56 protein-coding genes, 1 tRNA gene and 1 pseudogene (1 of these 58 cut by a window edge) are annotated in these 56,677 nt (G+C 62.8%); 19 read left to right on the forward strand and 39 right to left on the reverse strand.

The window, feature by feature from the left end:
* Positions 1 to 354 precede the first annotated feature (354 nt).
* Positions 355 to 684, reverse strand: a complete 330-nt coding sequence (locus VSX60_RS09130; protein ID WP_327623846.1) for a hypothetical protein — start codon at positions 682 to 684, stop codon at positions 355 to 357.
* Between the two features lie 67 nt (positions 685 to 751).
* A tRNA-Met gene (locus tag VSX60_RS09135) sits at positions 752 to 828 on the reverse strand.
* 352 nt (positions 829 to 1,180) lie between these two features.
* Here VSX60_RS09135 and VSX60_RS09140 point away from each other — a divergent pair.
* Positions 1,181 to 2,146, forward strand: coding sequence for a Gfo/Idh/MocA family protein (locus VSX60_RS09140; protein WP_327623847.1), 966 nt, complete (start codon positions 1,181 to 1,183; stop codon positions 2,144 to 2,146).
* Positions 2,147 to 2,182: 36 nt separating this feature from the next.
* Here VSX60_RS09140 and mnmA read toward each other — a convergent pair whose 3' ends face one another.
* Positions 2,183 to 3,358 carry a tRNA 2-thiouridine(34) synthase MnmA gene (mnmA, locus tag VSX60_RS09145; RefSeq protein WP_327623848.1) on the reverse strand — a complete coding sequence of 392 codons (1,176 nt, stop codon included), beginning with the start codon at positions 3,356 to 3,358 and terminating at the stop codon, positions 2,183 to 2,185.
* Positions 3,359 to 3,721: 363 nt separating this feature from the next.
* Between mnmA and sciP the strand changes: the two genes are divergently transcribed.
* On the forward strand, positions 3,722 to 4,012 hold the full coding sequence (gene sciP / locus VSX60_RS09150) for a CtrA inhibitor SciP (RefSeq protein ID WP_206455261.1): 291 nt from the start codon (positions 3,722 to 3,724) through the stop codon (positions 4,010 to 4,012).
* Between the two features lie 160 nt (positions 4,013 to 4,172).
* On the opposite strand, the gene VSX60_RS09155 is transcribed toward sciP, so the two are convergent.
* The 5 genes from VSX60_RS09155 to VSX60_RS09175 form a co-directional block, all read right to left on the reverse strand.
* Entirely contained in the window at positions 4,173 to 5,153 is a 981-nt protein-coding gene (locus VSX60_RS09155) for an ABC transporter ATP-binding protein (protein ID WP_327623849.1), read from the reverse strand.
* On the reverse strand, positions 5,150 to 6,121 hold the full coding sequence (locus VSX60_RS09160; RefSeq protein WP_327623850.1) for an ABC transporter ATP-binding protein: 972 nt from the start codon (positions 6,119 to 6,121) through the stop codon (positions 5,150 to 5,152). Before VSX60_RS09160 ends, VSX60_RS09155 begins: the two co-directional genes overlap by 4 nt.
* Positions 6,122 to 6,132: 11 nt before the next feature.
* Complete coding sequence (locus tag VSX60_RS09165; RefSeq protein ID WP_327623936.1) at positions 6,133 to 6,987, reverse strand: ABC transporter permease subunit; 855 nt, start codon at positions 6,985 to 6,987, stop codon at positions 6,133 to 6,135.
* A gap of 94 nt (positions 6,988 to 7,081) precedes the next feature.
* On the reverse strand, positions 7,082 to 8,089 hold the full coding sequence (locus VSX60_RS09170) for an ABC transporter permease subunit (protein WP_327623851.1): 1,008 nt from the start codon (positions 8,087 to 8,089) through the stop codon (positions 7,082 to 7,084).
* Positions 8,090 to 8,245: 156 nt separating this feature from the next.
* Entirely contained in the window at positions 8,246 to 9,832 is a 1,587-nt protein-coding gene (locus VSX60_RS09175) for an ABC transporter substrate-binding protein (protein ID WP_327623852.1), read from the reverse strand.
* On the opposite strand from VSX60_RS09175, the gene VSX60_RS09180 reads away from it, so the two are divergent.
* Together VSX60_RS09180 and VSX60_RS09185 are read left to right on the forward strand one after the other, a co-directional pair.
* Positions 9,831 to 10,076 (forward strand): hypothetical protein, encoded by a 246-nt coding sequence (locus tag VSX60_RS09180; RefSeq protein ID WP_327623853.1) that lies wholly within the window; start codon positions 9,831 to 9,833, stop codon positions 10,074 to 10,076. The two genes, VSX60_RS09175 and VSX60_RS09180, sit on opposite strands and share 2 nt — an antisense overlap.
* Positions 10,039 to 10,821 (forward strand): HugZ family pyridoxamine 5'-phosphate oxidase, encoded by a 783-nt coding sequence (locus tag VSX60_RS09185; protein WP_327623854.1) that lies wholly within the window; start codon positions 10,039 to 10,041, stop codon positions 10,819 to 10,821. The genes VSX60_RS09180 and VSX60_RS09185 overlap by 38 nt, the downstream gene beginning before the upstream one ends.
* Positions 10,822 to 10,894: 73 nt before the next feature.
* Here the strand turns inward: VSX60_RS09185 and VSX60_RS09190 are convergent, their stop codons facing one another.
* The 5 genes from VSX60_RS09190 to VSX60_RS09210 all read right to left on the reverse strand — a co-directional run bounded on the left by VSX60_RS09190 (position 10,895) and on the right by VSX60_RS09210 (position 14,403).
* Positions 10,895 to 11,203, reverse strand: coding sequence for a hypothetical protein (locus VSX60_RS09190; protein WP_327623855.1), 309 nt, complete (start codon positions 11,201 to 11,203; stop codon positions 10,895 to 10,897).
* 219 nt (positions 11,204 to 11,422) lie between these two features.
* On the reverse strand, positions 11,423 to 11,707 hold the full coding sequence (locus tag VSX60_RS09195; RefSeq protein WP_327623856.1) for a glycine zipper domain-containing protein: 285 nt from the start codon (positions 11,705 to 11,707) through the stop codon (positions 11,423 to 11,425).
* A gap of 144 nt (positions 11,708 to 11,851) precedes the next feature.
* A complete protein-coding gene (locus VSX60_RS09200; protein WP_327623857.1) occupies positions 11,852 to 12,142 on the reverse strand; it encodes a hypothetical protein in 291 nt (96 codons plus the stop codon).
* A gap of 144 nt (positions 12,143 to 12,286) precedes the next feature.
* Positions 12,287 to 13,228 (reverse strand): HWE histidine kinase domain-containing protein, encoded by a 942-nt coding sequence (locus tag VSX60_RS09205; RefSeq protein ID WP_327623858.1) that lies wholly within the window; start codon positions 13,226 to 13,228, stop codon positions 12,287 to 12,289.
* A 380-nt stretch (positions 13,229 to 13,608) separates the two neighbouring features.
* Positions 13,609 to 14,403 carry a response regulator gene (locus VSX60_RS09210; protein ID WP_327623859.1) on the reverse strand — a complete coding sequence of 265 codons (795 nt, stop codon included), beginning with the start codon at positions 14,401 to 14,403 and terminating at the stop codon, positions 13,609 to 13,611.
* Positions 14,404 to 14,729: 326 nt separating this feature from the next.
* On the opposite strand from VSX60_RS09210, the gene VSX60_RS09215 reads away from it, so the two are divergent.
* From VSX60_RS09215 to VSX60_RS09240, 6 genes are all read left to right on the forward strand, one after another.
* Complete coding sequence (locus VSX60_RS09215; protein ID WP_327623860.1) at positions 14,730 to 14,948, forward strand: NepR family anti-sigma factor; 219 nt, start codon at positions 14,730 to 14,732, stop codon at positions 14,946 to 14,948.
* A 6-nt stretch (positions 14,949 to 14,954) separates the two neighbouring features.
* Positions 14,955 to 15,506 (forward strand): sigma-70 family RNA polymerase sigma factor, encoded by a 552-nt coding sequence (locus VSX60_RS09220; protein ID WP_327623861.1) that lies wholly within the window; start codon positions 14,955 to 14,957, stop codon positions 15,504 to 15,506.
* 38 nt (positions 15,507 to 15,544) lie between these two features.
* Positions 15,545 to 16,015 (forward strand): DUF883 family protein, encoded by a 471-nt coding sequence (locus VSX60_RS09225; protein WP_327623862.1) that lies wholly within the window; start codon positions 15,545 to 15,547, stop codon positions 16,013 to 16,015.
* Positions 16,016 to 16,017: 2 nt separating this feature from the next.
* Entirely contained in the window at positions 16,018 to 16,470 is a 453-nt protein-coding gene (locus tag VSX60_RS09230; protein ID WP_327623863.1) for a hypothetical protein, read from the forward strand.
* A gap of 101 nt (positions 16,471 to 16,571) precedes the next feature.
* Complete coding sequence (locus tag VSX60_RS09235; protein ID WP_327623864.1) at positions 16,572 to 16,799, forward strand: hypothetical protein; 228 nt, start codon at positions 16,572 to 16,574, stop codon at positions 16,797 to 16,799.
* 76 nt (positions 16,800 to 16,875) lie between these two features.
* Positions 16,876 to 17,241 (forward strand): hypothetical protein, encoded by a 366-nt coding sequence (locus VSX60_RS09240; RefSeq protein WP_327623865.1) that lies wholly within the window; start codon positions 16,876 to 16,878, stop codon positions 17,239 to 17,241.
* Between the two features lie 54 nt (positions 17,242 to 17,295).
* Here the strand turns inward: VSX60_RS09240 and VSX60_RS09245 are convergent, their stop codons facing one another.
* Positions 17,296 to 18,207, reverse strand: a complete 912-nt coding sequence (locus VSX60_RS09245; RefSeq protein ID WP_327623866.1) for a diacylglycerol/lipid kinase family protein — start codon at positions 18,205 to 18,207, stop codon at positions 17,296 to 17,298.
* 253 nt (positions 18,208 to 18,460) lie between these two features.
* Between VSX60_RS09245 and VSX60_RS09250 the strand changes: the two genes are divergently transcribed.
* The 4 genes and pseudogenes from VSX60_RS09250 to VSX60_RS09265 all read left to right on the forward strand — a co-directional run bounded on the left by VSX60_RS09250 (position 18,461) and on the right by VSX60_RS09265 (position 25,252).
* Positions 18,461 to 18,625 (forward strand): DUF1328 domain-containing protein, encoded by a 165-nt coding sequence (locus VSX60_RS09250; RefSeq protein ID WP_253964745.1) that lies wholly within the window; start codon positions 18,461 to 18,463, stop codon positions 18,623 to 18,625.
* 188 nt (positions 18,626 to 18,813) lie between these two features.
* A complete protein-coding gene (locus VSX60_RS09255) occupies positions 18,814 to 20,541 on the forward strand; it encodes a PRC-barrel domain-containing protein (protein ID WP_327623867.1) in 1,728 nt (575 codons plus the stop codon).
* 219 nt (positions 20,542 to 20,760) lie between these two features.
* Complete coding sequence (locus VSX60_RS09260; protein ID WP_327623868.1) at positions 20,761 to 22,125, forward strand: efflux RND transporter periplasmic adaptor subunit; 1,365 nt, start codon at positions 20,761 to 20,763, stop codon at positions 22,123 to 22,125.
* Positions 22,122 to 25,252, forward strand: a pseudogene (locus tag VSX60_RS09265) (efflux RND transporter permease subunit). Before VSX60_RS09260 ends, VSX60_RS09265 begins: the two are co-directional and overlap by 4 nt.
* Positions 25,253 to 25,320: 68 nt before the next feature.
* On the opposite strand, the gene VSX60_RS09270 reads toward VSX60_RS09265, so the two are convergent.
* The gene (locus VSX60_RS09270; RefSeq protein ID WP_327623869.1) at positions 25,321 to 27,351 is read right to left on the reverse strand and encodes a putative bifunctional diguanylate cyclase/phosphodiesterase; all 2,031 of its coding nucleotides are present in this window, start codon (positions 27,349 to 27,351) and stop codon (positions 25,321 to 25,323) included.
* 165 nt (positions 27,352 to 27,516) lie between these two features.
* A complete protein-coding gene (locus VSX60_RS09275) occupies positions 27,517 to 27,996 on the reverse strand; it encodes a thermonuclease family protein (RefSeq protein WP_327623870.1) in 480 nt (159 codons plus the stop codon).
* 261 nt (positions 27,997 to 28,257) lie between these two features.
* On the opposite strand from VSX60_RS09275, the gene VSX60_RS09280 reads away from it, so the two are divergent.
* From VSX60_RS09280 to VSX60_RS09295, 4 genes are all read left to right on the forward strand, one after another.
* A complete protein-coding gene (locus VSX60_RS09280) occupies positions 28,258 to 30,081 on the forward strand; it encodes an ABC-F family ATP-binding cassette domain-containing protein (RefSeq protein WP_327623871.1) in 1,824 nt (607 codons plus the stop codon).
* Between the two features lie 188 nt (positions 30,082 to 30,269).
* A complete protein-coding gene (locus VSX60_RS09285) occupies positions 30,270 to 31,517 on the forward strand; it encodes a D-alanyl-D-alanine carboxypeptidase family protein (protein ID WP_327623872.1) in 1,248 nt (415 codons plus the stop codon).
* A 228-nt stretch (positions 31,518 to 31,745) separates the two neighbouring features.
* Positions 31,746 to 33,083, forward strand: a complete 1,338-nt coding sequence (locus VSX60_RS09290) for a DEAD/DEAH box helicase (RefSeq protein WP_327623873.1) — start codon at positions 31,746 to 31,748, stop codon at positions 33,081 to 33,083.
* 146 nt (positions 33,084 to 33,229) lie between these two features.
* The gene (locus VSX60_RS09295; RefSeq protein WP_327623874.1) at positions 33,230 to 33,541 is read left to right on the forward strand and encodes a polyhydroxyalkanoic acid system family protein; all 312 of its coding nucleotides are present in this window, start codon (positions 33,230 to 33,232) and stop codon (positions 33,539 to 33,541) included.
* 47 nt (positions 33,542 to 33,588) lie between these two features.
* Here the strand turns inward: VSX60_RS09295 and VSX60_RS09300 are convergent, their stop codons facing one another.
* Positions 33,589 to 34,059 (reverse strand): hypothetical protein, encoded by a 471-nt coding sequence (locus VSX60_RS09300; RefSeq protein ID WP_327623875.1) that lies wholly within the window; start codon positions 34,057 to 34,059, stop codon positions 33,589 to 33,591.
* Positions 34,060 to 34,374: 315 nt separating this feature from the next.
* Between VSX60_RS09300 and VSX60_RS09305 the strand changes: the two genes are divergently transcribed.
* Positions 34,375 to 34,716, forward strand: a complete 342-nt coding sequence (locus VSX60_RS09305; RefSeq protein WP_327623876.1) for a hypothetical protein — start codon at positions 34,375 to 34,377, stop codon at positions 34,714 to 34,716.
* A gap of 108 nt (positions 34,717 to 34,824) precedes the next feature.
* On the opposite strand, the gene VSX60_RS09310 is transcribed toward VSX60_RS09305, so the two are convergent.
* The 22 genes from VSX60_RS09310 to fliP form a co-directional block, all read right to left on the reverse strand.
* Positions 34,825 to 35,295 (reverse strand): hypothetical protein, encoded by a 471-nt coding sequence (locus VSX60_RS09310; RefSeq protein WP_327623877.1) that lies wholly within the window; start codon positions 35,293 to 35,295, stop codon positions 34,825 to 34,827.
* On the reverse strand, positions 35,292 to 35,645 hold the full coding sequence (locus VSX60_RS09315; RefSeq protein ID WP_327623878.1) for a hypothetical protein: 354 nt from the start codon (positions 35,643 to 35,645) through the stop codon (positions 35,292 to 35,294). The genes VSX60_RS09310 and VSX60_RS09315 overlap by 4 nt, the downstream gene beginning before the upstream one ends.
* A gap of 10 nt (positions 35,646 to 35,655) precedes the next feature.
* Positions 35,656 to 36,153, reverse strand: coding sequence for a rod-binding protein (locus VSX60_RS09320; RefSeq protein ID WP_327623879.1), 498 nt, complete (start codon positions 36,151 to 36,153; stop codon positions 35,656 to 35,658).
* 53 nt (positions 36,154 to 36,206) lie between these two features.
* Positions 36,207 to 36,572 carry a hypothetical protein gene (locus tag VSX60_RS09325; RefSeq protein ID WP_327623880.1) on the reverse strand — a complete coding sequence of 122 codons (366 nt, stop codon included), beginning with the start codon at positions 36,570 to 36,572 and terminating at the stop codon, positions 36,207 to 36,209.
* 38 nt (positions 36,573 to 36,610) lie between these two features.
* The gene (locus VSX60_RS09330) at positions 36,611 to 37,366 is read right to left on the reverse strand and encodes a flagellar biosynthetic protein FliR (RefSeq protein ID WP_327623881.1); all 756 of its coding nucleotides are present in this window, start codon (positions 37,364 to 37,366) and stop codon (positions 36,611 to 36,613) included.
* Entirely contained in the window at positions 37,363 to 39,450 is a 2,088-nt protein-coding gene (flhA, locus tag VSX60_RS09335) for a flagellar biosynthesis protein FlhA (RefSeq protein WP_327623882.1), read from the reverse strand. The genes VSX60_RS09330 and flhA overlap by 4 nt, the downstream gene beginning before the upstream one ends.
* A gap of 248 nt (positions 39,451 to 39,698) precedes the next feature.
* Entirely contained in the window at positions 39,699 to 39,968 is a 270-nt protein-coding gene (gene fliQ, locus VSX60_RS09340) for a flagellar biosynthesis protein FliQ (RefSeq protein ID WP_327623883.1), read from the reverse strand.
* 5 nt (positions 39,969 to 39,973) lie between these two features.
* Positions 39,974 to 40,378 carry a flagellar hook assembly protein FlgD gene (gene flgD, locus VSX60_RS09345; RefSeq protein ID WP_327623884.1) on the reverse strand — a complete coding sequence of 135 codons (405 nt, stop codon included), beginning with the start codon at positions 40,376 to 40,378 and terminating at the stop codon, positions 39,974 to 39,976.
* A complete protein-coding gene (gene flbT / locus VSX60_RS09350; RefSeq protein WP_327623885.1) occupies positions 40,378 to 40,833 on the reverse strand; it encodes a flagellar biosynthesis repressor FlbT in 456 nt (151 codons plus the stop codon). The genes flgD and flbT overlap by 1 nt, the downstream gene beginning before the upstream one ends.
* Positions 40,834 to 40,835: 2 nt before the next feature.
* On the reverse strand, positions 40,836 to 41,183 hold the full coding sequence (gene flaF / locus VSX60_RS09355) for a flagellar biosynthesis regulator FlaF (protein WP_327623886.1): 348 nt from the start codon (positions 41,181 to 41,183) through the stop codon (positions 40,836 to 40,838).
* A 152-nt stretch (positions 41,184 to 41,335) separates the two neighbouring features.
* Complete coding sequence (locus tag VSX60_RS09360; RefSeq protein WP_327623887.1) at positions 41,336 to 42,421, reverse strand: flagellar hook-associated family protein; 1,086 nt, start codon at positions 42,419 to 42,421, stop codon at positions 41,336 to 41,338.
* Between the two features lie 11 nt (positions 42,422 to 42,432).
* Positions 42,433 to 43,932, reverse strand: coding sequence for a flagellar hook-associated protein FlgK (flgK, locus tag VSX60_RS09365; protein WP_327623888.1), 1,500 nt, complete (start codon positions 43,930 to 43,932; stop codon positions 42,433 to 42,435).
* Between the two features lie 40 nt (positions 43,933 to 43,972).
* Positions 43,973 to 45,232, reverse strand: coding sequence for a flagellar hook protein FlgE (locus tag VSX60_RS09370; protein ID WP_327623889.1), 1,260 nt, complete (start codon positions 45,230 to 45,232; stop codon positions 43,973 to 43,975).
* Between the two features lie 165 nt (positions 45,233 to 45,397).
* Positions 45,398 to 46,069 carry a response regulator transcription factor gene (locus VSX60_RS09375; RefSeq protein WP_327623890.1) on the reverse strand — a complete coding sequence of 224 codons (672 nt, stop codon included), beginning with the start codon at positions 46,067 to 46,069 and terminating at the stop codon, positions 45,398 to 45,400.
* 303 nt (positions 46,070 to 46,372) lie between these two features.
* Positions 46,373 to 47,776 carry a flagellar hook-length control protein FliK gene (fliK, locus tag VSX60_RS09380; protein WP_327623891.1) on the reverse strand — a complete coding sequence of 468 codons (1,404 nt, stop codon included), beginning with the start codon at positions 47,774 to 47,776 and terminating at the stop codon, positions 46,373 to 46,375.
* A gap of 152 nt (positions 47,777 to 47,928) precedes the next feature.
* Complete coding sequence (locus VSX60_RS09385; protein WP_327623892.1) at positions 47,929 to 49,203, reverse strand: hypothetical protein; 1,275 nt, start codon at positions 49,201 to 49,203, stop codon at positions 47,929 to 47,931.
* Positions 49,204 to 49,247: 44 nt separating this feature from the next.
* A complete protein-coding gene (locus VSX60_RS09390; RefSeq protein ID WP_327623893.1) occupies positions 49,248 to 50,453 on the reverse strand; it encodes a MotB family protein in 1,206 nt (401 codons plus the stop codon).
* Positions 50,450 to 51,289, reverse strand: coding sequence for a hypothetical protein (locus VSX60_RS09395; protein ID WP_327623894.1), 840 nt, complete (start codon positions 51,287 to 51,289; stop codon positions 50,450 to 50,452). Before VSX60_RS09395 ends, VSX60_RS09390 begins: the two co-directional genes overlap by 4 nt.
* Positions 51,290 to 51,292: 3 nt before the next feature.
* Positions 51,293 to 52,966 (reverse strand): flagellar basal-body MS-ring/collar protein FliF, encoded by a 1,674-nt coding sequence (fliF, locus tag VSX60_RS09400; protein ID WP_327623895.1) that lies wholly within the window; start codon positions 52,964 to 52,966, stop codon positions 51,293 to 51,295.
* Positions 52,967 to 53,176: 210 nt separating this feature from the next.
* Complete coding sequence (locus VSX60_RS09405) at positions 53,177 to 54,445, reverse strand: flagellin N-terminal helical domain-containing protein (protein WP_327623896.1); 1,269 nt, start codon at positions 54,443 to 54,445, stop codon at positions 53,177 to 53,179.
* 371 nt (positions 54,446 to 54,816) lie between these two features.
* A complete protein-coding gene (locus tag VSX60_RS09410) occupies positions 54,817 to 56,091 on the reverse strand; it encodes a flagellin N-terminal helical domain-containing protein (RefSeq protein ID WP_327623897.1) in 1,275 nt (424 codons plus the stop codon).
* 150 nt (positions 56,092 to 56,241) lie between these two features.
* A protein-coding gene (gene fliP / locus VSX60_RS09415; protein ID WP_327623898.1) for a flagellar type III secretion system pore protein FliP crosses the window boundary here: on the reverse strand, positions 56,242 to 56,677 show its 3' portion. Its footprint extends 329 nt past the window's final position; only the last 436 of its 765 coding nucleotides appear in the window; its start codon lies beyond the right edge, outside the window; its stop codon occupies positions 56,242 to 56,244.

Consider the following 56,677-nt stretch of genomic DNA (forward strand, 5'->3'; position numbering starts at 1 on the left):
CTCCGGTCAGGTTGAAGTCTCGCAACTCCACCTTAGCCGGCCAATCCGGTGGCCACTTCCGTCACACCATTCGAGGTCCGATTTTCCACCATCAAAGCGGACACTACCGGCTGTGGCGCGACCTACACCATCAAGTCCCAGGATCAGCTCGCCTGCACAGCGCATCGGGAACGGGGAACCTGCGCGAACAACCGAACTGTTCGCGTGCCCGACCTCGAATGTCGCGTGCTTGAAGGCATCAAGCAACGGCTGCTCGCCCCCGATGCGATTGCCGAATTCCTTGCTGAGTATCATGTCGAGAGGAAGCGGCTGAACGCCATAATGCGGCGGGACCGGCACCAGATCGACAAACGGCTAGGCATTCTCGATAGGCAAATCTTGAACATCATCGATTCCATAGCCGATGGTGCTGCAACGGCAGGCATGAAGACCCGGCTGATCGAGATGGAGGCGGAGAAGGAGCGCCTTACCGCCGATCTGGCCGCAATCTTGGATGCCAGCGATGTCGTGGAACTGCATCCGGCCTCGATTGAGGTTTACCGCCGCAGGATCGCCGAGTTGCAGGAGGCGCTGCACTCCAACGAAGACGACCGCCAGGACGCGCTCAATGCCATTCGTTCGCTCGTCACAAGCATCGAAGTGATACCGCGCGAAGGACGGGGGAAATTTGACCTGAACGTCCACGGTGCTCTAGCAGAGCTTCTCAACCTGCCTCACCGCAAACCGGGCGAACCACCGAACACTGCAATGATGGTAGCGGAGGAGGGACTCGAACCCCCGACACGCGGATTATGATTCCGCTGCTCTAACCAGCTGAGCTACTCCGCCATCTCACGACGAGGCGACCACTTCGGGTCGGCGGGGATATAGGAGGCGCGGGCGACGGCTGTCAATGGTCGGAGAAGCGTCTGCTCCGGCTGATTTTGGCCTTCGCCGGTGGAAATCGCCGCAACCCGTCGTCATGCCGCTTCGTTCGCCATCGGCAAGCAACTCGCCTGGGTCCGACGCGGCCGATGTCGATCGCCACAGCCCACAGCGGCGGCCGGCGTCGTGGCCCGCCCTTCTCCCCTCAATCCCGATCCGTGACAGACCCCGCAAGGAAAGGCGTCCAGCGCCGATCCTTGCGGCGAGGCCGCCGCTTCGCTAGGTCCGGTTCGACATCACCAGGAGAGAACGCATCATGTACCCACGAATAGCGGTCGTCGGTTGCGGACAATGGGGCCAGAACCACATCCGGACCCTCGCCGAGATCGGCGCCCTCGCAGGGGTGGCCGATCGCCATGACGACCGCGCGGAGGCCTTCGCGGAACGCTACGGCGTCAAGGCGCTGTCTCCCGAGGCGGCGGTCGCGGCGTCCGATATCGACGCGCTGGTCCTGGCGCTACCGGCATCCGCCCACGGCGCCATGGCGCGCGGCGCCTTCGCGGCTGGCAAGGATGTCCTTATCGAAAAGCCGATCGCACTCGATTCGGCCGACGCCGAGAAGACTGCCGCGGCGGCGCGCGTGGCCGGACGCCTGTTGATGGTCGGGCACGTCGTCCGCTTTCATCCGGTGTTCCAACGGCTTTGCGAGATCGTCGCCGAAGGCCGGATCGGCCAGGTGCGCCATCTGATCTCGAACCGGATGGGTCTGGGGCGGTTTCCCAGCATGGACGTGGTCTGGGATCTGGCGCCGCACGATCTGTCGCTGGTGCTGCATCTGGCCGGGGAGCATCCGGACACGGTCATCTGCCATCGTCGCACGGTGCTCAGCGACGAGACCGACATCGCCGACATCATCCTGGAATTCCCGAATGGCATCGGCGCGGAGATTCATGTCTCGCGGGTTTCGCCCTATCGCGACCGGCGATTCTCGGTGATTGGGACGGAGGGAATGCTGACCTTCGACGATCTGGCCCCGGAAGGCGAGAAGCTGGCGCTTTATGCCCACAAGGTGCGGCGAGCCGGCGCGACATTCGACTTCGACAATGCGCCTGCCGCGTTTCTTCCGACCGATCCGGGCTTGCCGCTCGATCGCGAGCTCAGGCACTTCCTGGATTGCGTCATGACCCGAACCGAGCCGGAAACCGGAGCCAGCGAGGCCGTGGAGACCGTCCGGATCCTGTCGCTGGCCTCGCCGCTTTCGTCGCCGGACCTGACGGCCTGACGACGCGGAATCGGCGACAAGACGTCCGTCCCTACTCTACCCGGCCACCGCGACGGTCGCCGAATGGCTGGTCGCCACCGCCGGCCGAACCGTCTCGGCGATGATGCCGCCGCCCAGGACCTCGGCGCCGGCGTCCTCGCACGCATAGAAGACACAGGCCTGGCCCGGCGCCACGCCATCCTCGCCTTCCAGGAGTTCGACCTGCCAGTCGCTGTCGTCGCCGACGATCCGGGCCGATGCCGGCGGGCGCGTCGAGCGCACCTTGACGAAGAGCGGGCGTCCCGACGCGGCATGGGCGCCCGGCGTCTCGCGCCCGAGCCAATTGACGTCGCGCAGACGCAGGCGGCGCGTCGCCAGCGCTTCGCGCGGCCCGACGATGACACGCGCGGTCGCGGGTTCGAGCGCCACCACATAGAGCGGCTCGCCGGCGGCGACGCCGATGCCGCGCCGCTGGCCGATCGTGTAATGCAGGATGCCCGCGTGCCGGCCCAGCAGCCGCCCGTCGATATGGACGATATCGCCCGCCTCACCCGCGTCGGGCCGTAGCCGCTGGATGACGTCGCTATAGCGGCCCTTGGTCACGAAGCAGATGTCCTGGCTGTCCGGCTTGGCGGCAATCGCGAGGCCATGCCTGTCGGCGAGCGCGCGGGTCTCGGGCTTGGTCAGGCGGCCAAGCGGAAAGCGCAGGAAATCGAGCTGGGCCTGCGTCGTCCCGTAGAGGAAATAGCTCTGGTCGCGATCGAGATCGAGCGGCCGATAGAGACTGCGATGCCCGCCATTCGGTCGGCTATCGATATAATGGCCGGTCGCCAACGCGTCGGCGCCCAAATCCCTTGCCGTGGCGAGAAGATCGCGGAACTTGACGGTCTGGTTGCAGGCGACGCAGGGGATTGGCGTCTCGCCGGCCAGATAGCTTTCGGCGAATGGATCGATCACCGCCGCGCGGAACCGGTCCTCATAGTCGAGCACGTAATGATGGATGCCGAGCGTCTCGGCGACCCGGCGGGCGTCGTGAATGTCCTGGCCAGCGCAACAGGCACCGGCACGGCGGGCGCCCTCGCCCGCGTCATAGAGCTGCAACGTGATGCCGACGACGTCGTAGCCTTGCTCATGCAGAATGGCCGCGACGACGGACGAGTCGACGCCGCCCGACATGGCGACGACGACACGCGTCTCGGCGGGCAGCTTTGGAAGATCGAGGCTGTTCAACATTGGCGCCTCCTGCGGCGTCTCGGCGGTTCTGACGGCGGAGGTCCGTTTCTAGCGGGCTGGCACCGAAAAGCAAAATAATGCGGCCATGACGCTCCCTCTCATTCGGGACCTGACACGCATCGCGCTCCGGCACAGGTAGGCGCCCCGCAAGAGCCCCGCAAGTCATACGCCGCCGAAGGCTTTCCCCGCAACGATCCGCGACCGTTGGAAGGGCCAGCGGTGAGACTCCGGGGCCGGGTTGGCCCCGTCGATCGCCGGTCGCTCAAACTCTTATCGAAACCTTACGGGAAGCTTGACGCTTTTTTTAGAAGCGCCGCGCTAGGGTGAGGTTCGATTAGGTCTTTGAGTTTTGTAGAGAGTACAATGACCGATCAGGTTAGACCACGCGTAAAATACGTCATCGGCCCGGACGGCAGCCCGTTGACGATTGCAGACTTGCCGCCCACAAATACCCGACGATGGGTCATCCGCCGCAAGGCGGAGGTCGTCGCGGCAGTTCGCGGCGGGCTTCTCAGCCTCGACGAGGCCTGCTCGCGGTACACGCTGACGGTGGAGGAATTCCTCTCCTGGCAGATGTCCATCGACCAGCACGGTCTGGCTGGTTTGCGTACCACACAGATCCAGGAATATCGCAAGAAGGTGGACCTGCACTGAATAGGCACATACCCCATTTTCCGAGCGCCTGAGGAGACCGGCTACCGTCGGCTCGAAAGCGATTGAAAGCCCCCGGTGAAAACCGGGGGCTTCGTTTTTTCATGACCCTGTCAACCGCCCACGATACCGGCGGACCTCACAGGTCCGAGGCTGGCGACAGTCAGGCCGGCGGTAATCGGCCTTCCTCCACCGCGAAACAGGCGACCTTGGTCGGGCCGTGTTCGACAAGCACGGGCAGTTCCGAGCGGCAACGGTCGTTGGCATAGGGACAGCGCGGGTGGAAGGCACAACCCGGCGGCGGATCGAAGGGTGACGGCAATTCGCCGGTCAGCCGGATGCGCTGGGTCTTCTTGCCCGGATCGGTCGCCGGCGTCGCCGCCAGGAGCGCCCGCGTGTAGGGGTGCAGCGGGTTCGCATAGAGCGCGTCGACCGAGGCGATTTCGACCGGACGCCCGAGATACATCACCATCACCCGGTCCGCGACGTGCCTGACCACCGACAGATCGTGGCTGATAAAAATATAGGTGAGATTCAACCGCTCCTGGAGGTCGGCCAGGAGATTGAGAATCTGCGCCTGAATTGAGACGTCGAGGGCCGACACCGGCTCGTCGAGGACCAGAATCTTCGGCTCCAGGATGATGGCGCGCGCGATCGCCACGCGCTGGCGCTGACCACCCGAGAACATATGCGGATAGCGATCGTAGTGCTCGGGCCGCAGACCCACCTCTGCCAGTGCCGTCTCGGCCTTTTTGCGGCGTTCGGCGCGCGAAAGCTTGGTGTTGATCTTTAGCGGTTCCTCGATGATCGCCCCGACCTTCTGGCGCGGGTTGAGCGCGCCATAGGGATTCTGGAAGACGATCTGGACGGTCGAGCGGAGCTTCTTGATGTCGCCGGGATGATCGCCCGAGACGCGCACGCCGTCGACGTCGAGTTCGCCCTCCGACGGCGTTTCGATCATCGTCAGCATACGGGCGAGGGTCGACTTGCCGCAGCCCGATTCGCCGACGATCGCCAGCGTTTCGCCTTGCTCGACGACGAAGCTGGCGTCCTTCACGGCCTTGAGTTCGAGCGGCTTCTGGAACAGGCCACGGCGCACCTCGTAGACCTGGCTGACATTCTTGGCGGTGACGATCGCGCTCATCGGGCGTCTCCCGCGTTGAGGGGATAGTGGCAGAGCGCTTCCCCCAAAGCCGGTGGCTGCCGCGGCGGCACCACCGTGCGGCAGATGTCGTCGGCCTTCGGGCAGCGCGGATTGAACAGGCAGCCGTTTGGCCGATCCCCCTGCCCCGGAACGACGCCGGGGATGGTCGGCAGGCGCGCGCCTGTGGCGCGTTCCGGAATCGCGGCAAGCAGCGCCGCCGTATAGGGATGGTGCGGGGTATCGAACAACGTCGCGACCGGCTGACGCTCGACCTGCTGGCCGGCATACTGCACCACGACCCGCTCGGCGGTCTCGGCGATGACACCCATGTCATGGGTGATCAGGATCATCGCCATGCCGTGCTGCTTCTGAAGATCGACCAGGAGATCGAGGATCTGCGCCTGGATGGTCACGTCGAGCGCCGTCGTCGGCTCGTCGGCGATCAGAAGCTTCGGGCTGCAGGCCGTCGCCATGGCGATCATCACCCGCTGGCTCATGCCGCCGGAGAGCTGATGCGGGAAGGCTGTCAACCGGCGTTCCGGCTCCGGCATCCCAACCTGCTGAAGGAGCTCCACCGCGCGGGTCTGGCGTGCCTTGCGGTCGAGATCGGTGTGCGCCTTGAGGGCCTCGCGGATCTGGTAACCCACCGTGAAGCACGGATTGAGGCTGGCCACCGGCTCCTGAAAGATCATGGCGATATCGCCGCCGATGATCTTGCGCCGCTCGCGATCCGACATGGCGCGCATGTCGCGCCCCTCGAAGGCCATCTCGTCGGCGGTGACGGTGGCGGAGGGTGGCAGCAGACCCATCAGCCCGAGCATGGCGACGGATTTGCCCGAGCCGGACTCGCCGACGATGCCGAGGACTTCGCCCGGCTCGACCGAAATGTCGACGCCGTCGACCGCCTTGAACGGGCCGGAGGCCGTGTCGAAGACGACGGAAAGGTTGCGGAGAGAGAGAAGGGGCATGGGTTAGAGTGTCAACTCCGCTTCATCTTCGGGTCGAGCGCATCGCGAAGGCCGTCGCCCACCAGATTGATGGCAAGCACGGTGATGAGAATCGCCAGCCCGGGCAGAGTGACCACCCACCACGCCCTGAGGATGAATTCGCGCGCCTCGGCCAGCATGGTGCCCCATTCGGGCGTCGGCGGCTGGGCGCCCATGCCGAGAAAGCCGAGCGCGGCGGCATCGAGGATGGCGGTGGAAAAGGACAGCGTCCCCTGGACGATCAGCGGGCCGAGGCAGTTGGGCAAGATCGTCACCACCATCAGCCGCAAGGGACTGGCGCCGACGACACGGGCCGCGGTGACGTATTCGCGCTCTTTCTCCGCCATCACCGAGGCCCGCGTCAGGCGGACGAAATGCGGTTGCAGCACGATGGCGATGGCGATCATCGCATTGACGAGGCCAGGTCCGAGGATCGCGACCAGCACCAGCGCCAGGAGCAGCGATGGGAAGGCGAGGATCACGTCCATCACCCGCATGATCAGCGTATCCACCCAGCCCCTGAAATAGCCGGCGATCAGCCCGATCACGATCCCGCCGGTAACCGAGATCGACACCACGACAACACCGACGAAAAGCGAGAAACGCGCGCCATAAATCAACCGCGAGAGGAGGTCGCGTCCCACCGCGTCGGTGCCGAGCAGGAAGGTGGTCGTTCCGCCATCCTCCCAGAACGGCGGCTGCAGCAGCGCGTCGCGATACTGCGCGGACGGGCTGTGTGGCGCGATCAGCGGGGCGAAGATCGCGATCAGAACCAGCAAACAGAACACCGTCAGTCCGATCACGGCGCCCTTGTTCTCGGAGAAATAGAACCAGAATTCGGCGAGCATCGCCCGCCGCGTGCCCCGGCGGCCCGGCGCACCGCCCGCGGCGGCCTCGGCATCGTCGATCCTGTTGAGTTCGTCGGTATGGACCATAATCGCCTCAGTGATGCCGGATACGCGGGTTGATGAACCCGTAGAGGAGATCGACCAGGAGATTGACGACCATCACCACGCCGGCGACCAGAAGCAGCCCGCCCTGCACCACCGGATAATCGCGCTTGAAAACCGAATCGACCATCCATTTGCCGACGCCGGGCCAGGAGAAAATCGTTTCCGTCAGGATGGCCCCGGCCAGAAGCACGCCGACCTGCAGGCCGATGACGGTCACCACCGGAATCAGGGCGTTGCGAAGGGCGTGGACCCCGACGACCCGCAGCGGCCGCAGCCCCTTGGCGCGGGCGGTGCGCACATAGTCGTCGCTCAGCACCTCGAGCATGGCGGAGCGGGTCTGTCTCGCGATCACGGCGAGTGGAATGGTGCCGAGGACGATCGTCGGCAGGATCAGATGGCTGAGCGCTGACCGGAACGCTCCGTCCTGGCCGGACAGCAGGCTGTCGATCAGCATGAAGCCGGTCACTTGCGGGAAATAATAGAGCAGCGAGATGCGTCCCGAGACCGGCGTCCAGCCGAGCGTCCCGGAAAAGAAGATGATCAGCAGCAGTCCCCACCAGAAGATCGGCATGGAATATCCGACGAGCGCGGTCCCCATGATCGACTGGTCGAGCCACGTCCCCCGATTGACGGCCGCCAGAATGCCGAGTGGCAGGCCGATCGCGACGGCGAAGATGATGGCGCAGGTCGACAATTCCAGGGTCGCGGGAAACAGCGTCAGGAACTCTCCCAGCACCGGCCGCTTGGTGACGATCGAGGTGCCGAGGTCACCCTGCAGGATGCCGACGAGATAGTCGAAGAACTGCATGACGATCGGCTGGTCGTAGCCATAGACCTTTTGCAACTCGGCGTAGCGTTCGGCCGACATGCCCCGCTCGCCGGCGAGCAGCATGATCGGATCACCCGGCAACAGCCTGATGAAGGCGAAGGCGACGACGGCGACGCCGACGAAGGTCGGGATCAGGAGGGCGATCCGGTACAGAAGAAAACGGAGCATGGCATCCGACTTGAGGTTCGCCGGATGCGGGCACCGTTTCCCGGCACCGCCCGGCGGGGTCGACACGACGACGCGAATGGACCTTGCCCACCCGAACCTCGCATCGCTTCAGAAAAAGCAGGGAGGGCGGCCCAAGAACCGCCCTTCCCCGACCTGTTACTCGCTGATGTCGACGCCGTCGAACCAGTGACCGCCGAGCGGGTCCATGACGTAGCCCGTCACGTTGGAGCGCATCGGCATGTGAACGACGGAGTGGGCGATCGTGCCCCAGGGCGCCTCGCGCTTGAAGACGACCTGCGCCTCCTCGTAGAGCTTGGCGCGTTCTTCCTGCTCGCCGCTCTTGGCCTTCTGGATCAGGCTCTCGAATTCCTCGTTGCACCACTGCGCCCGGTTGGATCCGCCGACGCCGTCGCAGCCCAGCAGCACCGCGAGGAAGTTGTCGGGATCGCCATTGTCGCCGGTCCAGCCAAGCAGCACCGCGCCGTCGCGGTCTTCCGCCTTCGAGCGCTCGAGATACTCGCCCCACTCATAAGAGACGATCTCGGCCGTAACGCCGATCTTCTTGAAATCCTCCTGGATGAGCTCGGCCATACGGCGCGCATTTGGATTGTAGGGACGTTGCACCGGCATCGCCCAGATCTTCATGGACAGATTCTCGACGCCCGCATCGGCTAGGGCCTGCTTGGCCTTCTCCAGATCGTAGGGATCGTCCTCGACAGCGTCGTTATAGGACCACATCGTCGGCGGGATAGGGTTCTTGGCGGCCTTGCCGGCGCCCTGGAACACGGCTTCGAGGATCGCCTCCTTGTTGATCGCCATGTTGAGGGCCTTGCGGACCTCCGGCTTGTCGAACGGCGCCACCTTGGTGTTGTAGGCGAGATAGCCGACGTTCAGCCCCTCCTGCTCCATGACTTCAATGTCGGCGTTGGCCTTCAGCGCCTCGATATCGGCGGGCGCCGGATAGGGCATCACGTGGCACTCGCCAGAGAGGAGCTTTTGCTGGCGCACCGCCTGATCGGTGGTGATGGCGAAGACCAGATCGTCGATCGGCTGCTTGCCGTCCCAATAGTCGGCAAACGCCTTGTAGCGGATCACCTGATCAGGCTGGTAGGCGAGGAAGCTGAACGGGCCGGTGCCGACAGGCTTCTGGTTCAGATCGGCTTTGTTGTCGCCGAGCGAATCCGCATATTCCTTTGAAAGGATCGAGGCGAAGTCCATCGCCATGTTGGCCAGAAACGGCGCCTCCGGGCGATTGAGCACGAACTTCACTGTCAGATCGTCGACCTTTTCGATCGACTTGACGAGATCCGGCATCGACATGCCGTTGAAATATTCCCAACTCGCGCCGTCGACATACTTGTTGAACGGGTTGTCCTCCTTAAACTGGCGCTCGAAGGAGAAGATCACGTCGTCGGCAGTGAGATCGCGCGACGGCGTAAAGAAGTCGGTGGTGTGGAACTTGGCGCCGGGGCGGAGCTTGAAAGTGTATTCGGTGCGGTCCTCCGACACCTCCCAGCTCTCGGCGAGGCCGGGCTGAATTTCGGTCGTGCCACGCTTGAACTCGACCAGGCGATTATAGACCGGCTTGGAAGAGGCATCGAAGGTCGTGCCGGACGTATAGAGCGCCGGGTCGAAGCCCTCGGGCGATCCTTCCGAACAGTAGACGAGCGTCTTGGCCGATGCGGCGGAGCCGAGCGCGAGCGTCAAAGCGGTCGCCGCAACGAGCCGGGTGAACAGTTTCATGGATGGCATCTCCCTGATCACGAGGCGGGCCAAACCCGCCGGAAGTCGATATCGGACAGGTTTTGCCGGCGTCATGCAAGCGCATTTTTTGACCAAGCATTCAAAAAACCACCCCCTGCGCTTCGACCCCCGACGATGCATAGCGCGTCGATTTGGCCAGGATTTGCCGCTGCACGGCATGAACAATCTGGTTTATTATTCGTGGGATGAGCAAGAAAACAGATCGCCCCAAGGTTTCGGCTGACCGCTCCGCCGGCCGCGCCTCGCCCTCGCAACCCGTCGACGCGGACGCGACACGGCTCGCCCGGACACTGCTGCGCTCGGCTCGCCACGGCGCCCTTGCGGTGCTGCGCCCCGGCGACGGCCATCCGGCGGCCAGCCGAGTCCTCGTGGCAACCGACTTCCTCGGCCGACCGCTCCTGCTGATGTCCGACCTCACCCTGCATGCCAGGGCCCTTGCGGTCGATTGCCGCTGCTCGCTGCTGGTCGGGGCGGCGGGCAAAGGCGACCCCCTCACCCATCCCCGTTTGACGGTGTTCGGGACGGCAAGCGCCATCGCGGCGACGGATCCGGAGCGTCCGGCGGTGCGGGAGCGGTTCCTCGCGCGCCATCCGAAATCCGCGCTCTACGCGGATTTCGGCGATTTCCATTTCGTCCAGCTGGAGTCGGCGTCCGCTTCGCTGAATGGCGGCTTTGGACGCGCCTTTGAACTCACGCCCGCCGAGTTCATCGACGGCCCTGCGGAGGAACTCCAAGCCACGGCCATCCGGGCGCGCGACCACATGAATGCGGATCATGGCGATGCGATCGACCGCATCGCCCTCGATGCCGGCCATGAGGGGCATGGATGGCGTATCGCGACTCTCGATCGCCTCGGCTTCGAAATTCTGCGCGGAGATGCACTGTGTCGGGTGGAGTTTCGCGCCGATGCCGTGGCAGCCGGCGGGTTCCGGAGCGCATTCATCGATCTGGCGGCCGGCAAGGCGTGACGAATCTGAGGAATGAAACCGCGAGAACCTATACCCCTACGCAGGCGTCGCTTCCCCGGCGTCCCGTCGCGGCCTAAACCTTGAAGCCCTCCGGGCAGGCCGCCCGAAACCGGCGATTGCTCTGCCCGCTCAGATAGATGCATTGGCCCGGATTATTGGCCGCCAGGCCGAGCACGCGATCGTCGGAGGTGATGACGGTCTCCGGAATTCGCCCGACCCGGAACGGTGCAACCTCGGCCCCTGAGAGACCGAAAACCGCGCCAAAAACGGGAGGCAAGGCGCCGCCGGTGCAACCGGACAGGACCACCGCGCCGACCAGCGCCGCAAGGAGGCAGCCGTTCTTTCGATGCCCGTGGGGCGTCAGCGAACGTTTTTCCTTCAACCTCAGCTTCTCCATCCCATCATCCCGCGCCGACCGAATGCGCATGTCATCGAGAAACCGCCCGTACTCGGGCCATCTTCACTGCCGCGCCGGCGGCTCGGCCCTCCGCATCGGACGCGATCGGTCCGTGCCGAGGCCTTTTCTTCCGGATTTGGCCACAAAAAAGCTGCCGAGACGACCCCGGCAGCTCTCTTACGATCAAATCACCGTCGTGCCCGGTCAGTAACCGGCTGGGCAACGATAGATGTTACCGTCGGAATAACGGCAATAGCCCGGACGCTCCTTGGAGCGGCCAATGACGTTACCGACCACCGCGCCGGTGCCAGCGCCGATGGCGCCGCCGATCAGCGCGCCCTTCGCATCGCCCGTCACGCCGGCTCCGATCGCCGCGCCGCCAAGACCGCCAAGCGCCGCGCCTCCGGCGGTATAGCGATCTTCCGTCGTGCAACCGGCGACCAAGATGGTAGCCGCTGCGATGGCGGCAATCGAATATTTCTTGAACATGTTCAACCTCTCACTGGACCCGTCGTCCCCACTCACAACGATAACGCATCAATTTCGTTCCGTCACCATATTGATGACTGACCAGATCCAGATCGGCACGGGTATCAAACGCCGGACAGCCCGCCCAAATTTTTTCGGCCGCTTTTAACGGGACGCCACCATCTGCGGTTCCGCGTCAAACGTGATCAGCAACTCGCCGGTCCGGCTGACGGCCCAGTCGATCGAAGCCGATTGCTCGAAGACGTCCGCGTCGACGGCCTTGCAGGCGCCGAGAACCCTGCTCTCCGTGGAGCCACTCAGGCGCATCTCAAGCGCCAAATCGCGCCGGCATTCCTCAACCGACTCATATGCCGGAACAGGAACGGGAATTTCTCTGCAGACCGAAGCATCGCCCGAGCATCCGACAAGTAACATAAAAGCCGCAACATGTTCCATCGAAACGTCTCCTTTGGCTAAACAACGGCCAATTCGGAAAGTCGTTCCAAATTCCCTGCTGGCACCTGAAAAAAACGTCTCGGAAAAAGGCGATTCGGCGAAAAGCCCGGTGTTCCCGTCGGCTCAGCGAACCGGATCGGCGACTCAGGCCTTTACGGCAGAGGAGCGCGAGTTGACCTCGTACTGGTCCTGAGGAATCGTCAGCGTATAGCGCAAGCCGTCGGAAAAATATTCGAGCGAGGCTGCCCCGCCGACCGCGTTCGGCACGATCCGCTCCAACGTCGACGTACCAAAGCGAGCATCACGCTCCGGGCGAACGCGCGGACCGTTTCGTTCTTGCCAATCCAGGACGAGGGTTTCCTCATCCTCCCTGTCTTCAAGCCACGCGCCGATGGCGACCGTTCCGCCGGGGACGGACAATGATCCGTAGGAGGCGGCGTTGACCGCCAGTTCGTGCAGTGCGAGCCCCACATGCAACGACGCCGTCGGCGAGAGATAGACGTCGGGAGACTCGACCGCGATTTGATCCATGCCGTCGGGCGCGTAGCGTTCGACCTGCATCGTGACGAGGCTCATCAAGTCCGCGCCACGCCAATCGGCATCGGTGACGATATCCTGGGAGTAGGCGAGCGATTGAATCCGCCCTCTGAAACGAACGAGAAACTCCGGAACGGTCACGGAGTGACGCGCTGTCTGGCTCGCCAGACTCTGGATGATCGCCAAAAGGTTCTTGGAGCGGTGCGACAACTCACGCAGCAGGGTCTTCAGCGTCTCTTCGCGGCGCTTTTGTTCAGTGATCTCCACCGAGGTACCGATCACCCCGCAGACCTCCCCGTCCTCGTCATGGTCCACATCGATGCGAATGTCATACCATCGTAAAGAGGCGCCGGACGCGATGGCGAGCTCGAAGCGCGCGGGCCGCTGCGTGCGGATCACCTCCCGCTTCATCACGACCGATCGCTCGGCGCCCTGCGGCGCCAAAAGATCAGCATCGACCATACCCGCTTGCGCCCCGGCGAGCCAGGATCGGCCGGCATTGTAGATGCCGACATACCGCAGGTCGCAGTCCTGCGAGAAAACGGACATGTGCGTGGTCCCGAGGGCCCGCAGTATTTTGTTCGACACCATCATAGGATGCTCGACCAACATGATCGCCCCGATCTCGACCTCGACGCGACCTCAGGGTAGCCGCGAACATTCCGCAGAAAGAGGGGCACCTCACCTTCCCATCGTTCCACACGGGCAGCAGACCGCGAGCCCATGTTCGATGCAGTCCGGACCGCGACAATCCGGCCATCCGCATCCGATGCATCACCTGCCCGCGGGCCGGTGGTGCTCCTTCCCTTCCGATTTTCGCCGACTCGCTCAGCTTGCACGACAACACATCGGTCGATCCCAAAGGATTTTTCCGATGATGCACGGCGACCATTGCCGACTAGCTGGCGAGTGGACATGGCGACAGCCGCTTACGCCGCCGCCTGACTATCGGTTTCGAAGAACAGTGCCTGGCTGATCAACGCCTTCACCATGTCGGGGTTGAACGGCTTGGTCACCAGGAAGGTGGGCTCTGGCCGCTCGCCGGTCAAAAGCCGCTCCGGGAACGCGGTAATAAAGATGACCGGAACCGAAACCTTCGCGAGAATATCGTTGACCGCATCGATTCCCGAACTGCCGTCGGCAAGCTGAATATCGGCCAGCACCATCCCGGGCCGCTGCCGCTCGAACAGCGCAATCGCCTCCTTTTGCGTCCGGGCAATACCGGTCACGGTGTGCCCGAGGCTTTCCACCATCTGCTCGATATCCATCGCGATCAGCGGTTCATCCTCGATGATCATGATATCGGTCGACACCTGCCGCCCAATGTCGGAACTGGCCTGGTCGATCAAGTCCGAGAACTTCGCCTCGTCGGCGCCGAGAATGTAGCCGGCCTCCTCGGTCGTGAACCCCTCGACCGCGACGAGGAGAAACGCCTGCCTCGGCAACGGCGAGATGGCGCGCAGATTGCGAGAGGCCTTCTCTTCCCAAGCGGAGGTCGGCGCATCGTCGCGAATGTTCACCTCGACGGACTGCCACATCGAGGAAAACAGCTTGTAGAGCGAAATTCGCGGCGCTTGGTCGTCGGGAAACAGGCTCGGATCGGCAATCAAAGCTTCCAGAACAGCCGCGACATAAGCATCACCGCTCGATTGAGAGCCGCTAAGTGCTCGTGAATAGCGCCGGAGATACGGAATATGCGGCGCTATGCGGGATGACATCGACATGAAAACTCCCCTCGTGTCGACCGAAACAAAGTCGGTGGGCGTGAAAACGCGGAATATGCAGAAAAGTTCCACGCATTGGAACTTTATGCGCTTCCAACGATTAGGCACATGGGAACTGGGTTGGAAAAGTGAAACCTCATCGTCAAATATTGTGGGCCGCAGCGCCTTAATATCTTGATGGGCGGGGGATCGAAGCTAGTTTCTCGGCAACGATTGCCGAGGGGGGTGTCAGTGCGAATGCGAGTTTTGCAAATGAGAGATACGCGACAGACCGTCAGCGCGCGGCTACCAACAAGGCTGCTTAACACAACGCTCCGAGACGTATGATGGGTGATCGCGAGACGAAGGAAGATATGGTGCATACGGCACATGTGAACAAATCTGCGGGTAAGGGTACCGATCCCGGCGTGCATTCGGCGATCGGCAAGCGTCTGAAGGCGTATTATGACGACGTGGCGAGCGAGCCTGTCCCGGATCGCTTCCTGTCGCTGCTGGACGCGCTCGACGAGGCGGAATCCGCCTCCAAGACATCAGGCCGCAAGTAGGTTTTGATGAGCGATCAGATGGACTTTCGCAGAGAATTGATTGCTATTATTCCCAATTTGAGAGCGTTCGCCGCCTCGCTGTCCGGTTCGTTCGATCGCGCCGACGACTTGGTGCAGGAGACGCTCGTCAAAGCTTGGGACAAACAGCATACGTTCCAGCCCGGGACCAACCTCAAGGCTTGGCTCTTCACCATCTTGCGCAACGAATTTTACACGCAGATGCGCAGAAAGGGGCGCGAGGTACAGGATGTCGACGGAATGCATGCCATGCAGCTCGCCGGCCACCCGGAGCAGCAGGGTCATGTCGATCTGCAGGATTTCCGCAAGGCGCTGGACATGCTGCCCGACGATCAGCGCGAAGCGCTGATTCTGATCGGCGCATCCGGTTTCTCCTACGAGGAAGCAGCAGACATCTGCCATTGCGCCGTCGGAACGATCAAGAGCCGCGTATCGCGCGCCCGTACCAGAATCAGTGAAATCCTCGGCATCGAGGGGGACGGCGAATACGGTCCTGACTCGATTTCCTCGCAGATCATCGGAGTTGCTCCGGCCGCCTGACAACCGTCGTTCCCAGGCGTGCAAAAGCTGCGCGTCGCATGGAACAACGCGCGGGCGAAATGGTTTCAGGTAAGAAGATCGCCTTCGGGACCGAGCGCCCCATCCACAGTTCCAGGCCCCATTGTCAATTCGCACAGAACGAGGTTCTCATGGCTTCCGACACTTCCCCGAACAAGAGCTCAACTTCCGCTCAGACGGCTGGCCCGCCCCCCGCGAAGGGCGACAATGCCGACCTGGAAGAACAGGTTGCCAAGCTGCGCGAAGACGTCGCGGGAGTGGCGGATGCGCTGAAGTCTCTGGCGACGGGCCGAGCGGATGATGCGAAGCGACAGGCTTTTGCCTTGAGGGACGATGTGCGCGAACGCGGTGAGCAATATCTGCGCCAGGCACAGGACGCCGCTTCCGATCTCGAGGAGCAACTCAGCGAAAAGGTTCGCTCCGAGCCGATCAAGAGCGTGCTTATCGCAGCGGCAGCTGGCTACCTCTATGCCCGTCTCTTCCGCCGCTGACGATGATCCTGCAACTGATCATCAAGCTGATGACCGGCGAAGCCGGGATTTATATGGCGCGGCTGAAGCGGCTGGCAGTACTTTACGCCATCATGGGACTCTTCGCGATCGCGATGCTGGCCTCACTGATCAGTGCCCTGTCCATCTTTCTGGCCAATCGGTACGGGGCGTTGGAGACGGCGCTAGGGTTCGCGGGCGTTTCGTTCCTGTTGCTCATCGCAACGGGGGTCGCCGTGGTGATCGCACGCAAACCGCCCCGCAAACGCGCCGACGACCGCCTGCAACGCGATATCGCTGCGATCGCGGGCGTCACCGCCCTGTCGAGTGCGCCACAGGTTTTCGGCTTGGTGAAAAAGCGCAAAGGCCTTTTGCTTGTGCCGGTCGCGGCGGCGGGCGCCTGGGGCATCTGGCGGGCGATCTCCTCTTACCGAACCCGCGGAGACCGATGGTACTGACGGCGTAGCGCACAGCCGAACCGTTACACAGCGGGACAGCGGAGGGTTTTCAAGGAGTATTCCGATGACGGTTCCACAGATCGAATTCAAAAAGGTTTCCCTTGTCTGATATCGAACCCGAAAACGCCAGGCAGGGTAAAAAGGGTACGCCCGTACTCCTTGTTCTCATTGCCGGGCTGGTGCTCGCCGTCATCGCCTTCCTGGGCCTTGGCGCCTATGGCTGGTTCCTGCCGGATTCCGACCTCTCCACCGACCGTCCCACGATCGAGGCTCCGGCCGTCGGCTCCGAGCCCTCGGAAACAGTCGTCGCGCCCGAGAATTCAGGCTAGTATCGTCTTTGCGAAATCGGCCATGCCCCGGCTTTTGGCATCGGGGCGTTCAGACCGAGCCCTAGGGAGATTGCAGATGTCCGATCCTCATAACCACACCGAGACCGATATCATCGCCGTGGACGAAGAGATCGGCGACGATGCCGATCAACCTGGCATCAGTCAGCCGGTCACCCAGGCCGAGATCGAAGACATTCTCAACAGTCCCGGAATGACGATCGAAGAGCGTCAGGGGCGCCTGGAGGAATTGGCCCGCCAGGTCGGAACGCGGGACGTCATCGACCAGGGCGGCGAATTCGACCCGCTTCAGCAACAGATCAGCGAAGCGCTGAACATGCTTGCCCAAGGCGGCCATACCTACGGCACGCTGGAGGCGGCGGGTCTCGATCCCGAGGCACGCTCCGATGCGCGTTCGCCCGACGACCTCCCTGACGACGACTGAGCCGCCGCACGCAAAGGCTATATCGGTCCGGCCAGCCAGAGTCGTGCCGACGCCTCAAAGATAGGTGGCCTCCGCCGGCACCAGGACCTTGAGGGCGCGTGGGTGGATCTCCACGACACTTTCCGCGTCCAACGTGCAGAGTTCACCATCCAGAACGGCCCGCTTCTTTCGATTCTTGCCCCAATAGTGGATGCGCACCCGTTGTGCCGTCTGGGACAGGAGGTCGGGATTTTGCCGCCAGGCGCCGGTCAAGATGTCAAACGTCAATTTGGTCACCGCGCCCACCTTGCGTTCCGTGCAGATGTAGACGCCCAATTCACCTCCCCGCGGATGATCGGCATACGGGATATGCCCAACTCCGTAGAGATTGTTCGACACCGCGACGGCAGGCGACTTGATACGCTTGAGGACGCCGTCGATCTCGAGCTCGAGTTCGATCGCAGGAACCCGCCGTAGCGCCAGGAAGACTGCGCGTGCGGTCGCGACGATTTTACCGAGCCGGGAGCCATACTGGATCTTGGAGCGCATCCGGACCATCCGGGCATGCAACCCGACGGCAAACTGATGCACGAATATCCGGTCATTGACGCTGCCGATGTCAACATTCACCACCACGCCCCCTGCCAGCGCGGCTACGGCCGCGGGCAAATCGAGCGGAATCTGGAGTGTCCGGGCAAACAAGTTCATCGTGCCGGCTGGCAAAATGCCGAGCGCGATGTCGCCGTGGGCAAGTGCGGCGGCCGCGGCCGATACCGTCCCGTCGCCGCCGCCCACCATGAGCACGTCGAGATCGTCACGCAGAGCCGCCGCCTTGATCGCGGCAACGATCTCGTCCCCCGCGCAACTCTCCACGGTCAATTCATGCCCGTGGATCGCAAACTCGTCATTCATGAGCGCGACGAGTTCGTCGCGGTCCGTCGTCTTCAGCGTTCCGCCGTCTCGATTGAGGAGGGCGAGAATCTTCATGGGGTCGTATCCGGCGTTTGAAGTGATCCGCGGGGTCTGCGGCCATCCGGGCTAAATTAGGCGGCGAATTCATAAGCAAATGGGGCGGGTGAAAAGAAATGCCTCCGGATTCGCCCCGGATAGGCCAGGAAGCTCTCCACCCCGACAACGATGGGAAAAACAGTTGTTAAGCGGAACCATTGCGCGGGTGGTCCGTTTCATCGCCATCGTCGAACCCGGGCTGCCGCCAGCGTGCCCAAATGTGGAGCATCTCATGATCGAATGGATCGTCATATTGCTGATCGTTGCGGCGGTCGCCAGCCTGTTGGGATTTCGCGGCGTCGCCGGAGCATCGGCCGGCATCGCCAAGATTCTGATCTTCATCGTCCTCATCGGCCTGTTGTTGATGCTGCTTTTCGGAGTTCTGGTGTTCGCATGACGCAAACCGCCGCGGGGCAGAGCCTTCGCGGCACACCTCATCACGAAGTTCGTGAATAAAACGTGACCAAATGGGAACCGATCGCTTTCCCGCAAATTAACCCACTGAATGCCACGCGGCACCTGCTTTCCACAACACACACCGCGTGGCTAAGTCTATCGGTAACAATAGACCAAGGAGGTCTTATCATGATCCGCAAACTTCTCGCTACCACCGCGCTTGCCACTGTGATCGCCACTGGCGCCTATGCGCAGGACGCCGCGACCCCGGAGCAGACCAAGGTTCCCGAGGCAGCTGCCACCGCCGACACGTCCGCTACGACGGCCGCGCCTGCCGCTGACGCAAGCGCACAGACGGAACAGACCGCCAGCGCAGGCGGCTACCTGCAGAACCTGTCGGCGGACCAGTACCTGGCGTCCGAGCTCAGCGGTGCCTCGATCTATGCCAGCGAAGCCGAGGACGCCGAGACCGTCGGTGAGATCCAGAACTTCCTCGTCGGAAACGATGGTTCCGTCGTCGCAGCGATCGTCGATGCGAATGTCGGCACGGAATCCAAGACCCTTGCCATCCCGTTCGACCAGATCACCTGGACCATGGACAAGGACAATGAGCCGCGCGCGGTTCTCAACCTGAGCGCCGACCAGCTCGCCCAAGCCCCAGCGTTTACCAAGCCGGACGAGCAGCAGGCGGCGGCTTCGACCGAAGGTGCCGTTGTGGCGCCTGCTGGCGAGGCATCCACCGAGACGGCCGCCGCAACCGGCGACGCGCCCAAGGCTGAAACCCAGACCGAGGCCAAGATCGCGGCAGAGACCACTCAGCCCGATGCCAACGCCGCAGCGACCCAGACGGCATCGTCGTCGACAACTGGCGAATTCGTGGCGAGCGTTGGTGCCGATCAGTATCTCTCGGAAAAGATCGTCGGAGCCGAGGTCTATTCGGGTCCGGGTGAGGACGCAGAGAAAATCGGCGAGATCAACGACTTGGTCCTGGCGTCGTCAGGCAAGATCGAGGCCGGTATCATCGGTGTGGGCGGGTTCCTCGGAATCGGCGAGAAGGACGTCGCGGTGCCGTTCGATCAGTTCCAGTTGGCCCGGGAAGCCGACGACAAGGACGACGTCCGCGTGACGCTCGCCGCCTCGAAGGAGCAGTTGGAGAAGGCACCGTCCTTCGAAGACGAGCGTCCAGAGCAGATGGCTGCCACGGAAACCGGCGCGGTTGATGCGACGGCGGAAACCGAGCAGGCGGCAAACGTCGAGGCCTCCACGGAGAAGTCGGCGGAGTACACAGAGAAGCTCGCTGCGGATGCCAAGGCGAACACCAACGAGGCTGCCGACAAGGCCGCGCTGGAGACCAAGCAGGCCGCAGCGGACGTCGAGACCAAGACGGACAACGCAGCTCTGGAGACCCAGCAGGCCGCTGACGCGGCAGCCGCAGGTGCCGCGGGCGTTGTCGCCGGCACGGCCGACGCCACGACCACCGCTTCGACTGGTGGCACCGACCAGCAGCAGCAGATGAGCCCGGTCACCGACAAGTCACTGCTGACGGCCGACAACCTGATGGGCACGAAGGTCTACGGCCCGAACGATGAGAAGGTCGGCGAGATCGGCGAGATCGCGCTCAGCGAAGAGGGCAAGGTCGACGCGATCATCATCGACGTCGGCGGGTTCCTCGGCATCGGCGAGAAGGAAGTTGCGGTCGCCATGGATAACCTGGAGTTCATGCAGGACGCCAATGGCTCGCTCTACCTCTACACGCAGTTCTCCGAGGATCAGCTGAAGAGCCAGCCGGAGTATAACGCCGACACCTATGCCGAGAGCCGCGACACCATGCGCCTCCAGAGCGGCGAAGTGCCGGCCCAGTCGACCAACACCGCTCCGGCCCCGGCCGAAGAGCAGCCTGCGACGAAGACCAACTGATCTTCGACGGATCAGCAACCAGCCGAAAGGGGCTCGCCGCAAGGCGGGCCCTTTTTTCGTTGCCGGCCCGTGATTGTACGCCCGATGCCTGCTTGTGAAGCCGAAACGACCCGAATTACACTTCGTAACCCATCCTTGCGGGTGTCGTCGTCCAAACTCCGCTATAATCGCATCCAGGGTCCGACGATCGCGCCGCCCTTCTAGATGACACGGTAGCCAATGGCATTCCTGAAACAGCTGATCGTAACGCTCGTGGTGCTGCTGGGGGCGGGGGCAGCCTATTTGAAGGTCGATCCGGCGGCGGGCCGGTGGATCCTGGAATCCGACATCGCCCTCCCCCCGGCGATCCGATCCGCAATCGTCTGGCTCGCGCCAGAGGCTGCAAATCCCGCGATGGAAGCAAGCGCCGAGCGTCCAGGCGGAGGGCGCGCAGGCGCCGGCCGCGGCAACAATGCAACTCCCGTGGTCGCGGGCGCGGTTACGACCGGGGTGACCCGCACACGGATGCGGGCGATCGGCACCGGCGATGCCGCGCGTTCGATCGTCGTCTATCCGGACAATACCACCGGCATCGTGGCGGAGATCGGTATCGGTTCCGGCCAGAAGGTCGAGGAAGGCGACGTTCTCGTGCGCCTTGAGAGGGCGAGCGAAGAAATTGCAGTGGAGCGTGCCCGGATCGCCCTCGACGCGGCGGAAGACAAGGTCACCCGCTTCGAACGGCTGCGGAAATCGAACACCCTCAGCGCGGTCGAGGTCGATACCATCATCCGCGAGCGCGAGACCGCCAGGCTGGATCTGCGGACCGCCGAAATCGCACTGGGCAAACGCGACATTCGCGCTCCCATTGGAGGCCGCGTCGGCATCGTCTCGGTCGACAAGGGAGATATCGTCGGCAGTCAGACTGTCATTGCCACCGTCGACGACCGCGAGCAACTGAAGGTCATCTTCTACACGCCGGAAAGCTTCGTGAAGGAACTGACAGTCGGCGCGCCCGTGCAGGCTGTCTCGACCGCCCGACCGGACAAGACCTATCAAGGCCACATCAGCGCGATCGACAGCCGTCTGGATGAAAGCAGCCGCACCTTGCGCACCGAAGCGATGATCGACAATGCCGATGACGCGCTGCGTCCGGGCATGTCGTTCACCGTGACCTTGTCGCTGGAGGGGGAAACCTTCCTCTCCCTTGATCCGATCGCTGTGGTTTGGGAGCGCACGGGACCGATCGTCTGGAAAATCGTCGATGGCAAAGCGCGCAAAGCGGCGGTTCAGATCGTCGAGCGCAACAGTGACAGGGTTCTGGTCACATCCGACGCTCTCAAGACGGACGATCTCGTCGTGGTCGAAGGGCTGCAGTCCGTCCGCTCGGACGGTGCCGTAACGATCCAGACAACCGTCAGGCCGAAGCCAAGCGGAGCGCCGGCCTCGCCCCCGTCGGCGCCACCGGCTCCGTCGGCCGACAATGCGCCAGCGACGACCGGACGCCGGAGTTTCCTCGCGCCTGAGGCCGTCGGGAGCGCCGCGGCAGCCGCCTTGCCGGTGGCCCCCACTCTTCCCGCGACCAGCGCCGAGGACCCGGCCCGATGAGCCTTCCGTCCAAGCCCGACGGCTTGACCGCGCTCGCCGGCCTCTTCGTTCGCCGGCCGGTTCTGACCATCGTGCTCAACCTTTTGATCGTCGTCGCCGGACTCGCAGCTTTCAATGCGGTCGAAGTGCGCGAACTGCCCAATGTCGACCGCCCGGTGATCAGCGTCAGCATCGACTTCGACGGTGCCTCGCCAGAAACGGTCGACCGGCAGATCACCAGCGAAATCGAGAGCGCCGTCGCCCGCGTGTCCGGTATCGCCTCGATCTCCTCGCGCTCGCGCTTCGGTGACAGCCGGGTGACCATCGAATTCACCGAATCGACCGATCTCAACGTCGCGGCCAGTGACGTGCGCGACGCGGTCGGCCGTGTCGCAAACGCCCTGCCGGATGGCGCCGGGAACCGCGGATCGTCAAGGCCGACGCGGATGCCGAAGCGATCATGCGGCTTGCGGTGACGGCTCCCGCCATGGCAATCGAGGATCTGTCGACACTGGTCGAGGACCGCATCGCCGATCAGCTGGCGGCCGTCGAGGGCGTTGCCGATTTGCAGATCTACGGCGAGCGCGAGAAGCTGATCTATGTCGACATCGATCCCGACAGATTGGCGACAAGGGGGCTGACGCTTGGCGACGTCGCCGACGCGCTGCGAAACGCCGCGCTTGACGTGCCGGCCGGATCGTTGGCCTCCCCGACCCAGAATCTCATAGTGCGCGCCGACGCCAACGTGACATCGCCGGAGGCGTTCGAGGCCATCTTCCTCGACGCCCGCACGCGGCTCGCCGATGTTGCCAGCGTGCGTTTCGGACCGGACGACGCGGCCTCCCAGCTCCGGGTGAGCGGCCAGGCCGGCGTCGGGCTCGGCGTCGTGCGCCAGGCCGGATCGAGCACGCTCGATATCTCCTCCGGAATCCACGCCGAAGTCGCCAATCTCAATCGTACACTTCCCGATGGCGTCACGATTCGCGTGACCAGCGACGACGCGACCTTCATCAACGGGGCGATCCACGAGGTGGCTGTCGCGCTGGGGTTGGCCGTAGCCATCGTCGTCTTGGTGATTTTCCTGTTTCTCCTGAATGTCCGCGCGACCATCATTCCGGCGGTGACGATCCCAATCGCCTTGATCGGCGTGATCGCCTTCATCCATCTCGTCGGCTTTTCGATCAACATCCTGACGCTCCTGGCGCTGGTACTGGCGACGGGCATGGTCGTCGACGACGCGATCATCGTCCTGGAGAACATCGTGCGGCGCCGCGACATGGGTGCCCGGCCCCACGCCGCGGCGGTCATCGGCACCCGCGAGGTGTTCTTCGCCGTGATCTCGACGACGGCGACGCTGGCCGCCGTTTTCGTGCCGATCTCGTTCCTGCCGGGGACGGCCGGCGGCCTGTTTCGCGAGTTCGGCTTCGTCCTCGCCATCGCGGTGGTCATCTCGTCCTTCATCGCCTTGACGCTCTGCCCAATGCTCGCGGCGCATTTCCTCAAGGCCCGCGAGGACGAGCGGAGACCGGGTTGGTTCCAGCGGACGATGCGTTGGCTCGGCACACGTCTCGCCGGACTCTACGCCGTCACCCTGCGCGCCTGCCTCGCGCTTCCTCTCCTCGTCGTCGTCGTCGCCGGCCTGTTCTCCTTCGCGGCCTACCTCACCTTTCTCCAGATGCCCCAGGAACTGACGCCGAGCGAGGATCGCGCCCTTGTCCTGATGAGCGTCAGCGCGCCGCAAGGAGCCAGCCTCGACTACACCAATTCCCAGCTGCGCCGGATCGAGGACATCGTTCTTCCCTATGTGGAAGCCGGCGAAGCCCGGAATGTCTTCGCCATCTCGGGACGCGGCTCAGCGAACTCCGCATTCCTGGTCGTCACCTTGGCCGACTGGGCGGAACGCGAACGCTCGCAGCAGGCGATCGTCGCCGAGATCAATGGCAAGCTGCGCCAGGTGGCGGGCGTGCGCGCCTTTGCGATCCAGCCGAATTCGCTCGGCATCCGCGGCGGCGGCCGCGGCCTGCAATTCGCCATCGCCGGGCAGAATTACGAAGAGCTGGCAACGAGCGCGGACAGGCTGAAGGAGGCCATGCAGGCCGACGGTCGCTGGGGCAGCATACGGCTCTCCGAAGACGCTACCCAGCCGCAACTCTCGGTGTTGATCGACCGAGCCCGAGCCTCCGATCTCGGTATCGACATCGATGACCTCGCCACGGCGATGCAGGCACTCCTCGACGGCCGCGAAATCGGCCGGACCTACATCGAGGACAAACAGGTGTCGATCAAACTGATTTCGACCAGCCAACCGGTCAACGACCCGGGCGATCTCGCCAACATCTTCCTGAAGGCTCAGGATGGCCGCATCGTGCCGATGTCGACGGTGGCCAGCGTCGAGGAAAAGCCGATCGCGCCGGCGCTCACCCGCGAGGCTCGCTCGCGCGCGGTCTCGCTCGCCGCGCAGCTGCCGGACGGCATGGCGATCCAGGACGGCTGGATCTCGCTTCAGACTTTCGCCGCGGATATTCTGCCGGCCGACCAGCGGCTGATTCCGCTGGCCGAAGCCGCCGCGCTCGGCGAGGCCAATAGCGGCCTTGCGATGGTGTTCGGCTTTGCCATCGTCATCATCCTCCTGGTCCTCGCCGCCCAGTTCGAGAGCTTCGTCTCGGCCTTGATCATCCTCGCGACGGTGCCGCTCGGTGTCGCCTGCGCGATCTTCGCGCTGAATTTCTTCGGGACCAGCCTTAATCTTTACAGCCAGATCGGCCTCGTCCTGCTGGTCGGCATCATGGCCAAGAACGGCATCCTCATCGTCGAATTCGCCAATCAGTTGCGCGAGGAAGGGATGGGATTGCGCGAGGCGGCGGAGCAGGCCGCGTTGATCCGGCTGCGTCCGGTCATCATGACCATGATCGCCACCGTCGTCGGCGGCGTGCCGCTGCTGCTTGCCTCTGGTGCCGGCGCCGAGGCGCGCGCCGCGCTCGGCACGGTCATCGTCGGAGGCCTCGGCCTCGCCACCTTCTCGACGCTCTACGTCACGCCGGTGGCCTATCTGATCCTCGGCCGCTTCTCGACGCCGAACGCTGAAAAGGCGGCCCGGCTGCAGCGCGATATCGCGGCGGCGGAGGCGCGCGGAGCGCCGGCGGAGTGAGGAACGAACGGGCGACCACCCGCAACGAAGCTCACTTGGAGCGTTGACCTTGATGGTGGAGGATCAAATCACGTCCGGGCGACCGCGGCCGCGAATTTCGGGTCAGCAGAGGTTTTAAACGACGCGGCTTCGACAGCTCCGGGCTTGCCGATGAGATAGCCTTGGGCGGCATCGCAACCCAAGGATTCCAGCAAGCGTAGTTGTTCGACCGTTTCGACGCCCTCTCCCAATGTCGCGATCCCGATATCCCGACCGAGTTGCGTCACCGCCCGAAGAACCGCCATGGAATTTTTGTCCGTCGCCGCAGTCGCCACGAAACTTCGATCGATCTTGATCCGGTCGAGCGGCAAGTCACGCAGATGCGCGAGCGACGAAAAGCCGGTACCGAAGTCGTCCATCGCCACTGTGATACCCAGTGCCCGAAACGCCTCCAACGTCTGGGCGACACGCGCGCCCTGAGCGACGATCGCCGTTTCCGTCAGCTCGATCTCAAGACGATGAGCGGGCACGCCGCTGGTGGCCAGAGCCTGCGTGACATGCGAGAACAGCAGTGGCGAACGAAACTGCACTGGGGAAACGTTTATCGCGACATACTTGTCGTTGTCCCATTTCGCAGCCTCCCGGCAGGCTTCCGCAAGCACCCAACCGCCGATCGCCACAATGCATCCGATCTCCTCCGCCAGAGGGATGAAATCAGCGGGCGGCACAAGACCGCGTGTGGGATGATGCCAGCGAATCAGCGCTTCGTACCCAATCGTCTGCCCACTCGCGAGAGCGCGGATCGGCTGATAGACCAGACGGAACTCCTGGTTTTCCAATGCGGATTTCAGATCGGTTTCAAGTTGATGGCGAGCCGCGACCTTCTCGAGCATGCCCTCTTCGTAGAAAAACACGCGGTCGCGGCCGGTACGCTTGGCCTCGTTAAGCGCGATGTCGGCCTGTTGCATGAGGCCTTCAGCGGTTACAGCCAGCTCGGCGCGACAGATGCCGATATTGCAACCCGTGATAATGACATGACCTAAAATCTCGAACGGATCACTGATCGCAAGAAGGATCTCGTGGGCGATGCTGACGGCATCCTCATCAGTGCCTGAAAGGATAATTGCCAGTTCGTCTGCCCCTATGCGGGCGACAAAACCGTCGGCACCAACGATCTGCTTGAGGCGAGCGGCCACCTCTACAAGAAGGATATCGCCAATAGCATGGCCATACGTATCGTTTACGGCCTTGAACTGAGCGAGGTCGACGAGCAGATACCCGAAATGCTCACCCGACAGGAAGCCGGCGTCGATCCGCTCCCGCAGCGCCCGACGGTTGGCCAATCCCGTCAGCGGATCGTGAGATGCCATCCGTTGCAACTGCTCATTCGACACCGCGCGCGTGCGATCGTCGATGAGATAGCTGGATATGCCCGTGCCGAGAATGATCATGGCACCGATCAGGATCGACAATGCCATGGCAGCGAAGACCCCGCTGTCCACGCCAGCGCCGGCTCCCGCTATCGGTGACACTTGGAATGCAGCCATGCCGGTAAAGTGGAGGAGGACGATCGCGGCCCCCAGCAATGCCGTCGTGATGTGCCGCTTCACGCCGCATGCCCAGCGGTGCGAGGCAGCGACAGACGCTATGGACAGGCCGACCGCCAGCGCGATCGAACCCGCGACATAGGCCTGATTCCACGACACCAGGCCTTCAACGCGATACGCCAGCATGCCGACATAGTGCATCGCGGCAATGGCGAGGCCGATGACACCGCCGCCGATAATCGTTCCCGACCGATTTTTCCATTTCGCGCAAATGGCAAAGCCGATTCCGGAGCCGACGACGGCGATCAGGATCGATACGAGCGTGAGCACAGGATCGAAGGATACCGGCGCGGAAGGACGATAACCCAGCATGGCGATGAAATGGGTTGCCCAAATCGCGGAACCGGCACTGACGGCCGTGAGGAAGTTCCACCCTTGCCGGCGCAGGCCCTCATTCTGCAGGGTGCGCCGAAACAAGCTGATCGTCACCGCGGCGCCGACGACGCACATCAATGCCGCAAGCAGCACAAACGGAATATTGTGGTCGCTGATCAGATGGAAAACGATGCGCATCACGGTGCCGATCTTGTTGAACCTTCCGGCATAACCTCCGAAAATTAAAGAACTGTCCTTTTATTCTGAGGAATTTTCTTGCCGTGACGGAGCAGGGGACGGCGTAAATTTCAATGAGCGCGATCGTCTCGGATGCTGGATGATATTCAGGTCAGGTCTGGCCGTTCAGCGACACCATTTGTTGCCGCTGTTCGGCCATCGCTGCGCCAGACCTTCCGTCATCAGCACCTCGCCCGCATCGCGGCCGTTGGCGAGGGTTACGGACACCAGCCGCCGGCCGTAGCGATCCAGTCCACCGCCCTGCAAGGAATATCCGCCGGACATCAGCGATTGGAGCCGCCGCGTCGCCCGATCGCCCATGCTTTTTTCGGCCGCACAGCCGGGCTTCGAGACCTCCGGTGCGTCGATGCTCGTCATCCGCCATTTCGTGCCGGCCTCCCAGCCCGTGTCGCCATCGACGACGCAGGTCACGCGGACCGAACCAGAGCAAAGCGGAATGTGACGTGCGGCAGAGCGAGGCCCGGTCGATTGCGACTGTGTGGGAAGAAAGCGGTCGAGTTGGTCGAGCCATCCCTGCTCCCTGGCAACACCGACACCCACCATGACCGCGAAAACCGTGGCAACCGACACGGCATCCCGGATCATGCGATACGGCAACCACGTACGCCGTTTCCGCCGGAACCGGTTGGGCTGGCGAGCGAAACGTTTGCGCGGCGATGACGAGGTCCAGGGACTCATCCCTTGAGACTAGCCCTCGCCCGTAAACGAAAATTTACCGTGATCGCGAATCTTTCAAGCAACTTATACTGAAGTGTTGCACCGGTCTTGGAAGGCCGTGCCAAGGGGAGCAGCGATCCCGGCCGCGCCGCTCTTCCCCCTTCCCGCCATCCCGGCTAGAACGCCGCCATGGCACCCCCTCCCCTTTTGCGCCTCGACGGCGTTCGCCTCACCTTCGGCGGCACGCCGCTTCTGACCGGCGTCGAACTCAACGTCCTGCCCGGCGAGCGCATCGCGCTGGTCGGGCGTAACGGCTCCGGCAAATCGACGCTGTTGAAGATCGCCGCCGGACAGGTCGAGCCGGATTCCGGCGAGGTCTTCCTGAAGCCCGGCACGACCCTGCGCTATCTGCCGCAGGAGCCCGACTTCGGCGACTTCACGACCGTCGGCGCCTATGTCACCTCGGGTCTCGGCCCGGCCGACGACCCGCACCGGGTGACGCGGTGCCTCGACGCGCTGGGGCTGACCGAGGAGATGAAGCCGGAGAACCTGTCCGGCGGCGAGGCCCGACGCGCGGCACTCGCCCGAACGCTGGCGCCTGAGCCGGACATCGTCCTCCTCGACGAGCCGACCAATCATCTCGACCTGCCGACCATCGAATGGCTGGAGGACGAGGTGCGTCAGATGAAGAGCGCCGTCGTCGTGATCAGCCACGACCGACGGTTCCTGGAACGCGTCACCCGGGCCACCGTCTGGATCGACCGCGGCGCTGCCAAACGCTTGGACGAGGGCTTTTCCGGCTTCGAGGCGTGGCGCGACAAGGTGCTGGAAGAGGAAGAACGCGACCTGCAGAAGCTCGACCGCAAGATCGTGCGCGAGGAGCACTGGCTGCGCTACGGCGTCACCGCGCGGCGCACCCGCAACATGCGCCGGCTCGGCGCCCTTCACGATTTGCGCCAGCAGCGCCGCGATACCCGCCGCGCCGTCGGCCAGGTGGCGATGGAGGCCAGCGCCACCCGCGAGAGCGGCAAGCTCGTCATCGAGGCCGTCGGGATTTCGAAGGCCTATGACGGGCGCACGCTGATCGACGATTTCTCCACCCGAATCGCCAGGGGCGACCGGGTCGGTTTCGTCGGTCCGAACGGTATCGGCAAAACCACCTTGTTGAAGATGCTGATCGGCGAGCTCAAACCCGATTCCGGCAAGGTCAAGCTCGGCACCAATCTCGATCTCGCCTTCCTCGATCAGAAGCGCGCGGCACTCGACGACAATCTGTCGGTGCAGAATGCGATCACCGACGGGCGCGGCGACCAGGTGATGGTCAATGGCGAGCCGCGCCACGTCGTGGGCTATCTCAAGGACTTCCTGTTCACCCCGGAGCAGATCCGCACCCCCACAGGCAAGCTCTCCGGCGGCGAACGGGCACGCCTGCTGTTGGCCAAGACTCTGGCGACGCCGGCTAACTTTTTGGTTCTCGACGAGCCGACCAACGACCTCGACATGGAGACGCTGGACCTTTTGGAGGAGTTGATCGCCAACTATCCTGGCACCGTCCTTCTCGTCTCCCACGACCGCGATTTTCTCGATCGCACGGTGACCAGCGTGATTTCGCCGGACGGCGATGGCCGTTGGCTGGAATATGCCGGCGGCTATACGGACATGCTCACCCAGAAGCGCGAGGCTCGAAAGACCGAAGCCACCGGCGGCACCGCGGCGGCCAAACCCCTACGCCGTTCCGGTGGCTCGGGTGCCCAGCAGAGCGCGACGAAGTCCGGCCCCAAGCTCTCCTTCAAGCAGAAATTCGCACTCGAGAACCTGCCGAAGGAAATCGCCAGACTGGAAGCGGCGATCACCAAGGCCGAGACCGAAATGGCGGACCCGGCACTCTTTGCCAAGAACGCCAAGCGCTTTGCCGAACTGGCGAGCGCGGTCGACACGAACCGGGCCGCGCTGTCGAAGGCCGAGGACGATTGGCTGCAACTGGAAATGCAGCGGGCTGAGATCGAGGGGTGAAGCTGTTTCCAGATCTGCGCCTGGCACTGATCGTCTCGCAATCGACATACGTACGGTCGCATCCGGACGCAGGGATGGCCGCGGGATAGCTTTCACGCTCTTCTTAATCGAAACTGCGTATGATCGGGTGCATCCTTCATCTCACGACGCCGGTGCGCGGTCGCAGACGAAGTGAAACGGAGACGCCAATGATCGAAGCCCCGAAGAGACCGGTGTCGACGCCGGGTGCGCTAGCGATAGCAACCGGCCGGACCCGAACGGAGCGGATAGCGCATCGGGCCAGATATTTCCCGGCGCTGCTCGTCATGCTTGCCTTCGCCCTCGTCACCCTACTGCCCCTGCCCGCCTTCGCCTTCGAAACCACCGCCCCGACGGCCCTCCTCGTCGATTTTTCCACCGACAGGGTGCTCTACGAGAAAAACGTCGACGAGAGGATCGCGCCGGCGAGCCTCGCCAAGCTGATGACGCTGGCCGTGATCTTCGACGCATTGCGCCAAGGCACCGTGGAGCGCAACGACCGCTTCACCGTCTCGGAAAAAGCATGGCGGGAGGGCGGCGCGGAATCCGGTGGCTCGACGATGTTCTTGCCGCTCAAATCCGAGGTCAGCCTCGACGACCTGATCAAAGGCATCATCATCCAGTCGGGCAACGATGCCACGATCGTCGCGGCGGAAGGCATCGCGGGCTCGGTCGAGGCCTTCGCCGCGACGATGAACGCCGAAGCCAAAAGGATCGGCCTGACGAACTCCCACTTCACCAATCCGCACGGCCTGCCCGACCCGGAGCAATATGTGACGGCGCGCGATCTGGTGCTTCTGGCCGCCTATCTGATCCGTGAGTTTCCAGACGAATATCCGCTCTTCGCGGAGGAGAGCTTCACCTTCAACGGTATCAAGCAGCAGAATCGCAACCCCTTGCTGCGTGTCGGCGCCGACGGGCTAAAGACAGGCCACACGGCCAGGGCCGGCTTTGGCCTCGTCGCTTCGGCCGAACGCGATGGCCGGCGCGTCGTGCTGGCGATGAGCGGAATGCAATCGGCCGACGAGCGCGCGAGCGAGACGCGGCGGTTGATGGAATACGGATTGCAGGATTTCGAGGAGGTAGTGCTGATCAAGGCGGGCGAGCCGGTCGGAGAAATGCCGGTCAGCGACGGTGTTGTCGACAGGGTGTCCCTCGTCGCCGATTCCGAACTCCGCTTGCTGGTGCCACGGGGCAGTCTCGCCGACATGACGCGGACGATCATCGACAATGGTCCGGTCGTGGCGCCGGTCGCGGAAGGCCAGCGGCTCGGCTGGATTCGGTTCTCGCGCGGCGACGAAACCGTGCGAGACGTGCCGCTGCACGCCGCCAAACCGGTCGCGCGGACGAGCTTTTTGCGGCGGATCGGCGAGACGATCGCCGGCCATTTGACATGGCGCAGTGCGAAAGAGCCTTGACGCGCCGCACATTAAAGCCGATATGCGTTGGCATCACGCCGTGATCGCGCAGCGCCTGCTTGTTTCCCGAAGCCTCCCAGGTTTTGAGATTTTTGCCAGCGCCAATCGAATCGGCCCACGGCTTCGGTCGAGGGTTTCGCATTTCGACACGGCCCGTCGATCCGTCCGCATGCGCGAAGACGATCGACTTTTTCGCGGACGCATCGTCCGCATCCCGTAAGGCATCCATTGACCCATACCGATTTCAAGGCGTTCGGCCTCGCCGACACGCTTCTCGACGCGCTTGCGCGTCTCGACATCACGCAACCCACACCGATCCAGGCGCAGGCGATCCCCGCCGTGATGCAGGGTCGCGACGTCCTCGGCGTCGCTCAGACCGGCACCGGCAAGACCGCGGCGTTTTCGCTGCCAGTCATCCATGCGCTTCTGGAAAAGGGCGGGCGCCCTGCTCCGAAGACGCCGAAGATGCTCATCCTGACGCCGACCCGTGAGCTCGCCTCGCAGATCGCCGGCAACGTCAAGGCCTACACGGCCGGCACCAAGCTGACGCACCACGTCATCTTCGGCGGCGTATCGATTCGTCCGCAGATCGAGGCCATGCGCCGCGGCGTCGATATCGTCATCGCGACGCCAGGCCGTTTGCTCGACCTCGTCAACCAGCGCGCCATCATCCTGGGCGAGGTCCGCCACGTTGTTCTCGACGAGGCCGACCGCATGCTCGACATGGGTTTCGTGCGCGACGTCATGAAGATCGTCGGGCAATTGCCGAAGGAGCGCCAGTCGCTGCTGTTCTCGGCGACCATGCCGCGCTCGATCGAGGACCTCGCGGCCAAGATCCTGACCAAGCCGGTCCGGGTGGAGGTGACGCCCGAAGTCATTACCGTCGAAAAGATCGATCAGAGCGTCTATCTCGTGCCGCAGAAGGCCAAGAAGCTCTGGCTGATCGAAAAGCTCGCCCAGCCCGAATTCGCCAAGGTGGTGATCTTCACCCGTACCAAGCACGGCGCCAACCGGCTGTCCGCCGATCTGGAAAAGGCCGGCATCGAGTCCGGCGCGATCCACGGCAACAAGAGCCAGGCGGCGCGGCAGAAGGCGCTCGCCGCCTTCCAGTCCGGAAATATCAACGTGCTGGTCGCCACGGACATCGTCGCCCGCGGCATCCATGTGGACGACATCAGCCACGTGGTGAATTTCGACCTGCCGGAAGAGCCGGAGAGCTACGTCCATCGCATCGGCCGCACCGCGCGGGCCGGCAAATCCGGCATCGCCGTGGCGCTGGTCGATCCCTCCGAACGCTCGAAGCTGCGCCAGATCGAAAAGCTCACGGGCCTGACATTCGATTTGCAGAAGACCGATTACGCGGCTCATGTCGATCTGAACGCTCCCGAGGAGAAGCGCCCGCCGCGTGGCGCCAAACCCCAGGGTCGACGCCCTGGCGGTGGTGGCCAACGCTTCGGCGAGGGTCGCGGCGCGCGTCCGGCGGCCGGCAACAAGGCCAAGCCCAGTGGCGGCAACAGGCGCCGGCGGTCCGGCGGCGGTCAGACCCGTTCGGCGACGGTCGGCTGAGTCAGCGGCGCGCTTCTTGCAAATGCGAAGGGGCGGCCGCGAGGTCGCCCTTTTTTCGTCGTCAGCGACATCCATCGGCGAACCGTGAGTTGCGGAGCCAAAGCGCCGTCGCCATATGCCGGGCTGTTGCAACAAGGAGCCCCTTGATGGCCGAAACGATCAAGGTCGACATTCCCCACAAGCTGAGCCGCGAGGCGGCCCGCACGCGGATCGAGGAGAGTTTCGGCAAGCTGCGCCAAGACATGCTCGGCGGCATGGTCAAGTTCGAAGACGTCTGGACGGGCGAGCATCTCGACTTCCGGGCACGGGTAATGGGCCAGTCGGTAACCGGACGCCTCGACGTTCTCGACGATGCGGTCCACGTCGAGGTGGATCTGCCAGTGTTCCTTGCAGCGATCGCCGAGAAGCTCAAAGGCCGCCTCCGCAAAGAGGGTCAGGTGCTGCTGGAGAAAAAGTAGCGCAACGGGTCAGTCGACAGCAGGCTGGACGCTGCGAGGCATACCCCTCAGTTGCGAACGCCGGTCAAGGTCGCGTTCTGGGCGCGCACGGTCCCGCCGTTCTCTCCCGGCTCGATCGCGAGAATCTCCCCGAGCCCAGGAACCAATGATCCGACCCTCACGCGCCAGAGCTCTCCGGGCGAGGCCAGATGCGCTTCCGAACCGAAAACCATGACGATCTGGAAATCCCGCGGCGTCAGCGCGACAGCCCGAACCAACTTGGGCACCGGTATTGCCCCCTCGACCAAGTCACCTGGCTTGTCCGTCGACCCGGTGATCATCTGGTCGAGCAGCGGGCGGGTGAAATAACTGGGGTCCAGCGCGGATATGATGGTGACGGCTGAGAAGAAGCTAATCGATAGAATTCCCAGCCCTACCAAGCCCAGATTCACGATCCGGTCAGAGCGCGGGGGAGGCGGATACAAGTCGGCCGGTGGCCACGCTTTGACGGTCGGTTGATGGGGAATGGATGTGGACAAGAGAACCTCGAACCCTTGATATTCGACGAAAGCCGGTCGAAGGCCTCCACCAGGGAACATCGCATTCACAGGTTAAGGTTTTATAGATCACGACCAAACGGGATCGATTTTAGTCAGCCGGCGCGGAATGCGAGCGGACACCGGCTCAGCGCTTTATCCTCATTCCGCCCTAGCGCTTGAAGAGGGATCGAGCGCGGCGCCGATGTTCCACCCCTGTGATGACGTCGATCTCGGACAAATCCCACGAAGGGCAGAGCCACCCGACCCGGCAGGCGTTGAGGATTTGTTCGCCATCGCCGCGATAGGATGCGTGCCATGACGATGCATTCGACCCCACCGCGCTCCGATAGCCGCATGGTGCCCCGTCGGCGCACCCGTATCCAGCCGGTCAAGATCGTGTCCCTGGATCGGACATTCCTGGAGGACGGCACGGCGATCGACCGTTCCTCGAAGGGCGCGCGTATCGGACGATATGCCGCCCGCCGCTTGCCGAGCCAGATCGCGCTCTATGACGAGGTGGATTGTACGTTTCAGCCGGCCACACTGGTGTGGACCCGCGGACTCCAGATCGGCTTGCGTTTTACCGGTCCCGTTGTCGCCGCGAACCGGGCGGAAATCCTGCGCCTGACCGGCCGCTACTACGCGATCACCGAGTAGCGGGGAATGAGGTAAACGGGGACCGATTTTCCGTCGGCATTTCGCACCGAATGACCACGATCCAGGGCCCCTCGTCTGCGTCCAGAGATGGCGGCGCGGCGGGCGACTCTATTGGGACTCAGGCCGTCCGTTGCGGATGTCCTTCTTGGCGATGTAGTCGAACTGCTCCACCAGAAGTTCGTGCACGAGCACCTGCCCATAGCGGGCATTGACCGCGTCGCGGATCGAAGTGGTCAATGAGGTGAGATCGAAGCGCTGCGGCTCCTCGAAGTTGAAGCCGTCCGTCGAGTAAAGCCGTCGAAATGCTTCGTCGAGGATAAACGGGTCGGGCGGAACCTGAAGCTTTTGGGCCACCTTGCCGTCGATGGTGAAGACGAATTGCGCGAGAATATAGCCCTGGATCGCGTTGTCCGCGATCATCGGAATGGTGATATTGCCGGTCTTGCGGTAGTCGAGCCCTTCGAAATAGGTCGACTCGGTGCCTTCGGTGGCGGCATCAGCGTTCATCGAGGCCATGACATAGCTGGATCCGAGGGCGACAATGCAGACCCAGAGACCGACAGCCACCAGTTTGATCACGACCGAACGGCCTTGCGCCCGAGCTGCAAGCTATAGGTGCCGTCGGATTCGGCGTCGGTAATCGAACGGGCGATCAGCGCCGAAATCTCGTGACTGGCGCGGACATGCAGTTCAAGCGCGCGGCGGTTCTGCTCGATAACCTTGGCAAGGCCCGTCAAACGCTCTCGCGCGTCCGGGTCTTCCTGCAAGGCCTCGGCTCGGCGCGCCAGACGGCTGAGCTCGAGCAGGCTCTGGTTCTTGCGGGCGGTGATCTCCATGAGATCGAGCGCCTTGCCGGCGCTGAGCGCGTCGGTCTCGGTGGCAAGGGCGGTTTCGAGCCGATCAACGGCCTTTGCGAGCATGGTATCCAAGTCGACGTTCCTATTCTGCGCTGTCTTTGCGGATGGCCCCGGCCCGCGCGATGTCGTTTTGCCGAAGCATGCGGTTCAGGCTGTCGCTGGCGGCCTCGCGGCCATCGACCGCGGCGAAGCCACCACCGGGCTCGTTGGCGATCGAAGCGGCGATACCGATGCCGCCGCCCTTGGCGAGTTCGTTGCCGATCTCCTCGGCCATCATCGAACGCCAGATCGCGCCGGCGGTGCCGGATCCGAAATAGCTGGAGGCTTCGGATGGCAACATCGATTCGACGAAGCTGCGCAGGACGAAGCCCTCGAACTGCTCGAGAGGCGGTACGGCGCGCGCTTCATGGGCGACAAGCGGGATGATCGGCGCCGCCGGCGTGACATCGGGGGCCGCCGCGTCGAGAATCGTCGCGAAATCGGTCGAGGCCGCATCCTTGACCATACGAGAATCAGTAACGCGCGGCGCGATCTGCGTCGGCTCGGTCTTCGCGGCGGATAGGATGGGGGAAACGGTCATCGGCGACAGTCGGCTCATGAATCGGCAGGTTCGCCTCTTGTATCGCGCCGGCCTTATTCGAAGCTTGTCCGCTTCCGAGCCAGAAATCCGTCGACGCCGACTTCCAGATCTTTCGCCTCGTCCTCGACGACCGTCGATCGACGCGTTTCGTCGCGCAACTTCTCGACGCCCTTCTCGGATCGACGGGTCGACTGGATTTTCTTCTCGGTCTCGGTCTGGCGCTCGAGATTGACCCGGCGGGCCGCCTCGTTGCGCCGCAGATTGCGGACCTTGGCCTCGACGAAGAGGCCGTGCAGCTCCGACGTCGTGCCGAGACTGCCGAGCAGCTCGGAGTCGGATCGGTCGATCTCGTTGCGTTCCTTGCGAAGATGTCCCAGGCGCCATTCCTCGAGCAGGCGCTTCTGGCCCTGCACCTTCATCAGCCGCTCCAAGCGATGGAGTTTGGATCGGTTCCCGCTCATCCGGTCAGTACCCACTGCTCGAAGTCCTGCATGAACAGAACCAGGAAATCGCTGATCACATAGCCGAACAGAACCAACCCGCCGGCGAGCACGAATGGCAGCGAGATGAAGTAGATCGGGATCGTCGGCGTCAGCTTGTTGGCCAGCCCGATCGCAAAATTGACGATGACGCCATACAGGACGAATGGACTCGAAATCCGAAGAGTCAAGAGGAAGGCCTCGTCGAGATTGTCAGTGATGTTGACGAGGGAGCCGCGCACGGAAAAACCCGCGGCGGCGGGCATCGCGCTGTAGGAGGCGACGAGAGCCCTGGCGATTTCGGCATGTAGGTTCAGGACGAAGATCAGCGTGGTGGCAGTCAGCGTCACCAGCGAAGCCACGGCGGGAGCCGGGCTTTGGTCATCGATCGGCACGCCCATCGACTGGCCCATGCCAATGGAATTGGCGATGACATATCCACCAAATTGCAGCGCGATCATGAAGCTGCGCCCCAGTAGTCCGATGAACAAGCCGTTGAGGATTTCGGTCACCATCAGCGACAGCCGGGCATTGTCTCCCGACCCAGCCACAAGCGGCTGCAGAACCGGCAGCAAGGCCGGGGACAGCGCCAGCGATATCGCGAAGGCCAGGAACAGCCGGACCTGCAACGGAACGCGGGAGGACGAAAAACCTGGCATGAGCAGCAGGCAGGTGCCGATCCGACAGAAGATCAGAAACAGCGAGAAGACGATGTCGGAGAGTTCCGCCGTCACGAGATCGAACCGATAGCCCGGATGTCGACGCCGCGGGCGATCTCGAGATGGGAGAGGACCGGCAGATTGACGAAAATCCGCTCGATCATCATGCGGACATAGGGCCGCGCGTCGGGGGCGGAGACAAGCACGAAGATCTCGCCCTGATCCATCTTCTCGCGAATGACCTTTGTGGCTTCCGTGGCAAACTGCTCGACAAGGCGCGGGTCGATATCGAACTCCGTGACTTCGCCCTTCGCGTCACGCTTCAACGCCTGATGGAAGGCAAGATCCCACTGGTTGCCGAGGCGAAGGACACCGAGCTTGCCATCGTGCAAAAGGTCACCGCAAATCTGCTGCGCCATGCGCATGCGGACATGCTCGACGATCTGCTCGGAACGGCGCACATGCGGCGCGATCTCGGCGATCGCTTCCAAGATGAGACTGAGGTTGCGGATCGAAACCCGCTCCGCCAGCAGCAACTTCATGACGGCCTGCAGGCCGGAATACGACATGTGAGTGGGTATGATCTCCTCGATCAACCGCTTGTATTCGGGCTCCAGACGGTCCAGCAGGGAGCGCATGTCCTTGTAGGACAGAAGCTGGGCGAGGTTGTTGCGGATCGTCTCCGACAGATGCGTCAACATGATCGACAGCGTGTCGATCGGCTCAAAGCCCTGGCGCCGGACCTCGGCGGAAAAACTCTCCGGGACCCAGGCTGCGCGCATGCCGAATGCCGGCTCCTTGGTCAGATCGTGGGGCACGTCCGGCACCGAAGCGTCGCCGAGGACCACCATATGTTCGCCGAGGCGCAATTGCTGCGATGCGACCGTCGTTCCGTGAACCTTGATCTCGTAGGATTTCGCTTCGATGGCAAGATCGTCGGATAGTTTGATTTCCGGCACGACGAAGCCATAACGCCCGGCAAACCGCCGGCGCATCTTCTGGACGCGATGGGCGAGTTCGTCCCGCTGCAGCATAAGATGCGCCGACGTCTGCTTGCCGAGCACGAGCTCGATCTCGACGATCTTCAGCGATTCCTTCACCGAGGTGCGTTCCGCCTCCCGGGCCACTTCCTGCTCTTGGTTGCGGTCGGCGTCCGCCTTGCGGACCACCTCCCTGCGGCGTTTCGGGACGAGATAGGCGACCGAAGCGAGCAGCCCGGCGAGGATGATGAATGGCAGGAATGGCAGACCCGGCATGAAGCCGAGCAAGGCCATCAACATCGCCGATACAGCGAGCGCCCGGGGATAGAAGCCGAGCTGGCCGATGACGGCGGTCTGGGCCGCGCCGCGCGTCCCTCCCTTGGACACGAGAAGACCGGCGGCGAGCGAAACGATCAGCGCGGGAATCTGCGAGACCAGTCCGTCGCCCACCGACAGCTTGGTAAAGACTTCGGCGGCGCTGGCCGCGTCCATATCGTGCCGGCTGATGCCGATGACGATACCGCCGAAAATATTGACGGCGGTGATGATGAGACCGGCGATGGCATCACCGCGCACGAATTTCGACGCGCCGTCCATGGAGCCGAAGAAGGCGCTCTCCTCCTCGAGCTCCTTGCGGCGCCAATGCGCCTGCTTGTCGTCGATCAGGCCCGACGACAGATCCGCATCGATCGCCATCTGCTTGCCGGGGATCGCGTCGAGGGTAAAGCGCGCACCGACCTCGGCGATACGCGATGCACCCTTGGTGATGACGAGGAAATTGACAGTGATCAGAATGAGGAAGACGACGATACCGATGAAGAAATCGCCGCCCATCACGAATTGCGAAAATCCGCCGATCACATGGCCGGCCGCGTTCACGCCCTCGTGGCCCTGAGACAGAATGACGCGCGTGGTCGCGATGTTGAGCGACAGGCGCAGCATGGTGGCAAGCAGCAGAACGGTCGGGAAAGCGGAGAATTCAAGGGGTTTATGAATCCACAGCGACACCATCAGGATCAGCACCGACAGGGCGATCGACAGCGCCAGGCCCAGATCGATGAGGAAAGCCGGAATCGGGACGAAGAGGACTGCGAGGACGAAAACGACCGCGATCGCGAAACCGATATCGCGACCGCCCTTGGTTTCGGCGGATACGGGGTCCAGCGTGTCGACGGCCATGATGCTACTCTCTACGGCAAGCGTTCAGCCGGGAGATGCGTGGCGATCGTCACGACCACCTTACACCGTTGCCCGGCTTTCCGTTCGTCGCAGACGANTGCTACTCTCTACGGCAAGCGTTCAGCCGGGAGATGCGTGGCGATCGTCACGACCACCTTACACCGTTGCCCGGCTTTCCGTTCGTCGCAGACGAAGATTGCTCAAGGCTGGCGTCCGCCACCGGGGCGCGTGCCCAGCCGGCGAATTGGTCAGTTGAAGCCGTTTTCGATACGGGAATAGGATTCCTGCGTGAATGCGTAGACCTGCGCTCCGGTGAAGGAAGCCGTCAGCGCAATCACGACGAAGATCGCCAGGATCTTGGGAACGAAGGTGAGCGTCACTTCCTGGATCTGGGTCAGCGCCTGGAACAAGGCGATCACCACGCCGACGCCCATGGCGGCGGCCACCGCCGGGCCAGAGGCGGTAACGATAGTCCAGACGGCGGATTGGACGATGTCGAGAGCGTCAGCTTGGTTCATTTGGTCTACTCCACCGTCAGGCCGGGAGCGAGAGGCAATGTCCGGCCATCTTCGAGCAGGGCCTCGACGCCGCCCTCGACGACGCGCACAGCGGCAACCGTGCCCGAGATCGTCCCGTCGGCCGATGTCGCGGTCCGTCCGATCAGCGAGTTCGCCTGTGTTAGCGCCGACACCATCATTAGCGAATCCAGCTTCTTGTTGGTCTTGATCGACTGCTCGACACCGGCGAAACTCGCGAACTGCGCGATGTATTCGGTCGAATCCGTGGGATTGAGCGGGTCCTGGTTCGACATCTCGGCAACCAGCAGCTTCAGGAACGCGTCGTAATCCATGCCGTTCTTGCTGGACGCGGCGGTAAGGCTCGCGCTGGCGGATGCAGGTGGGGTCGAGGTGACGGCGCCAATACTCATCAAAAGCCTCCGGCGGCAAGCCGCAGTTCGGGTGTCTTGGTACGGGCTGGCCCAGGCGATGCCGTTATAACCCGCAGGATATCGTCCTCGATCGGGATAAGCGTGCGCAGGCGTTTCAACGCCTCGAACGCCCGTTCCCGTTCGATCAAACCCTCAATTTCGGCGAGACCATCGACAATGTCGCTGTTTTGATAGGTTCCGAGCATGCTCTCCAGGGTCTTGCCGAACAGTTGGCGCGCGGCGGCGGCGCTGTTCGGATCCATCAGCATCATCTGGACGATGAAATAGAGCTGGCGCAGCGGTGTCGTGGCCTGTTCGGCCTGCATTACATGGCTCTCGAGCAGAAAGGTGACGTCGTTGAGAAATTCCAGCGTGGTCTTGCGATCAACCTTCAGAACTGCGCCGTTGACAAAGATGCGTTCGCCAGCCCGCAGCGTGATGCGAAGCGTTGCCATCCTCAGTTCAACCCGTTGCGGATCAGCGTGGTGATCTCAATGATGCCCTTAAAATTCTGGGACTTCCCGATCCGGATGTCTTCGGCTTCGCGCATGATCCACAAACCGACCGAAATCAGTTCGGCTCGGAGTTCGTCCGGCAGGCCGTTCTCGGCACTCGCGAGATCCTCGACGAGGATCGCCCACAGGCTTCGGGTGGTGTAGATCGCCTCGATGGCATCGCGCGAACGCGGGCCGTTGGCCTCGGCGGTCTTGAGCAGCGCGATCGAATGATCGAGTGCCTGGCGCTCACGATCGCGGGCATCGACTTCGACGTCTTGAGCCACTTCCGCGTAAGAGAACTGATACATTCCAACCCCTTGTTGCCCACCCGGATGACGCATTCGCGCCGAACCGGGTCTTGCGATCTGTCTTTTCTTGCGAGCAGCGAGCCGGAACCCCTATCCCGCCGAATTTTCTTGTTGCATCCCGGGTCATCAGATCCGGGCGCCCGCCTCCGTCCCTACAGGTAGTTCAAGATGCTGAGGCGCGAGATCCGCGCGGTCAGCGCATAGGAAGACTCCAGCAAGTTCATTAAATTGGTTACCCGCGTCGAAGCTTCGTATGGGTCAACCTCCTCAATCGAAGTGATCGACATGTTCAGAACGGTGCTGCGGCCTTTCAGCGACTGGTCGGCTCGATCCAGGCGAGCTTGGCTGGCGCCGATCTCGCTTTGCATCGTCTTCAACTGTGACAATCCCAGGCTCAGACTTTCGACCGCCCGGCTTGTGACAAGCTGACGTGCCTCCTCGTTCATTCCGAGAGCGCCAAGGTCGCCCAGCATCACGTAAGCTTTGGTAATGTTACGGAACGCGGCGGCATCGGCCGCGTAGCTGACATTGATCTGGCTTTCGCCATTGATGACGTTGTAGACGGGCGTGCCATCCGCGTTTGACCAATTGCCCCATCCCAGACCGGCGGTTGGAGCAAGCGCGAACAGATCCTCGAACTCGGTGTCGATGAAATCGCCCAGATCCGCGGCGCTGATCGTTTCCACCGCCGGATCATTTTGGTTGAACCCAAACTTCGTCAGGAACGCATCGGCCGTCGCCTGCTTTGCGGTCGAGTTGTCCTCATAGGTACGAGTGTCGCCGCCCCCGACCGCCTGAAAGGCAATGGGCGGCTTCTCCGTGGCCGCCCCCGAGAACAGGAAGCGCGATCCGGTCGAACTGTTCAACGCTGCCATCAACTGCTGGAGACCGGCGGCCGCTTGTTGAACCGTGGCTGAAACGCCCGGCGTACTGGTTCCGTTGCCGATCAACGAACTCATGAACGCGTCTGCGGTCGCGGCCATTGACGTCATGGCAGACTGCATGACGTCGAAACGTTGACTGATCAGGCCATTGGCCTCGCGCAAACGGTTCGTGCTCTGAAATTCGGCGCGCAGCGAGATCGCCTGGCTAGTCCGAACCCCAAGCGCCAGCCCGACATCGGCGAAGCGCCCCGTCGTGACCTCCTTCTGTGCGATCTGGAGGTCGGCCTGAATTCTGGAAACAGACGAGCGAGGGGCCGTGGAAAGCGAATAGCTGGATACGAGAAAATTCGACATCGTGTCTCCGATCAGGCAATCGCAAGGAGGGCATCGATCATCTGACCGACGGTGGAGATCAGCTTGCTCGATGCCTGGTAGGACCGTTCGAGATCGAGAAGTCGGGTCATTTCCTCATCGAGGTTGACCCCGGTCCGGTTCGACAGGGTCTCCCGGGTCTGGGCGAGAAGCACCTTGCCGTAATCGACATCCGCAGTCGCTTCGGCACGGCGGCTCTCGAGCCATCCCATGGAGGCGGCGGCGTAGTCGCCTAGCGTTCCGGTACCACCAGCTCCGAGCGTGATGTCGAAGCTTCGCGTCGTTGAAAACTGGGCGACGAGGTCGTTTATCCGGGAGGTGAACCCGCCCGCGCCCTTCGAGTTGTAGACGAACCGCGCTTCGTCGGGTTGGCCCGCGTGGGAAATTCCGCCGTCCCTGAGGCGCATCGGGTCACCGCCGACGGTATTGTCCACTCCGGCAGCGACCTTGATCAGTCCGGCAAGGCCAACGGTCGCCGCGGACGAGCCCGGCACGGTGGTCATGCCCGTGGCGGTGAACAGCCCGGCATAACGATTTGTGTCCGGCACGGCCGGGGGCGGAGCGGGATTTTGCTCGGTCTCGGCAAAGCTGTCGACGAGTGCGAATGCCAGCGCGTCGAGCTGTCCCTGGAACGTGATGGCGGTCTCGTCGCGCAGCTGCAACAGACCGAAGACGCTGCCACCCTTGATCGGCATGGGCGCCAAGGGACCGAAGACGCTGACCCCGTCGATCTTGAACGCGCCACCGCTGACGGTCGCGCTATAGGCGGGGGATGGCGTGAAATCGATCGGACGCCCCGTCGTTTCGAACAAGGTGATGCCGGAGTCGGTCGTCAGGACAAGGTCGTTCCCAGCCCGCATCTGCACGTTGAGACCGACATATCCCGACAATTCGGAAACGATCTGGTCCCTTCGATCCACGAAATCGGTGATGTCGGCATTGGTAGCCGTGCCGACCGTCACCCGCTTGTTGACCGTTTCGAGCTCGGCAAGAAGCTTGGTCATGGCGGCCGCAGCTTGGGCAAGCTGCGTATCGGCATCCTTCCGCATGTTCTGGACCGCCGAACTTGCGCGGTTGAGGCTGCTGGCCATGTCCTTGGCGGCGGAGATCGCCGCCTCGGCGGAGGGTGGACTTTCCGGCGTGACGGCGAGTTGCGACAAGGCGTTCTGAAGCCCGACGAGCGATGCCGCCGGAGAATCGAACGCGTCGACATCCCCGATCACGTCCCGGATTCGGTCGAGCGCGTTCGCGGTCACCTCGACGGCGCCGACCGTCGAATTCGAGGTGACCAACGAACGGAAAAGCGCCTGATCGCGGGATTGGGCGACCGAAAGGATCTGAACACCGCCCTGCCGGCCGGTGCCTAGAGTGGCGTATTTCCGCGTTGCCGATGGATTGTCGGCATTGGTAATGTTGCGTGAGACGAGCGCCGACTGCGCCGAGAGGCTTCCCAGCGAGGAGCGCGCGTTCGAGAATGCGGTAAGAAGCGACATGACGTGGAAAAGTCCTTGGGGGACGCCGGCCGGGTGTGGCTCAGCGCTTCAGATTGACGAGTACGTCGAGGATTTCCGAACCCGTCTGGAACACCTTCGAATTGGCGCTGTAACTTCGCTGGGCTTCGATCATATCCGTAAGTTCGGTAGCCAGATCGACGTTCGACTGCTCGATCGCCCCGGACAAAAGGCCGCCAAAGCCGTTGCCGCCCGGAGTTCCGATTTCGGCAGCTCCCGAATTCGACGTGGCGCTGTAGACATTGCCGGAAGCTGCCGCGAGTTGATCCGGACTCTGGAACCGCGCGAGGTTCAATTGGTAGAGTGGGATGACGCTGCCGGTGGACAGAACCCCGCTGATCTGTCCTTCGTCGGTAAACGCGAACTCGCTGATGACGCCGGGTGGGTTGCCGTTTGCATTCAGCTTTGCGCTAAAGTCAGTGGCATACTCGGTAATCTCACCGAAATTGACCGCGACGACGGCCCCGTCCGACAGGGTCATGGTACCAGCCGCGGGGGCCGTGACGGGAAGACCGTTTGTCCTATCGAAAACGATATCCTGGGTCATCTTCGTCAAGGGCGTCCCGGCATAGGGAAAACCGCCACCGGTCGACTGGGCGCGATCGTAGATCGTGACTTCCCACGTGCTGTCGGTCGATGGGTCGCCCGCGGTCTTGGTGAAATACGCGTCGAGCGTTCTCTCCCGGCCGACATTATCGTAAACGACGAGCGACAGCTTCTTGCTGAAGACGCTGTCGGCGGCATTGTCAGCAGGTGTGTTGACAGCGCCGACGGCGGTTGCCGAAGCGGGGAACTGCAAAGAAAGGTCGGCCGCCGTCGTTGCCGAGGGCGCCATCAGCTTGCCGACCGGCAGCACGACCGGTTCGGTCTGGCCACTCGCCAGCGACGTTCCGGTCAGCCGAAAGCCCGCTGAATTCACGAGGTAAGTCTTGTTGGATTCGGCCTCGGTGCGCTGGACGAAAGAACCGGCGCGGGTATAAAAATCACGACCGGCCGCGTCTTGAACGACGAAGAAACCATCTCCCTGGATCGCCAGATCGCTAGCCGACGAACTCGCCGAGACGGCGCCCTGCTGGCTGATCAACTGACGAATCTGGGTTTTAACAGCGCCCGAGTTGTATTCGTTGCCGCTGTTCGCAACCAACAGCGAAGAAAACTCCGTGGAGCCGCGCTTATAGCCGTCGGTGCTGGCGTTGGCGATGTTTTCGGAGACGACCGACAGGCGGTTAGCCTGCGCGTTCATCCCCGAGACGCTCGTTCTGAAGACGCCGTTTATGCTCATCGTCCGTTACTCCATGTCCATGACTTGGCGGCCATGAATAGGGAGCGAAGCTTGCGTCGACCTGATTGTGAAACTTCCGTTTAAATAACATTCCAAAAAGAAAAAGCTCTGCCAAATATATTGGCAGAGCCTTTGTCCGTTAATACTTTTGAAACCAATTCGACCTTACTCAACCCCAATCCCGTAGCCGAGATAGCGCTTCGACGAGACGGGGTCATAACCAAGGCGCATTTTCAGCTTCTTGCGAAGCTTGGAAATATGGCTCTCGATGACGTTCTCCTCGACGTTCTCGTCAAAGATGCCATAGATCGCGCTGAACAATTGCTGCTTGGAGACGCGACGGCCGCGGTTGGAGACCAGATATTCCAGGATGCGGCGCTCGCGCCGCGGCAGCGCCATGGGCTTGCCGGCAACATCGGCGTCTCGCCCATCCTGGTAGACAGCGATTTCTCCGACCACCGTGCCCGTATCCTCGGCGCTTTCGCGGCGACGAATGGCGCCTACCCGGGCCAGAATTTCCCGCACATGAACCGGCTTGGCGACAACGTCGTCGACCCCGGCCGCGAACAGATCGAGCGTACCGTCCAGATTGCGGCTTTCGGATAGCGCGATCATCGGCGCATTGGAACGAGAGCGGATCAGACGCGGGCAGAATTTGCGCTCGTCGAAATCTCCGAGAAGGAAGGCTTCGACGCCGGAAATATCCGATTCAGGCGCCGTCTCCACCCACTCGCGGAATTCATCCGCATGGAAACCGGCCGCCGAAACGCCCTCGCGTCCAAACAAGGACTGGTAGCCACTCGTAACAAGTTCACGATTGTCGACTACAACGATCATATTTCCCTCCGGCCTTGACGTTATGTCTATGAACAAAGACCTAACCTGACCCGAGTCTTGCGCCTATCCTGAAATTTAGTAGTCCGTTAACCATCCTGCCCGATTTTCGGCTAAGTATCGAATCCGACTCAGGAATTTTTTTCGTAAACAAAACCTTAATGGTCGCCATTCGCGAAAAAAGCCTGCGATATCGAATACTTGGCCGACCACCTATCGCCGCCGATCGGAGAAATTGCTGATATATCCTCCCCGGCCGACCGATTCCCTCATGCGCGGATCGAGCCGAGGGGCCGATCTTTCGGACTAGAGGTAAGTCGAGGGGTCGAGATTGCGCCGAGCGATCGGGGATGCAGCCGGCGTCGACGCCGGTGACCCTGACTCCCGTCCGCCTTCTCGTCCTTCGCGCGAGGACTGACGATGTTCGAACCGTCCGTTTTCCGCGGATCCGTCGCCGGGGCGACCGTCACTGCCGGTTCCAGCATTGGCGGATGGCGATGCCGACGGCGAGCGCTGGGTCGCAGGATCACGAACCGCGATGCTGATCGCCGCCTCGTCGACCGTAAAGCCCGCCTTGGAAAGCAGTGTCTTCAGGCCCTCGGCGTCATCTTTCAAGCGAAGTGCCGTCTCGGCCTTGCTCGCAACCAGATGAATCGCCAATTGCCCGTTCACTAACCGCATGGTGACGTCGAGCTTGCCGAGTTGCTCCGGCTGCAGCTGAATCTGGATGGTCTTCAGCGCGGCACCGCCAGCTCGCAGATGCAGTCGCCCGTCATCGCCGGCGGTTCCCGGAGCCGGCCGAAGATCGGCCAAGGCGCTGGTGACGGCGGACGCGACCTGACGAGACGGCCGTCCGCCTGCCGCCGGATCATTGAAGACCGCCGTATCGGCGTTCGAATTGTCGACACCCCAGGCCCCGGTAGCGGTCGCCATCCCGCCATCCGGTGGGCCCTTGCCGCCTTTTCCAGAGACCCGGATGTTTCTATCGGCCGATCCCGTCTCGGAAACACCGCGCAACCGTGTCGCCTCGCCATCTTCCTGGCCGTCCGCATCGCCGGACGCCTCGGCTCCGTCGGTGCGATTCATCTCGACTGGCGCATCAGTGGACGCCAGAAGACGTCCGAAACCGGACGCCCTGAGGGCCGGGCCGACCGAGCGCACCTGACCGTCGAGCGCGACAGTATCCGCCGGTTGAAAATCGGTGCGCATGGAGACGAGGTCAACCCGAGCAGGGTTCGGATGACCATCTACGCTGCCACCAAGCAGCCTGACTGCCACTTCGGCCTGATGGGGGACCGCGACGGTTTTCAACATAAGGTTCGACCGATCGAGGGCCGTTGTCGGCGCGCCGTCCGGTTTCGGCAGTGCGCGGGCGGCCCGGTCGAAGTCCGTGGCCGGAATGCCGTCCGGTTTCGCCAAGGCGTGGGCGGCTCGGTCGGGGGCCGTTGCCGGAACGCCGTCCGGTTTCGCCAGGGCGTGGGCCCGGCCGCTGTCGGAGCGGGTCCCCAGCGCATGGTTCACCAGAAGTGTGAGCGGCGAGACGTCTTCACTCTTTTGCTGGTCGGAGGGGGGCGTTTCAAGGCTGGTGCCGGCCCGTTTCGTCTGATCGAACTCGCCCAGAAGTTTGGCGAGGGCCGTTTCAACTTCCGTCTCGCTGGGATCACCGTGCCCCTTCGCGTCGACATGCGTATCCTGACCATCCTTGCTCACGACATCCCGTGGGTCGCGGCCTCCCGTTTTCCCCGCGGCGTCCACCGCCGACTGAAAACTTTCGCCGGAACCGGCCTGGCTTCCCGCTCCCCTGCCGGCGGGTCGTTGTGCATTGAGCGACTGTGATTCGGTATGGGCGAGTATGGGGGCGGTCATGGTGCAGCCTTTTTCAAATCGTCGCGAACAGCGTCGAGGATTGCCGCGCCCCGCGCGAGAATCGGCGACAGCGTCGCGGCCTCCTGCGGAGCCTCAGCGCCGACGATGCCGGCAACCATGGGTTTGCGCATTTCGCTCAGCACATCCATAGCGGCATTGCGAAGCTCGCGGTCCGCGGGGTGCAGCGCGTCCGGATCGATGGCCTCGAGCGTTGCCTTCACCTCGGCGAAGTCGCGTTCCGTCAATGTCGACGCGACCTCGTAGAGCAGCGCCCGCTGGCGCTCGCTCTCCCCGGCTTCGTCATAGGTCAGCGCCTTCGCCGCAGCCTTGTTCGCCAGCGTCAGATTTCCGGCCACCAGGGCCCGCCGTCCGACAGCCAGATAGATACCGAGTTGTTCCAAGCGCGGAATCGTCGCTGTCGCGTCGGCAATCGTCGCGATGACCGCATCCTCCGTTCCCGCCGGTCGGGCGGCATAGACTGCGGCGAAGCGAGCGCGAAAATTACCCGCGTAAGCGGAGGCGGAAAAGCGATCGAAATACTGCCGAGCGTAGCGGTTCGCGGCTTCCTGGTCCCCGGTCTGCTCGGCGAGCAAAACGCCCATACGGAGCGCCGCCTCCTCCAGCAAGGTTCCTGGCGCGATCAACATGACCTGGGAAAGACGCCGCAGCGCTTCTGCCGGTTTGTCCGCCTGCTGCAATTGGGCAACTGCCAGATTGACCTGTGCCGCAAGGCCACTCTCCACGTGGGTCAAATCAACTACGGATAGTTTTTTCTCGGCATCCGCGCTGCGGTTCTCCACATAGGCCAGCGCCCCTTCAAGCAACGGGCGATCTTCTGGCGCAAGGGTCACCCGTGCCAAGATTCCCCGCAGCACGGACGGCGGCCCACCGCTGAGGACGAACAGCGCCGCGGCACGCCGATTGCGCGGATCCTCCCAGGTTTCCGGTTTCAGTCCGAGGAAGGTCGGACCGTAGCGCCTCAGCAGCATCGACTGCACGCGGATCGCAGGCCCGTTGCCACGCGCCACTTGATCTTGGAGGAACTGAAGCGAACGGACGATCTCGTATGGCATCGGCGCGCGTTCGCGCGGCCATTTCGATGCCTCCGGATCGGCGGGTTCCTCGTCCTGAGCTGCAACCGCGATTTCCGCCGACTTAGCCGCCTCGCCCGCTGCACGGACCCGCGTGGCGGCCGCTTCAGCATCCGGCTGGACCACCGCGGTCGGCGGCGCCGTCGGCTCGGCGACAGCGGCCGATGCCGCAGCGATCAAGACCGCCGCAACCGTCCTTCCAAGACATCGAGCAAACCGCCGGTTCACGCGACCGGCTCGATCAGCAGAATCTCGATCCGCCGATTGCCGGCAGCTTCCGGATCGTCGGGATATTTCGGATCGCGGTCCGCCACACCTTCGATCGATTTGATACGGGTTTCGTCGAAACCGCCGCGGGTCAGCATGTAATAGGCCATATGGGCCCGCGCGGTGGATAGGCGCCAATTATCGTATTCGGCGCTGTGGAACGGACGCGCGTCGGTGTGACCGCGAATGACGACGTCGCCGTCGCGCCGGGCAAGGACCGCTGCGATCTTCTCCATCATCGCCACGGCCTCCGGCGTCGGCTTGGCCGATCCGATCTGAAACATGCCGGTTGCGAGATCGTCGGCGAGGGAGACCGTCACGCCGCCCTCCCCGGCAGTTACTTCGATATTGGGCGGCAAAGCCTGCCCCGATTTGGCCAGTTCCGCCTCGATCTCCGACCTGATCGCAGTCGCGTGCTCGGACGCCGCATCGGCGCCGTCTGTCGGATCGGCCGGCTCGCCGGGAGTGACCTGTTCGTCCGATGCCGCATCGGCCACGTCCTCCACAGGAGCGATGTCCTGTTCGGCCAGATCGCCCGCCGCCGAATTTTCTGGCGGCAGAACCGCAGTCTGGAATTCGGCCGGAGGCTGCGCTTCGGTCTGCCCGCCGCTTTCCACGGTGTTGGGCGTGAGCTGCCATGACGCGGGGTCGAACGGATCGCGATAGGCATCGCCGCCATTGAGCCCGGGCAGGCCCGATCCATCGGGCTTGCCCTCGAGTTTGCCGGAATTGCTGGAGACGCTCTCCGCGGCAATCTCGGCCAAAACCGCGTAAGGATCGCGGAACAACGCCTGCTCTTCGCCGCCGGTTTGATCGCCCGCCAGCGGCATGCCGTTAGGGTCGCCATTGGTCTCGGCGCGGCTTTGCCCCTGGTCGTTGGCGTCCCGCGAGGCGCCGTCGTCCTTGCTCTCGACACCCCGGCTCGCCGGCGAGGCATCATTCAGCTTGATCGGGTTGAAATACTGCGCGACCTGCTTGCGTGTCGCGTCGTCCGAGGCGTTGGTCAGCCACATAACCAGGAAGAACGCCATCATCGCCGTCATGAAGTCGGCGAAGGCGATTTTCCAGACGCCACCGTGATGCGCCTCCTCGGTGTGGGCCCGGCGACGGACGATAATGATTTCCTGGCGCTCGAGATGCCCCGCCTCGGACTGTTCGCTCACGCGAGGGCCTCTTCCAGTGCCGCGCGCCAGCCGTGCAGACGTGACTCGATGACGGTCTGGTCGCACTCGATGCGAACGTCCACCAGGGTCTCGTCGCTCTGCCACGTCACGAAGTCGCGGCCGGTGCCCAAGGCTTCGTCAAGGGCCGTGAGGAGATCGGCGGGACCGGTCGCGCGAACCGACAACGCCTTGCCATCGCCGATCAGCATGCGGGTAGCGTCGGCAAGTTCCAGAACGCTTTGCCGCCGGCGGGTATTGACGGCAATTGGTCTCAATACGGAGGCCAAGGTGGTCCGCACGACCATCTCGATACGGTCGAGCCGACCTGAAAGTAGTGTCGCAAGCCGCTCGCCTTCGGCCGTCGCCCACTCGGCGCGCGCCGCCTCGATCGCAGCGGATTGGGCCGCTTCGGCCAACTCGCGTTCCTCGGCCCGGGCGGCCTCTATCGCTGCATCCATTTCCGCCTGCAACGCGAGGCGCCCGTCATCGGGCTCTTCGGCGCCGTCGACGTCCGCGTCCAAGTCCGGCAAGGCGTCGGTTCCGTCGCCGAAGTCGAGCGACTCCGGCATGTCCGTCGCCGGCCAATGCGCCTCGCCCGTCAGGTCGGGCATCCCTGCTTCAGGCAGGACCAGCTCGTCGACCTCATCGACCTCGACGATCTCCGGAATAGGCGATGAAATGACTGGGACGGCAGTCCCCGTCTCGACATCGCGGCTGGCAACCAGGATCGGATGCTCAAAGGTCGGTTTGCTCGAGCGATTCACGGGCGCCAGACTCTCGAATGGCATTCCGTCGTCCGCGTCGAATTCCGGGAGGTAGTGCGCGAGAGGGAGCATGTATTACGCCGCCTGTGTTTGGTGTATCCACTGCTTGAGAACTTGCGCCGCGTGCTCCTCGTCGAAATCGACGAGCTTTTCGAGACGCGCCTTTGGCGACGTCGCCTGGTTGCGGGTCAAATCCTCAAGATAGGCCGGGTCCATCCCGACCATCTGAGCTATATCGTCGGAAGCTGGTGCGGCGCCGACGTCGAAGTTCAGGCTGTTCAAAAGGTCGGTATTGGGCGAGTCGAAGGGATCGACCTCGTTCTCGTCCTTGGCCGGCGGAATCGCGACGATCGCTCGAATCGCGGGTTTCAAGCCGAACCAGATGAGCAGCACGGCGACGGCAAGGATCGTCAGCGCATTGATCAGCGTACCGGACTGCCGCATGAACATCTCGCCGAACCCTGGTGAGGGGATCGGCTCGAGCGCGCTGCCGGTGTCGAGGAAATCGACGGCGGTCACCTTGAGCTGGTCGCCGCGTTCGCTGGAAAAGCCCGAGGCGGAAGCGACGAGCGACTCGATCTCACCGATGCGCGCATCGACCTGATCATCCGTCGCGTTCTCGCCGATCGCTTCCAAGATACGCTGACGGTTGATGACAACGGCGATCGACAGGCGCTCGATCTCATAGCCGTCGCTGGTCGTGGAGATCGTCTTCTCGTTAATCTCGTAATTCGTGAGCTCCTCGCGCCGGTCCTTTTCGTCCACCGATTTTTCGCCCGTCCCCGTCGCCGTCTCGTCTGCGGCACGAACGTCCTGCTCGACCCCCACGGGGGCCTGGTTCGTCGAATCCTGGCTCTGCGCCGTCTCACGGATACTGCGCGTCGAGCGTTCCACTCGGCTCTCGGGATCGAAAATCCGCTCGCTCACCTGCCTGCGGTCGGTGTTGAGGCTTGTCGAGACGCTGCTCTGGAAATTGCCGATGCCAAGATAGGGCGCGAGCGTACGCCGGATCGATTCCTCGACACTCTTCGACACCACGCTCTCGATGCCGAGCAGCTTGCCGGGCGCAGCGGAGGCAGCATCGTCCCCCGATGCGAGCAGCGTGCCATCGGCGTTGAGCACCGTCACCTCGCCAGGCGTCATGCCGGGAATGGCCGATGCGACAAGCGAGCGAATCGCCTGGGCGGAGCCGAAATCCTGCGAGCTGTCGGTACGGATGACCACACTGGCCGACGGCTTGCGCTGCTCGCGTCGAAACGAACCCTCGTCCGACAGGACAATGTGGACACGCGCGGCGCGGACATCTCTCAGGGTCTGGATGGTGCGGGCGATCTCCCCCTCCAACGCCCTGACGCGGGTGATTTCCTGCATGAAGGAGGTCAGGCCGATCGAGCCGAGATTGTCGAAGAGTTCGTAGCCGGCGTTTTCAGAGCGCGGCAATCCCTTCTCGGCCAACAGCATGCGCGCCGGAGCTGTCTGCGAGAAAGGCGTCAGAATGGCGTCTCCCTTGGCACTGACGTCGAAGGAGATGCCAGCCTCGGTCAGCGCCGCGCCAATCCGCGTCACATCGGTCCGATCGAGGCCGGAATACAGCGTCTCCATGTCGGGACGGGACAAATAGTAACTGCCGAGGCCGACGAGCGCGATGACGAGAAACCCGACGAGGCCGAGAGCCGATAGCTTTCTCGGGCCGAGAGAGGAGAGACTGCTGAAAAGCTGCTGAGCTTGTCCGTTAATGGCGAGCGCCATGAATTAACCCTACGATTTTCCGGTGGCACGGTATGCGATCGGCCGGACCATGCCGACCGAAGCTTGCGCGAGACCACGGTTAACGAAAGGTTAACGCCCTGCCCCAGCAATTACGTCAGGGCAGCCGCAGGACTGTAGGCAAACGAAAACGGGCCCGGCCTTGGAGGCCGGACCCGTTCAGATGTCCTGCTGTCTATTTCCGGCGGAGGTTTACCGGAAGAGCGAGAGCAGCGACTGGCTGGAGGAGTTGGCGATCGACAGCGCCTGAACACCGAGCTGCTGCTGGGTCTGCAGCGCCTTGAGACGGGTCGACTCTTCGGTCATGTCCGCGTCGACCAGGGCGCCAACGCCCTTGGCGATCGTGTCCATAAGTTTGGAGACGAAGTTCGTCTGCATCTCGATGCGGTTCTGGACGGCGCCGAGGCTGGATGCCGCGGTGGTGACCTGAGACAGTGCCTCGTCGACGACCCGGATGTAGGCCTGGACCTGGCCGGACGTCACGCCAGCCGTCGAGATGTCGATGTCGTTGACTGCCGTCGAGAAGGTGCCGGTGGCACCGGCAACGGTGTCAGCCGCTGCCAGACCGAGATCGGCTACGGCCGGTGGGGTTGTGCCGGAAGAGGTCGCGGCGCTGACCGTGAAGCTCTCGAGCGAGTTGAAGCTCACCGCGCCTGCGGCGATCGTCACGTCGATGCCCTGGATGCCAGCGTCCTTCAGGGCCTGGGTGTAGACCGCCTTGAGATCGCCATCGGACTTGATCGTGCTGCTGGCAAGGCCGGCGTCGGTCAGCGTCTGCTGGGTAATTTCGACCGTGCGGCCGGCAGCGCCGTTCTGCGAGATGCTGAACGAGACCTTGTTGTCGGCACCGAAGGCGACCGCCGTCGTCTCGACCGTAGAAGTGCCGGTTGCCGCAGCGAACTGATCGATATCGATGGTCTTGTCGAGGATGCCGGCATCGGCGGAGAAGAGCCGGATGTTGGCAATATCGACCTTGATCGAACCAACCGAAAGCATCCCGGAAGAGTCACGCGACAGCGAGGAAACGATTTCCTTCTGCGTGCCAGCGGCAGTGTTGCTGAGCCAATTCTGACCGGAGAACGAAGCCGAATCGGAAATCGTTTTCAGCTGTTCCTGCAGAGCGGTGATTTCCGACTGAACCTTGGCTTTGTCGACGCCTTCGCCGGTTGCCGTGGTCAGCTTGGCCTTGATCTCGTTGAGCACGTCCTTGGCGGCGGTGAGGCCGGTATAGGCAGTGTCGACCGTGGCAGCGCCAATGCCGAGCGAATCGGACACCGCCGACATGGCCTGGTTGTCCGAGCGCATGGTGGTGGCGATCGACCAGTATGCCGCATTGTCCTTCGCCTCGCCGACGCGGAAGCCGGTGGAGATGCGGGACTGAGTCTGGTCGAGCGAGGAGTTGATCATCTGAAGGCTCTGGAGAGCCGTCATGGCGGAAGCGTTGGTGTTGATGCTGGTCATAGTAGGGTGTCTTCCCGTTACGCGAATACAAAATTGGGATGAGACAGTCCGGGTTGGCCGGGATAGCGAGTCGGCATCATGCCTGTGGTCTGATTTTCCCGTCCGACCACTTCGCTATGCCTCCGATATAACGGGCGATTTCCTTCCAGCTCCTTAAAGCAACACGACCTCTTCTGCTTCTGCCGAAACTCCATCTCCTTATGGTTAACCAATCGGAATGAGGTATAGTTAATGAAAAGTAACATCAACGCGTGTGAGATCCGACAGATTGCAACCCAGAGCGTCCAAGCGACCGAACCATGCCGCCAACGGAAAAGGCCGCCCCTTGCGGAGCGGCCCTTTCATGCAGTGATATGGCTGTTGGGGGTGGGTTAGCCTTGGAACAGCTGCAGAATTGCCTGGGTAGAGGTGTTGGCGATCGACAGCGCCTGGACACCGAGCTGCTGCTGGGTCTGCAGCGCCTTGAGGCGGGTCGACTCCTCGGTCATGTCGGCATCGACAAGAGCGCCGACACCCTTGGAAATTGTGTCCATAAGCTTGGAGACGAAGTTCGTCTGCATCTCCACCCGGTTCTGGACGGCGCCGAGGCTGGATGCCGCGGTGGTAACCTGCGACAGCGCTTCGTCGACCACCCGGATATAGGCCTGAACCTGTCCCGAAGTGACGCCAGCCACCGAGATGTCGATGGCATCGACCGCCGTGGAGAAGGTGCCCGTGGCAGCAGAAACGGTATCGATAGCCGCCAGACCAATATCGGCGACCGCGAGGCCACTCGTCCCGGAGCCCGTCGCGGCGGTGACCGTAAAGCTCTCGAGCGACTTGAAGCTCAAGGCGCCCGCGGTAATCGACACATCGATACCCTGAATGCCGGCGTCCTGCAGCGCCTGCGCGTAAACTGCCTTGAGATCGCCGTCGGACTTGATGGACGTACCGGCCAGACCCGCGGCGGTCAGGGTTGCCTGGGTAATTTCCACGGTGCGGCCAGCGGCGCCGTTCTGCGAGATGCTGAAAGTGATCTTGTCGTCGGCGTTGGCAAAATCGACCGCGGTGGTCTCGACCGTCGACGTACCGGTCGCGGCCTCGAACTGGTCGATATCGATGGTTTTGTCGAGAATGCCGGCATTGGCGGCGAAGAGGCGGATACTGACGATGTCGACCTTGATCGACCCGACGGCGAGCTTGCCACTGGCATCGCGCGACAGCGACGAAACGATTTCCTTCTGGGTGGTCGCGGCCGTGTTGCTGAGCCAATTCTGACCGGAGAACGAAGCCGAATCGGAAATCGTCTTCAGCTGTTCCTGCAGCGCGGTGATTTCCGACTGCACCTTGGACCTGTCGACGCCATCACTGGTCGCGGTCGTCAGCTTGGCCTTGATTTCGTTGAGCACGTCTTTAGCGGCGCTCAGGCCGGTATAGGCGGTGTCGACCGTGGCCGCGCCGATGCCGAGCGAGTCGGATACCGCCGACATGGCCTGGTTGTCCGAACGCATGCCGGTGGCGATCGACCAGTAGGCCGCGTTGTCCTTGGCTTCCGCCACACGAAGTCCGGTCGAGATCCGGTTCTGGGTGTCGTCCATCGCCATGTTCGTCTGCTGCAGCGTCTGCAGAGCCGTCATCGCTGCGACGTTGGTGTTGATACTCGTCATTCCATTACCCTTAATGGCGCAGTCGCCCTTCATGGGCTTTTTGCTAAATCAAGGTCCGCGTCATCATGTTCGGTACCGTCGCGGGTTAACCTAGGTTCTTAACGTTAACCAAGTGTGAAAATGCGTCCCGACCGGGTGTGTTTGGCGCGGCTAAAAAAACGAGCGGACCAACGATCCGACAAGCATGTTCCAACCGTCGATCAGGATGAAAAACAGGATCTTGAAGGGCAACGAGATGATCGTCGGCGGCAGCATCATCATGCCCATCGACATTGTCAGCGTGGCGACGATCATATCGATCACCAGGAATGGCAGCACGATGAGAAAGCCGATCTCGAAGCCGCGGCGCAGCTCGGAAATCATGAAGGCCGGTATCAGAACACGCAATGCGACGTCGCGCTCGTCGGCGGCCCCCTGCTCGGCCGGCTCGACCCGCGTGCGGCTGGTCGCGTCGGCAATGTCTCCGAATAGCGCCAAATCCGCGGGTCGCACCTGGGTCAGCATGAAGTCCTTGAACGGATCCGTGATCCGATAGAACGCGTCCTCCTCGCTGATCGAATTGTTCAACAACGGTTGCAGACCGTCG

It is taken from the genome of Aurantimonas sp. A3-2-R12 (assembly GCF_036016755.1).
Lineage (GTDB): Bacteria > Pseudomonadota > Alphaproteobacteria > Rhizobiales > Rhizobiaceae > Aurantimonas > Aurantimonas coralicida_A.

Coding starts and splice junctions, on each gene's coding strand:
- VSX60_RS09255 (WP_327623867.1), top strand. CDS start 18,814: ATGATCCGCAAACTTCTCGCTACCACCGCGCTTGCCACTGTGATCGCC.
- VSX60_RS09395 (WP_327623894.1), bottom strand. CDS start 51,289: ATGCTCCCTCTCGCGCACTACCTCCCGGAATTCGACGCGGACGACGGA.
- VSX60_RS09285 (WP_327623872.1), top strand. CDS start 30,270: ATGATCGAAGCCCCGAAGAGACCGGTGTCGACGCCGGGTGCGCTAGCG.
- flgK (WP_327623888.1), bottom strand. CDS start 43,932: ATGTCGCTTCTTACCGCATTCTCGAACGCGCGCTCCTCGCTGGGAAGC.
- VSX60_RS09225 (WP_327623862.1), top strand. CDS start 15,545: ATGGAACAACGCGCGGGCGAAATGGTTTCAGGTAAGAAGATCGCCTTC.
- VSX60_RS09160 (WP_327623850.1), bottom strand. CDS start 6,121: ATGCCCCTTCTCTCTCTCCGCAACCTTTCCGTCGTCTTCGACACGGCC.
- VSX60_RS09185 (WP_327623854.1), top strand. CDS start 10,039: ATGAGCAAGAAAACAGATCGCCCCAAGGTTTCGGCTGACCGCTCCGCC.
- VSX60_RS09155 (WP_327623849.1), bottom strand. CDS start 5,153: ATGAGCGCGATCGTCACCGCCAAGAATGTCAGCCAGGTCTACGAGGTG.
- VSX60_RS09180 (WP_327623853.1), top strand. CDS start 9,831: ATGGATGGCATCTCCCTGATCACGAGGCGGGCCAAACCCGCCGGAAGT.
- VSX60_RS09210 (WP_327623859.1), bottom strand. CDS start 14,403: ATGTCGATGTCATCCCGCATAGCGCCGCATATTCCGTATCTCCGGCGC.
- sciP (WP_206455261.1), top strand. CDS start 3,722: ATGACCGATCAGGTTAGACCACGCGTAAAATACGTCATCGGCCCGGAC.
- VSX60_RS09245 (WP_327623866.1), bottom strand. CDS start 18,207: ATGAAGATTCTCGCCCTCCTCAATCGAGACGGCGGAACGCTGAAGACG.
- flhA (WP_327623882.1), bottom strand. CDS start 39,450: ATGGCCGTCGACACGCTGGACCCCGTATCCGCCGAAACCAAGGGCGGT.
- VSX60_RS09250 (WP_253964745.1), top strand. CDS start 18,461: ATGATCGAATGGATCGTCATATTGCTGATCGTTGCGGCGGTCGCCAGC.
- VSX60_RS09320 (WP_327623879.1), bottom strand. CDS start 36,153: ATGACCGTTTCCCCCATCCTATCCGCCGCGAAGACCGAGCCGACGCAG.
- VSX60_RS09205 (WP_327623858.1), bottom strand. CDS start 13,228: ATGTCCGTTTTCTCGCAGGACTGCGACCTGCGGTATGTCGGCATCTAC.
- VSX60_RS09370 (WP_327623889.1), bottom strand. CDS start 45,232: ATGAGCATAAACGGCGTCTTCAGAACGAGCGTCTCGGGGATGAACGCG.
- VSX60_RS09260 (WP_327623868.1), top strand. CDS start 20,761: ATGGCATTCCTGAAACAGCTGATCGTAACGCTCGTGGTGCTGCTGGGG.
- VSX60_RS09375 (WP_327623890.1), bottom strand. CDS start 46,069: ATGATCGTTGTAGTCGACAATCGTGAACTTGTTACGAGTGGCTACCAG.
- VSX60_RS09405 (WP_327623896.1), bottom strand. CDS start 54,445: ATGACCAGCATCAACACCAACGCTTCCGCCATGACGGCTCTCCAGAGC.
- VSX60_RS09140 (WP_327623847.1), top strand. CDS start 1,181: ATGTACCCACGAATAGCGGTCGTCGGTTGCGGACAATGGGGCCAGAAC.
- VSX60_RS09175 (WP_327623852.1), bottom strand. CDS start 9,832: ATGAAACTGTTCACCCGGCTCGTTGCGGCGACCGCTTTGACGCTCGCG.
- VSX60_RS09195 (WP_327623856.1), bottom strand. CDS start 11,707: ATGTTCAAGAAATATTCGATTGCCGCCATCGCAGCGGCTACCATCTTG.
- VSX60_RS09270 (WP_327623869.1), bottom strand. CDS start 27,351: ATGCGCATCGTTTTCCATCTGATCAGCGACCACAATATTCCGTTTGTG.
- fliQ (WP_327623883.1), bottom strand. CDS start 39,968: ATGAACCAAGCTGACGCTCTCGACATCGTCCAATCCGCCGTCTGGACT.
- VSX60_RS09275 (WP_327623870.1), bottom strand. CDS start 27,996: ATGATCCGGGATGCCGTGTCGGTTGCCACGGTTTTCGCGGTCATGGTG.
- VSX60_RS09305 (WP_327623876.1), top strand. CDS start 34,375: ATGACGATGCATTCGACCCCACCGCGCTCCGATAGCCGCATGGTGCCC.
- VSX60_RS09360 (WP_327623887.1), bottom strand. CDS start 42,421: ATGTCGAATTTTCTCGTATCCAGCTATTCGCTTTCCACGGCCCCTCGC.
- VSX60_RS09165 (WP_327623936.1), bottom strand. CDS start 6,987: ATGCTCGCCGAATTCTGGTTCTATTTCTCCGAGAACAAGGGCGCCGTG.
- flbT (WP_327623885.1), bottom strand. CDS start 40,833: ATGGCAACGCTTCGCATCACGCTGCGGGCTGGCGAACGCATCTTTGTC.
- VSX60_RS09215 (WP_327623860.1), top strand. CDS start 14,730: ATGGGTGATCGCGAGACGAAGGAAGATATGGTGCATACGGCACATGTG.
- mnmA (WP_327623848.1), bottom strand. CDS start 3,358: ATGTTGAACAGCCTCGATCTTCCAAAGCTGCCCGCCGAGACGCGTGTC.
- VSX60_RS09280 (WP_327623871.1), top strand. CDS start 28,258: ATGGCACCCCCTCCCCTTTTGCGCCTCGACGGCGTTCGCCTCACCTTC.
- VSX60_RS09295 (WP_327623874.1), top strand. CDS start 33,230: ATGGCCGAAACGATCAAGGTCGACATTCCCCACAAGCTGAGCCGCGAG.
- fliF (WP_327623895.1), bottom strand. CDS start 52,966: ATGGCGCTCGCCATTAACGGACAAGCTCAGCAGCTTTTCAGCAGTCTC.
- flaF (WP_327623886.1), bottom strand. CDS start 41,183: ATGTATCAGTTCTCTTACGCGGAAGTGGCTCAAGACGTCGAAGTCGAT.
- VSX60_RS09410 (WP_327623897.1), bottom strand. CDS start 56,091: ATGACGAGTATCAACACCAACGTCGCAGCGATGACGGCTCTGCAGACG.
- VSX60_RS09240 (WP_327623865.1), top strand. CDS start 16,876: ATGTCCGATCCTCATAACCACACCGAGACCGATATCATCGCCGTGGAC.
- VSX60_RS09325 (WP_327623880.1), bottom strand. CDS start 36,572: ATGAAGGTGCAGGGCCAGAAGCGCCTGCTCGAGGAATGGCGCCTGGGA.
- VSX60_RS09220 (WP_327623861.1), top strand. CDS start 14,955: ATGAGCGATCAGATGGACTTTCGCAGAGAATTGATTGCTATTATTCCC.
- VSX60_RS09230 (WP_327623863.1), top strand. CDS start 16,018: ATGATCCTGCAACTGATCATCAAGCTGATGACCGGCGAAGCCGGGATT.
- flgD (WP_327623884.1), bottom strand. CDS start 40,378: ATGAGTATTGGCGCCGTCACCTCGACCCCACCTGCATCCGCCAGCGCG.
- VSX60_RS09200 (WP_327623857.1), bottom strand. CDS start 12,142: ATGGAACATGTTGCGGCTTTTATGTTACTTGTCGGATGCTCGGGCGAT.
- VSX60_RS09170 (WP_327623851.1), bottom strand. CDS start 8,089: ATGCTCCGTTTTCTTCTGTACCGGATCGCCCTCCTGATCCCGACCTTC.